Here is a 57,671-nt window from a genome sequence, read left to right as displayed (position 1 = left end):
GCGCGGGCGGCGAGTTCGGGGCGGGTCGCCAGCTCCTCGACGGCCCGTTCCAGTTCGCGTTCGCCGGAGGAGTCCCGGGCCTGGTTGACCATGAGGAGGCCGAGGGTGAGGCGGATCTCGCCGCGGGCGGCGGTGGGTAGTTGGGGGTCGGTGAGGATGCGGCGCAGGGCGGTGGCGCTGGTGGTGTGGTCGACGGCGTGGACGGCGATGCGGGAGAGGGTGAGGGCGGAGCGGGTGCGCAGGTCGGGTTCCAGGCGGGGTTGGGCGAGGATGTCGTGCAGGAGGGTGGTGGCGGTGCCTTCGTCGCCCAGCGCGGTGGCCTGGTCGGCGGCGGCCTCGGCCTGGCGCAGCCAGGCGGCGGTGTCGCCGAGGGCGCGGGTGTGGTGGGCGATCTGGACCAGGGGCGGGGACGGTGTCGTCCACAGGATGCGGACGGCGCGTTGGTGGAGGTCGTGCCGGTGGGGGCCGGGGATGTCCTGGTAGACGGCCTGTTGGGCGAGGGCGTGGCGGAAGCCGTAGTGGCCGGGGGCGCTCTCGCGCAGGACGGCGGCCTGCAGGGCCTCGGTGAGGGCGGGGCCGGCCTTGCGGGGGTCGAGGCCGGTGACCTCGGTGAGCAGGTGCTGGCTCGCGGGGACGGCGAGGACGGCGGCGGCCTCCACCATGGCGGCGGCGGGCTCCGACAGGGTCGACATCCGGGCGGTGACCGCCTCGCGCAGGCCCCGGGGGACGGCGGCTTCCGCCAGGGCCGAGACGTCGTCCGCCGGCCCCGCGCCCGACTGTCCGACGGCATGGCGCCTTCGGCCGGTGCGTGGCTGGTTGTGGTGGGTGCGGTCGGTGAGGGTGAGCAGGTCCTCCTCGACGACGAGCGGCAGGCCGGCGCTGCGTTCGAAGAGGGTGCGGCCCAGGGCGGTGCTGGCGCGGGGGCCGAGGACGGCGGCGGCCAGGTCCTGGACGTCGTCCTCGGTGAGGGTGTCGAGGTGGATCTCCGCGCCGCCCGTCCCCGGCGGTCGCCGGTAGGGGGCACCGAGGACGGGGGTGCCGGCGGGCAGGTCCTCGCGCCGGTAGGTCAGCACCAGCCCGAGCCGGTTGGGCAGGTCCCGGGCCAGCAGCAGGAGCAGCTCGCGGGTGGCCTCGTCCGCCCAGTGCAGGTCCTCCATCACCAGCACCGGATTGCCGATGGCGTCGAGGAGGGAACGTGCGGCCCCCATGAGCTGGAAGCGTCCGGCCCGGGCGTCCTCGGGCGGGAGCAGCGCCGGCGGCGGCGGAAGGTGTGCAGCGAGGGCGGGCAGCAGCGGGGCCAGCGCCCCCGCCTGCGGGTTGAGCCCCTCGGGCGGCGGCAGCCAGTCGGCGGTCCCGCGCAGCGCGTCCAGCACCGGACCGAACGGCAACGGCTCCCGCAGCGGATGGCACAAGCCGGTCACCACCCGCACCCCGCGGCCGGTCAACGCCGCGGTGGCCTCCTGCACCAGACGCGACTTGCCCACACCCGCCTCGCCCTCCACCAGCACCACCGCCGGCGGGACATCCAGCGCCGCAAGCAGCAGATCCAGCTCCCGGCGACGCCCGACCAGCGCGAACCCACGCCCCGTACCGACGCCCTCGGGACCACGGTCCACCACCACAGCCGACCTCCACGAGACCCGCCGGGCCTCCTCACACCCCTGCTGCCAACGTAGCCCCGGCACCACCCCTCGGCAATCAAGGCTGCCGCCCACCCCGCGCTCCGGCCGCCGGTGTCCGCGGCCCCTTCCAGCAGCCGGCGGAACTCCTCGACGCGCCGCCTGCGGAGCTGCCAGGCCGGCTCGAAGCCGCTGGGCGTATTCACTGATCGAATAAATCCACTCGACGAGGGGATTTCATGGTGGCAATCCGCCTGCGGCGAGGCGGTGGAAGTCGGAAAGGGCGCCGGCCCGGAATCGATCCGATGCGCGGCGGTGGCTTCCTCGGCGAATCGGACGCCTGTCGGAGCACCCGCGAAGTGACCGTGCATCCGGCAGCCGAAACAGGAAATACCGAGGAAGAACGGATCCGCTACGGTATCCCCCATGGCGAGTATCCTTGTCGTCGAAGACGACGCCAGCATACGAGCGTCCCTCATCGAGATTCTGACCTCCCACGGACATGCCGTGCGAAGCGTGGGGGACGGTTTCAGCGCATTGCGCGAGGTGACCCGGGGCGGGCTGGACGCAGTGGTTCTCGATCTACGGTTGCCGGACATCGACGGCGGCGACGCGCTGCGCATGATCCGGGGCATCTCCCAGGTGCCGGTCCTCGTCGCCACCGCCTGCGACGAGGACGAGGAGATCATCGGCCTCCTCAACGCCGGCGCCGACGACTACCTCGTCAAACCCTTCTCCGGGGGACTGCTGGCGGCACGGCTCGGAGCGGTGCTGCGGCGGTCGGAGGCGTCCGGGTCGATGGCCGCGCCGGATTCCGCGACCGCGGGCCCGGTGGTGGTCGGTGATCTGCGGATCGACCGGCCGGCCCGCACGGCCTTCCTCGGCGAGCGGGAACTGCAACTGACCAGGAGGGAGTTCGACCTGCTGTCGTTCCTCGCCCGGTACGCGGGCCAGGTCGTCTCCAAGCGGAGGATCCTGGCCGAGGTCTGGCGCGAGCCCTACATCGACGACCAGACCATCGACGTGCACCTCTGCGCCCTGCGCCGCAAGCTCGGCGAGCGTGGCGCCCTCCCGCACTACCTGCTGACGGTGCGCGGGGTGGGGATCAAGTTGGTGGATCCCCGGTGAGACGGTGCCTGGCGGGGGCGGCCCTTGCCGTCACCTCGGTGGTCGTCCTCAGTTTCCTGCTGCCACTGAGTGTGCTGGTGGTCCGCCAGGCGCGTGCCCAGAGCATCGCCGCGGCCGAGGACCGCGCCGCAGCGCTCACCCCCGTACTCGCCCTGACCACCAGCGTCTCCGACCTCGGCCGGGCCGTCTCCGCCCTCCACCATGCCGACACCCTCGGTGTCCATCTGCCCGACGGCCAGACGGCCGGGGCCACCCGTTCGCCCGCGGCGCTGGTGCGGCACGCCTCGGAGGCCCGCGAGTTCGTCGCCCGGGACCTCCCCGGCGGCCGGCTCTACCTCCAACCCGTCACCCTGCCGCACGGTGGGGTGGCGGTCGTCGAAGCCTTCGTTCCGTGTGCCGAGCAGCGGCGCGGGGTCGTGTTCCCGATCACTGTGATGGTCCTGCTGGCCGTCGGCCTCGTCGGTGGTTCGGTGCTGCTGGCCGATCGCCTCGGCGCCCAGGTCGTCCGCTCCTCCCGCAGCCTGTCGCGGGCCTCCCGTGCGCTGGGCGCCGGTGACCTCGGCTACCGGGTCGATGCGACGGGACCGCTCGAACTCCAGGCCGCCGGGCAGGCCTTCAACGCGATGGCGGACCGTGTGGTCGAACTCCTGGCCACCGAGCGTGAACTCGTCGCCCACCTCTCGCACCGGCTCCGTACACCGCTGACCGCCCTGCAACTCGCCGTCGACAAATCGGCATCCACAGCGGGTGCCGAGCGGATCACCGCGGCCGTCGGCCGGCTGGAGCACGAACTCGACTCGATCATCATGACGGCTCGTGCCCCCTTGGCGACCGGGGCCGCCGGGCGCGCCTTCGCCGGCACCACGTTCTCCGGCGCGTCGGCCGGTCACCATGCCGAGGGACGGCCGGTGCCGGCCACGCATCTCGGCGGGGTGGTCCGCGGCCGTGCGGGCTTCTGGGCCGTCCTCGCCCAGATGGACGGACGCCGCTGTTCGGCGGAGATCACCGCCGAGGCCACACCGGTCGAGCTCGGCGCCGAGGAACTCGTCGCCGTCGTGGACGCCCTGGTGGGCAACGTCTTCCGCCACACGCCGCCCGGCACGCCGTACGCGATCACCGTCCGCCGCGTCGGCCGGAGCGTCGAACTCGTCGTCGAGGACGCCGGGCCGGGCATGCCCGGGGCCGCGGGCCCCGGCCACCGCGGCGCCGGCCTCGGATCCACCGGGCTGGGCCTGGACATCGTGGCCCGGGCCGCCCAGGCCACGGGGGGCCGGCTGGACATCGCTCGCGGCGCCCCGGGAGGGACTCGCGTCACTCTCACGCTCGGCTTCCGCACCGACCGGGAGCCGGGGACCGGCGTGCGGTGGCGCTCGTCCGACCGGCACGGGCCACCATCTCCGTGACCCTCACCGCGTCCCGCCGGCCGGACATGCGGAAGCGCCGTGTCTGCCGGGCGGCTACCCGCCCGGCAGACACGGCGCTCAGTGCTCGGTCAGGGTGCGACGGCCATGGCGAAGACGTGCAGTGCGGTGCCGGAGGTGCCGGTCCCGGCGGGGAGGGTGACGGAGGTGAGCTGCTTTCCGGCGGGCAGCGAGATCTTGTTGAGCCACAGCGAGGCGGTGTGGATGTAGGGGGGCGTGCTGGCGTCGTTGTAGGAGGCGTCGTGCTGGTTCTGGTAGGAGACCTGCTTGACGAGGGTGTTGCCGTTGGTGGCGCTGCTGTTCCACCAGTCGGTCAGGGCGAGGGTGAAGGCCTGGGTGCTGCCGTCGGAGAAGCGGAGAGTGCCCTGGGCCGAGGGGGCGTTGCTGGTGGCGAAGCCGACGATGCCGAGGGTGGAGCCGGTGCCGCTCACGGCGACGGTCTGCCCGGTGGCGTGGACGTTGTCGGGGGTGCCGTAGCGCCCCGGGTGCCAGGTGAAGGTCACTCCGGCGGTGGTGGTCTGCTGGCCGGGGACCAGGCCCGCGGCCTCCAGCGCGTCGCCCGAGAAGCTGCGGCCGCTGAGGGTGGCGGAGGCGTGTCCGCCCGCGGTGGCGTTGTCGTCGGCGGTGACGCCGATCTCGTTGTAGAGGTTTTCGATGGGGAGGGCCTCGTCGGCACCGGCGCCGTTGTAGGCACCGCGGTTGGGGGTGCCGGTCGCAGAGACGGCGTTGCCGAAGAAGTCCAGGCCGCCGTTGTCGGCGATCACGGTCCCGCTGCCCAGGGCGGGCGAGCCGGACTTGAGCCGCAGGCCCTTGGTCGCCGAGTCACCGGTGAGCTTGGGGTCGGTGGTGACCGCGTGGGCGTCCCCGGCAGGTGCGGCGATGCCGCCGTAGTAGAGGTTGGAGTCGAAGACGACGCCGCTGCCCGTGGTGAACGAGCCGGAGGGGGCGACGAAGATGTTGTTCTTCACCACCTTGTTGTTGCCGATCGTGTCGACGACCGGCCGGGACGGGCAGTAGAAGGTGTTGTTGTAGATGTAGTGGGTGCCGGGGGTTCCGCTGCTGAGCACCATGCGGCAGTCGTCGAAGGCGACGTTGTAGCGCAGTACGACGTTGGTGTTGCTGGTGCCGGCGCTGCCCGGGTTGGAGACGCAGCCGGACACGCAGTTGAGGTAGAAGCCGCCGGCGTTGCCGTACGAGTAGTTGTACTGGTAGGTGCAGGTGCCGGTGACGCTGATGTCGCAGTCCCAGGCGGTGGCGTCGAAGGTGGAGGGCTTGCTGCCGCCGACGGTGTTGTACTGGAACGTGGGATTGCTGCTGTTGTAGGGCCACATGCCCGCGAAGTTGCCCGCGACGAAGGGGTAGTTGCCGAGGCCCAGGTCGGTGGCGGTGTTGTGCTCCACCAGCGGCGAGGTCGAGTTGTGGACGACGATGCCGTCGCCGCCGGCCTCGTCGATGGTGTTGTCGGCGATGTAGACCGCGGTGTGCTTGGTGCTGGTGTCGCCGGCGAGCTTGATGCCGCCGCCGCCCGTGTCGTGGATGTAGTTGTCGGTGATGGTGATGCCGTCGAAGTGGCCGACCGTGCTGCCCGAGACCTTCACCACGATGCCGGCGGAGGCGGAGAACCAGGAGGCGTTGGTACCGGTCTTGTCGCCCCAGCCGGAGGTGTCGGAGACCTCCAGGTGGGTGATGACGATGCCGGCCTTGTGGGCGGTGGTGGTGGACTCGACGAGGACGCCGTCGCGCAGTCCGCGGTCGCCCGCGTCGTTCTGGACGTGCAGGTCGCGGACGGTCCAGTAGGACTGGTCGACGAGGCGGACGCCGGCGGTCGCGCCCGCTCCGTCGACCACCGGCGCGGTGCCGCTGCCGTAGGCGGTGATGGTGGCCGGCTGTCCGGCGGCACCGGACCCCTGCGGCTGCAGGGTGCCGGTGCAGGTGGTGCCGGCCTTGAGGCTGAGGGTGTCGCCCGGGCCGAAGACATGCGCGTTGGCGCTGCTCAAGGAGTTCCAGGGGCTGGCCTGGGTGCCGCTGCCGGCGGTGCCGGCCGAGCAGTCGAGGAAGTACGACGTGCCGGTGGCGGATGCGGTGGTGCTGGAGCCGAGGGCCAGGCCCGCTACCAGGGCGGCGGCGCCCAGCAGGCTGGTGGTGGTGCGTCCGAAGGATCTCATCGGGGCCTTTCCACAAATGGGTGGGGGAGAGCGTGGTGCCCGATGCCGAAAGGAAAATAAGCCGTCCGCGGTCGGGGGAACCGGACGGATGTGATTCGGCAGTGTGCAGATCCTGGGAGTTGCCGAGTCGGCTGTCAATACATCCGGCGAAGGCGGTCGGAATTGATTCCGGGCCTGCACGGGAAGGTATTCTCTGGTGGGTCACTGTCGTCGGCCGATGTATTTATCGGAGCGCATGCGGAAGCGCACGATGCCGATCGGCAACGCGTTGTTCAGCCGGGAGATGAATGTGCACGCAGGTCGATGGCCGGCGGCGATGTCCGGAGCGGTGAGACAGGAACAGCGGGTTTTGGAATTCGTCGAGGAATTACCTCTGCGGAGGTCCGGACGGTCGAGACTTCCTCCTCGCTCGGGTGAAGGTCGCATCTCCGCGGACTCCGCCGGCCGGCCGTTCAGGCCCGGTGGGTGGGGAAGCACCGGTCGTCGTTCCCCGGGTGGCCGTCCCCCTGGGGGTCGGCCCGCCGGTGGGAAGGCCGCGGCTGGTGTCCCTCCCGCCGCGGGGTCGTCGTCGCATCACGGTCGGTGAGGTGATGGCCGGACACGGTCGGCCTGGTGGCGGCGCGTTGTGCCGATGTGCCGGTGGCTGAGGGGGAGGGGCATGCGAAGACTCCTGACGGCAGGGGGCGGGGCAGGAGGAAGGGGGCGGTCGGGGCTCCGGCCGGGCTGGACATGGAACATCGTGGGTGCCCGCGCTGATCAGAGTCAAGAAAAGGGGATCAAATGATCAAATGATCTGCGGATCCAGGGGTGTGGCGATCAAATGCTCCACGCTCCTGCCCGGGGGCGCGCCCGGAGGGACGAGGGGTCAGGTGGCAGGGGTGGGCGGCCGTACTCAGGCACGGGAGCCGCCCACTCCCCTTCGCACATCGCGAGCGGGTCCGGGTGTCGATGCCGCCGCCCGTCGCGCCGCCGCCGGAGGGAGCTGCAGGATGCGGACACCGCCGATCGCCATCAGCCGTCGGACCGTCAGGCGCGCCCGCGTGTCGTCCGGGGAGAAGACCCACAGTCCGGGCACGAGCAGCAGGTGGTGGGAGCCGCGCCGGGCGGCCCGGGCGAACTGGTGGAGGTAGGGCCGGGGATCGTGGGAGGCGGAGCCGTGGTCGAGATAGAAGACCGGGTCGGGCAGGCCCAGCCGTGCGGCGAAGGCGCGCAGGGCGTCCAGGCGGCCTGCCAGGCCCGCGAGGTCGTCCGGGTCGTAACGCAGGTAGGCGGCGGGGGGCAGAGTCACCGGGCTGTCGGTCGTGGGCACTGGAGTCTTCACCTTTCTCTGTACTGACATGCGGCATCCGGCTTCCATGGCGCTCGGGATGCCGGATTTGTCCCTTCTATTGGGCATCCAGGCGCAGCCCGAAGGGCCTTCCCGGAGGTCACCGGGGGGTAAAGAACCGTAAGGCGTGCAGGGGATCGGTACGGGGATCGGTACGTGGAGAATTCGGCTGGCGGGGTGGTGGCCGCACCGCGGGCAGTGCCGCGGTCCGCTCAGGCTGTCTCCGCCGCTCGTTGCGGGGCAGGGGTGCCGGGACTAGCTTGAAACCGGGGGTGTGAGGAGGCCCGGCGGGTTTCGTGGAGGTCGGCTGTGGTGGTGGACCGTGGTCCCGAGGGCGTCGGTACGGGGCGTGGGTTCGCGCTGGTCGGGCGTCGCCGGGAGCTGGATCTGCTGCTTGCGGCGCTGGATGTCCCGCCGGCGGTGGTGCTGGTGGAGGGCGAGGCGGGTGTGGGCAAGTCGCGTCTGGTGCAGGAGGCCACCGCGGCGTTGACCGGCCGCGGGGTGCGGGTGGTGACCGGCTTGTGCCATCCGCTGCGGGAGCCGTTGCCGTTCGGTCCGGTGCTGGACGCGCTGCGCGGGACCGCCGACTGGCTGCCGCCGCCCGAGCGGCTCAACCCGCAGGCGGGGGCGCTGGCCCCGCTGCTGCCCGCCCTCGCCGCACACCTTCCGCCGCCGCCGGCGCCGCCGGAGGACCCGCGGGCCGGACGCTTCCAGCTCATGGGTGCGGTGCGCTCCGTGCTGGACGCGGTGGGTCCGCTGGTGCTGGTGATCGAGGACCTGCACTGGGCGGACGAGGCCACCCGCGAGCTGCTCCTGCTGCTGGCCCGGGACCTGCCCAACCGGCTCGGGCTGGTGCTGACCTACCGGCGCGAGGACGTGCCCGCCGGCACCCCCGTCCTCGGTGCCCCCTACCGGCGACCGCCGGGGACGGGCGGCGCGGAGATCCACCTCGACACCCTCACCGAGGACGACGTCCAGGACCTGGCCGCCGCCGTCCTCGGCCCCCGCGCCAGCACCGCCCTGGGCCGCACCCTCTTCGAACGCAGCGCCGGCCTGCCGCTCGTCGTCGAGGAGGACCTGCTCACCCTCACCGACCGCACCCACCACAACCAGCCACGCACCGATCGTCCCTCCGGGAACGACGTCTCGGCCCTGGCGGAAGCCGCCGTCCCCCGGGGCCTGCGCGAGGCGGTCACCGCCCGGATGTCGACCCTGTCGGAGCCCGCCGCCGCCATGGTGGAGGCCGCCGCCGTCCTCGCCGTCCCCGCGAGCCAGCACCTGCTCACCGAGGTCACCGGCCTCGACCCCCGCAAGGCCGGCCCCGCCCTCACCGAGGCCCTGCAGGCCGCCGTCCTGCGCGAGAGCGCCCCCGGCCACTACGGCTTCCGCCACGCCCTCGCCCAACAGGCCGTCTACCAGGACATCCCCGGCCCCCACCGGCACGACCTCCACCAACGCGCCGTCCGCATCCTGTGGACGACACCGTCCCCGCCCCTGGTCCAGATCGCCCACCACACCCGCGCCCTCGGCGACACCGCCGCCTGGCTGCGCCAGGCCGAGGCCGCCGCCGACCAGGCCACCGCGCTGGGCGACGAAGGCACCGCCACCACCCTCCTGCACGACATCCTCGCCCAACCCCGCCTGGAACCCGACCTGCGCACCCGCTCCGCCCTCACCCTCTCCCGCATCGCCGTCCACGCCGTCGACCACACCACCAGCGCCACCGCCCTGCGCCGCATCCTCACCGACCCCCAACTACCCACCGCCGCCCGCGGCGAGATCCGCCTCACCCTCGGCCTCCTCATGGTCAACCAGGCCGGAGACGTGGTGGCAGGCGAACGCGAGCTGCAACGGGCCGTCGAGGAGCTGGCCACCCGCCCCGAACTCGCCGCCCGCGCCATGGTCGCCCTCGCGGCCAGCCCGAAACGCTCCCCGCAGGAGGTACGGCAGTGGATGGAGCGCGCCGAGAACGCCGTCCGCGACAGCGCCAGCCGCGCCGCGCGCGCCGCCGTCCACGCCACCCTCCTCAGCCTGATGGCCCGGGTCACCGACCCGCAGGTCTGGGAACTCGTCGACCGACTGCCCCGCGACGACCCCGACCCCGAAGTCCTGCGCCAGAGCGCCCGCGCCCTGTTCAACGTCGGCACCTACGCTCTCGCGACCGGGCACGACCAACGCGCCGATACCCTGCTCCACGAGAGCCTGGACCTCGCCCGACGACTCGGTACCACCCGGATCCTTGAGCCCTACAGTGCTGGTCAACTCCTTTGGCTGGACTGGGAGGCAGGCCGTTGGGACCGCCTGGAGGCGGACCACGCCGCCCTCCTCGCCCAGGCCCCCGACAATGTAGCCATCCTGATCCAGACCTGCGTGGACCGCGGATACCTGGCCGCCGCCCGCGGGCACTGGACCCGCGCCCTGGACCAGCTGCGCGAAGCCGCACACCTCGCGGAAACGGCCTTCGAGCCGGAGGAGGCAATGCGAGCCGCGGCCGGTATCGCCCAGGTCCACCTCGCCCGTGGCCTGCCACAGGATGCCTGGGCTGTCGTCCTCCCCGCTCTGGACACCATGCGCCGTACCTACGCCTGGAACCGATCCTCCGATCTTCTGACCGCAGCCGTCCAGGCCGCTCTCATCTGCGGCCACCACCAGGTCGCCCGGGACCTGGTCGGCGAGGCCGAGCAGGCTCTCGAAGGCCTGGACGCGCCGGCCGCGCGGGCCGCACTCCACCTCGCCCGCGGCCTGCTGCTCGGGTACGAGGGCGATGCGACCGCTTCCGCCGACCACTTCGACCGCGCCCGCCGCGCCCTCACCGCCATCGGCCGCCCCTACGACGCCGCCCGCGCTCTCGAACACCACGCCCGCGCCCTCGCCCCCACCGACCCCCACACCGCAGCCGACCACCTCACCGCCGCCAACACGACCTTCACCGCCCTCGGCGCCACCGCCGACGCCGCCCGCTGCCAACAAGCCCTGCGCGAACTCGGCCTGAACCGCCCCACCCCCCGCGGCCGCCGCAGCTACGGCGAACACCTCTCCCCCCGCGAAACCCAGGTCGCCCGACTCCTCGCCACCGGCGCCACCAACAACGACATCGCCCAGGCCCTCGCCATCTCACCCCGCACCGTCGAACAACACGTCGCCAACACCCTCAGGAAACTCCGCACCACCCGCGACGAGATCATCACCACCGAACGGCCCTGAGGGCCGTTCGGAACGGTCGGCGGCCCTTCCTCCTGGCCCTGTCGGACGGCAGCGGACGACGCGGTGCGGGGCACCGCAAGGGCTCCGGGGCGCCTGGAGTCCCCCGCTCACCGGCGTGCGGGGCGAGGTGGCCGGGAACGCCGGGGGACGACCAGGCCGGAGGGGTTGCACAGACGCCAGGCCAGTCGCCGTAGGCGGTTGCGGACCGCGGTGGCGTTCGGGCGGCTCACAGGTCGGCCCAGTAGGTGATGCCGTGGTCGCCGGGCCGGCGGCCGTGTGCGGTGGCCAGCCGGGCGACGATGTCGTTGCCGCGGCCGTGTTCGTCGGGCGCGCAGCTGGCCGTCCAGGCGCCGTCCCGGGTGGCGGGGCCGCCGTCGTCGACCTCGATGTGCAGGGCGTCGCCTGGGGTGGGGCGGTCGAGGTGGAGGGCGATCGGGGGGCAGGCGTGTTCGACGGCGTTGGTGACGAGTTCGGAGACGACGAGCAGGGCCTGGTCGGTGGTGTCCTCGTCGACGCCCCAGGCGTCGAGGGCGGCGCGGGTGATGCGTCGGGCGTCGCCTGCCGACGCGGGGTGGTGGGGGAGTATCCAGACGGCTTCGCTCCGTACGGGTCGTGCCTCGGCGCCGGGCTCCGGGAGGAGTGGGACGGTGGAGCCCGTCATGCTGTCCGCCGGGGCGTCGAGTGCTCCGGTGGGGCTGGTGGCGATGGCGTCCATGGGAAGGTCTCCTCTACCGATGTCCCGGTCGGGATGTCTGTTCCGTCCCCCTTGCTCTCCCTCCATGAGGCCTGCGGACGAAGATCGAACGGCCACCGGAGAGGTCACGGCGGGATAACGGAAGGCTCCGGTCGTACGGGATGAGTAGGTGGAGGACCACGTAGTCGGCCGCTTGACCGCGTGTACGGCACTGCCGGCGTGGAGCACCGTCACCGCGACGGCACCGACCCGTCGCCGTGCGGCACCGGAGCCTTTCCGGCACTCAGCCCTCGCCCACCCGTTTCAGGGCGAAGTCGTCGCAGTAGGCGGGGCCGCTGATCTCCAGCGGCGCGCAGTAGACGGTCAGGCGGGTCGTGCGCGCGTCGGTGGTGAACGACACCGCTCCCCAGGCGTACAGGTCGACGGACTTGAGGACTACTTGCGCGTCGGGGCCGCCGTCCCTCCGCGCACCCAGGGCGACGCTGTCACCACCGGCCGCCACCGCCGCATGGCCCGAGAGCTTGTACGTACTCCCCGGCACCACGTCGACCGTCTGTTCCACGCGTGACGCCGGCGAGGTCAGCCGCACCGCGTGCTGACCGGCGTGCGGATGGGCGGGGACGACGGAGGCCCCGGCGGTGAGTCGCCACGGGGACGCGCCGGCCGCTTCGAAGTCGGGATCGACGATCGACTGCTCCACGGAGGCGGGCGGGGGCGCGCTGCTCCGCGACGCCCGCGCCGTGGAGGGCGAGGGCGAGGGGGTGGTGGAGGGGAGCGCGGGAACGACCGTGCTGACGGCGGGCGCGGGGGTGCCGTCCCGGCTCGGGGCGGGCGGCCGTCCGCCCTGGGGCTGCTGGCCTCCCGCCGGCCCACGGTGGCCGGGCAGGACGGCGACGATCAGGGCGGCGGCGGTCAGTGCACCGACACCACCGACCGTTGCCGCAGCCCATTTGCCGGTGAGGGCAGTGGCTTTGAGGGCTTTGGCCGGCAGCACCGCCTGGGCCGTGTCCGTGAAAAGGTGGGAGGCCCCGGGAGGGGCGAACGCGATCGGCAGCATCGCGCCCAGGCGGGAGTTGATGCCCCGGAGGTGCGCGAGGGCGGTACGGCAGTGGGTGCATTCGGCCAGGTGACGCCGGAGCGCACCGTGGGGCCGGGAGGATCTGCGTGCGGTCTCGCCCAGTTGGCCTCCGTAGTGGACGCATTCGCTGTCCTCCCGCCGCTGCACGTGGGCCTGCAGGTAGGCCTTGCGAAGTCCCTCCACCGCGCGGTCCAGGAGTGAGGAGACGCCGGAGGGCGCGATCCCGAGGACGGTGGCGACCTGGCCGGCCGGCACCTCGTCGACCAGGCGCAGCCAGAGGACGGACTGCCAACGGTGCGGGAGGGACCGGAAACTGTGGGCCACGAGGCTGTGCTCCTCGTGCCGCAGGACGATGCCCGCCGGATCGCCGTCGAGACCCGTCCCGGGGGAGTCGGGCGAGGGGCGGTGCCACTGCTCCAGTGCCTCGGCGTCCTGCAGGTGGACCCGCCGCTCGGTGCGGCCCCAGGCGAACGCCGCGTTCTGGACCGCGCCCAGGAGGTACGGGCGCCACGAATCGGTCGGGCCCTTGCCGGCGTCGACGGCGCGAACCGTGTTCACGAAGGCCTCCGCTGCCAGGTCCTGCGCGGTGTGGGCGTCGCGGGTGAAGGTGCGCGCGTACCGCAGTGTCCCGCTGTGATGCCGGTCGTAGAGGGTCTCGATGGCCGCTGTTCTGGCGGTGCCGGTGGAGTGCGGATCGTCCCGTATGAGTGCCGTGAGCCGGCTGTCCGACCGGCTGTCGCCGGTGTCGGGCGCGGTGGGGGCGGAGGTCGTCATGGCTGTGCCCTGTCTGGGTGCGTGGGCCGTCGCGTGGTCCCGGATCCCGGCAGGGGCGGGACGGTTCATAACGAACCGATCACGCACCGGGACCATCGGGGGCGAGGGGACTTCAGGAGGTGGAACCGCTTACCTGCGGCTACGGCGGGAGCCTAGCCGGACAGCGCGGCCCATGACACAAAGTGGCTGAAATGCCGTCAAATCTCCGCACGCGCCTGCACAGGCGGCTCACGCCGACCGGCGGGCGAGGGCGGATGGCCCGCGGGCACCGAGCCGCCTCGAGCGCGATCGGGCCCCTCGGGCCGTCACGAGGTGAGGCGATGACAGATCGGCCCGTACCACGAAAGGGGCCGGCCGTCGCTCGCGACGCCGGTCCGAGCCTGCAAGGAGAACTCCCCATGACACCCGTCCCGTCCACCACGCATGCCACTGCGGCCCCCTCGGCCGGACCAGCTCGTAGGCCGCGCAGGACGTCCCGCGGGGCAGCCCCGCTGCTTGCCGCGGCCGGAGCCCTGACACTCTCCGCGACCACCGTTCTCACCCCTGCCGCGGCGGCCGAGCCGGCCCCGTCCCAGGTCGACCGGCACGCCGTCGTCCTCGTCAACTTCCGCAACCTCTCCCTGGCCGACCCCCAGCGGGCGCACGACCAGGCGGTGCGCAACTTCTTCGGCCCGGCCGACTCCCTCGCCACCTACTACAAGGAGAACTCGGGCGGCCGGATGAGTGTCGTCCCGGCCAAGGGCGACGGGGTCTTCGGACCCTTCGCCCTCGACATGGACGACTCCGCGGCCTGCGAGACCGGCAAGATCGCCGAACTCGCCCGCAAGACGATCCCCGACCTGGACTACGACCACGTCTCGATCGTCCTGAACTCGAAGTACTGCGGCGACTGGTGGGGACTGGCCAGCGCGCCCGGGCCGGTGAGCTGGTTCCACGAGGGCGCCGTCGCCGACAAGGCCGCCATCGTCCACGAGTTCGGTCACAACCTCGGGTTCGCCCACCAGAAGCGCCAGACGTGCACGGCCGGCAGCTTCACCGCCTGCACCGACGACGGCTACAGCAATCGCACCCCCATGGGCGGAGGCGGCGAGAAGAAGGGCCTGACCGCGCCCGAGCTGCTTTCCCTGAAGTGGCTGACCACCCAGCAGGTGACCACACCCGCTGCCACCGGCAGCGTCCACCTCACTCCGCTGCACGCCGCCGGGACCTCGGGTGTGCGCGCGATCGATCTGCCACTGGGCACCGGCGGCGACCGCATCGTCGTCGAGTACCGCACCCCCGACTCCGCCACCCCGGATCTCGACGTCGCCCAGGGCGTGAACGTCTACCGCGTTCCCGAGGGCCGTTACAACCAGGCCGTCCTGATCAGCAACGTCGGACACGACAGCAAGGCGGTCGTCGGTTCGTTCGTCGCCGGCACCCCGATCTCCGACTCCTCCGCCAAGGTGTCCGTGGACGTCTCCCAGGTCACCGCGGCCGGTGCCGAGGTCCGGGTCCAGCTCGGCTCCGGCCCCGGGACGGCCACCACGGCGGCCCCCACCCCGGTCCCGACCGGACCCGCCCCCTCCCGGACCACGGACCGGCCGGTGCCCGCGCCCGCGCCCGCCCCGAGCACCCAACAGGCGGACGACCGGGCGGTGATCGGATCCACGGTCGCCCCCGAACCCGCCGCGTCCAGCAGCCGGGCCGAGGACCGCTCCCTTGCCGCCACCGGCGCGTCGGCCACCGGCCCGGCCGTGACCGGCGCGGCCCTCGTCGCCGCCGGAGCGACGGTCATCGTCCTCCTGACCAGGCGCCGCTCCCGCCGGCGCGGGCGCTGATCCTTCGCGGCCCGGGCGACCGCCGTACCCGACGGCCCAGCCCGGGCCGCGACCTCACCGCGTCCCGCCGGCGGGTGGCTCACAGCCGTACCACCGCCAGGTCGTCGCAGTAGGCGGGCGCGGTGCCGGACACCTTGAAGCAGTACACGGTGGCGCGGGAGGCGGCGGGGCCGGTGGTGAACTCGATCGCACGGTAGGTGTACGTGGTCGCCCCCACCGGGTCGCGGAGTTCCGGTCCGCCGTAGTTCTTGACGCCGATGGTGGCGAGGTCGCCGTCCGCCGTGACGACGGTCCAGCCGCTGAGCCGGTAGGTGGTGTTGGGCGCCACCGGGAGGTCCTGCTCGGCCCCTGACGGGTGGGCGCCCAGGCGCAGCGCGAAGGTGCCGGTCCGAGGGGTCGAGGTGTCGGCCCGTACGGAGTTGTAGGCGCGCCACGGGGCCGGTACACCGGTTTCGACATCCCCGTTGAGCAGGCCGGCGTCGGCCGGCTCCGCCGTGGACTCCTGCGGCGAAGGCGTGCTCGCCGTGGCCGGGGCGGTGACTGCTGGGCGGCCGGCGGCCGGCGAGGGCGGCGCGGGGTCCCCGGGCGCCGCTGCGGCCGGTGGCGTGACGGACGGCCGGCCCGGTGGTGCGGAGGGTCGGGCGGTCGTCGCGGGTGCCGTCGGGGTGACCACGCCCGGGACGAGGGTCCGCCCGGCCGTCGTACCGGGCGCGGCGGCCGGTTTCCACGGCGCCTCCGCGGCTGCGCCACCCGCCTGGTGGGCGGGCGCCAGGACGATCCCGCAGACCGCCGCGACCGCCGCCACCGCGGTGGAGCAGCCCGCTGCCGCCGGCCAACTGGTCCACCGGGGGCGGTGCTTCACCGCGGCCGCGCCGGGAACCCGAGGCGTGCCCGGATCCCGGAGAACAGGGCCCGCCGCTGCGCCTGCACCCGGTCCGTCGCCGGTCACCGCCCCGGGCATGACCGCCGCGCGGATCACCTCGCCCGGCGCTGAGTCGATCCGTCGCAGGTCGCCGAGGAGGGACCGGCAGGACGGGCACGCGTCGAGGTGCTGCCCAAGGCCGTGCGCCGTGCGGTCGGGACTGCGGACGGCCACGACCAGCAGCCGGCCGTAGTGACGGCAGTCGTCCTCGCTGTGCCGGGCGCAGTAGGCCCGCAGGCAGGCCGCCTGGAGCAGTTCGAGCGCGCGAGCCGTCAGCGGGGCCACCTGCTCCGGGTCGACACCGAGGACCAGCGCGACCTCCTCGGGCGGCAGTTCGTCGACCAGTCGCAGCCAGAGCACGGTCTGGGACTCCTCGGCGAGTACCAGGAAGCCCTGCGCCGACGGACGGTGGCCGGTGCCGGGCTTCGGTTCCGGCAGCGCCGCGGGCCGCCCGAGGTCGTTCCGGCTCCGGACGTCGGCATGCAGCGACGAGCGGCGCGGGCCGCCGTCCCAGCGGGCCGCCGTCCGTTCGACGGCCGCCGCCAGCGGGATCCGCCACCACCCGGTCGGCCCCCGGCCGGCCCGGACGGCGGTGACGGTGTCGTCGAAGGCCTCGGCGGCCAGGTCCCGTACCGCGTCCGTCCCGGCGGCGTAGCCGCGCGCGTAGGCCAGTACGGCGTGGTGGTGGCGCCGGTGCAGTTCGGCCAGGGCTGATCGCTCGTCATGCTGCTTCGCCGGAAAGGCACTTCGGTCGCGGAGGTGGCCGCCGCGAATGCGGGCGGCCAGCGCCCTGTCGGACGGTACGGCGGGACCGGGCTGGTCGGTCATCCAAGGCTCCCTTGCCGGCGACGGCTGGGGAAGGAGCCGGGGGCCGTCGGGTGATTTTGTCCGATGCCGGAAATGCCCTCCGTGTTGCGGAGGGCGACTTCGGGGTGAGGTCTCGAAACTAGCAGGCATCGCTTCCGAGTTGCGCCGGGCGAAACGAAGCGGGAAATGAGCGCTCCCTTATCCGAGCCTTAAGGGCATTGTCCGGTTCAGGCGGCCCGAATTACGGTGTGGCCGAAGTCGCAGTGGCCCGAGGGCGCCTTCGGGCCACTGCCGCGCCGGTGGCGGTGAGCCGTGACGACCGCACCCGCCCTGGTGCTCCCCTCACTTCGATGAGGTCCAGAACCCCTACCGTGCAAGGCCTGCAGCCGCAGGCGGGGCCGCGCACCCAGCAGGAACAGGAACGCCAACTCATGGGCAAGCACACACGTCGGGGCCGGAAGATCGTCGGAATACTGGGCATGGTCGGTCTGGCCGGCGGATCGGCGATGATGTTCTGGGGCCCGAGCGCGGCGCTCGCGTCGACGCCCGCCATGTCCTGGTCGGTCCAGGGCGCCAAGGACGGCGTCACCGAGCTGAGTTTCTATCAGCGGATCGACGCGGCCAGGTCGCAGAACATGTTCTATTTCGGAAACCAGTTCGGCTTTACGGGCGGTGGTGCGGGCGGATACATCGGTATGCAGCCGCAGCCCGAGGACTCCCAGGGCGCCCGTCAGTTCCGGGTCATCTTCAGTTCGTTCCGGGGTGACTCGGCCACCGGTCACGCCAACTGCCACGGCGGCGCGGACGGCAGTTCGGACGGTGTCTCGTGCAAGACCACCATCAAGGGCGCTCTCGGGCACACCTATCGGCTTCAGGTGGTGGAGTCCGGCACCCAGCTGACCGGCAAGGTGATCGACACCGACACCGGGGCGTCCACGGTCGTCGGCCAGTGGAGCGTCGGTGCGGCGGCCCGGAAGATCTCGACCTCGGACGTCTCCTGGGTCGAGCGCTACACGGGGCCGAAGATGCCGCCGTGCAACGCGACCACCTGGCCGTACTACAAGGTGAAGTTCGGCAATCCCACGGCGAACAACGGCGCCCTGACCGGGTCCATGGGTGACTATGCCCAGAAGTCCTCGGCCTGTCCCGGCGCACTGCGGAGCGTCCACGACTCGACCGGGACTGTCATGATGGGCGGCTTCAAGGGGCCGGAGGACGAGACCCCGGACCCCACTCCTACCTCCACCCCCTCCAATCCCACGCCGACCCCCACCACCAAGCCCACCGCCCCGTGCGAGCCGGCCGTGGCCACCACGGAGTAGCCGCGGGCGTCCGAGGCGGTGGCTGAAGCAACCGGTGCAGGTCCGGAGGTCGCCGAGGGTCAGCACCGTGCGGGCGCCGGCTGCCACGGGCCGGCGCCCGCACGGGGCGTGGCGGTCGGCGACCTCCGGGTAGCCCGCCGGGACGGCGCCTGCCCCGGTGGAGGCCTGCCGGTCCGGTGGCGGCCGGTGGTGCCGCGCTGCTCCTGCCGCACGCGGTTCCTCTCGTTCCCGGGGCCTGCCCGGAGGCCGGGGTCGACCTGGCCCATGTCAGTTCACAGGCTCAGTTCACAGGCTGTCGGAATCAACCGGCAGGGCCATCCCCGTAGGGATGGCCGAACGGGTCGAGGGAGCCTGCCGGTGGCCGCTCCGAGGTGCGAGTCTTCGCGCCTGCTGCCCGCCTGATTCGCTCAGTTGCGCCAGCAGGGTGAGCTGCGGGCTCGCCGGTCCGCTCGCTGGAATGGTGCGAGGCGCTCCCTCGGCGGCGCTGGTCCGAATCAACACGCCGGCCGAACCAATGACCACAGCCCGCCGTGTTCGGCGGGTCCTCCACCCTCGCGGCGGGCCGACCCTGGCCGGCGCCGCAGGATCGACGGCCGCCACTGGGCCCCGCCGGGCCGGCTCGAACTCCTCGACCACCGACACGTCACCGCCACCTACCCCACCTTCACCGCCCACCGGGGTGACCCGCCCGGCCCTCGATCGGACTCGGCTCAACAGGGACGCCGCCCCGCGGGGTTGCGGCCCGACGGAGCCGCCGGAGCCGGCTGTCGGCGTCAGCCTCCTCCGGTCGGAGCGCACTGTTCACCGCGCCCGACCGTGACCGTGCGGGAGAATGCTGCGCGGGGCGACGGAAGCTCCAGAACCCGGCAGCCGGTTTCGGTGAGCTGCCGGACGATGGAGCGGGCCTCGGTGTCGTTCAGGGAGAAGGCGAACGGTCCGGTGACCAGCAGAAACCGGTAGAAGCCGGCGTTCACCAGGTGGACCAGTCGCTCCAACGCCGGTAGCGGCCCGCGGGAGCGGCGGCCGTTGTCGAGGTGAACCGTGGGTTCGGGCAGCGCGAGCCGCCTTGCCATGTGCCGCAGCGCATCAAGATGAGCCGCCATCTGCCAGCTGTCGTGCGGGTAGCAGCGCAGATATATCGCCGCACCCGCGATGTCGTTTCGGGTGGTGTCGAAACCCATGACGTGGCCTCCTCGATGAAGTTCCGAGGCGGCTGATCCGGGAACACCGGCAGTCGGCTTTCCGCCTCCGCCTTCAGGGAACGTCCGTGAGCAGGCCGAATCCACGGCAGGAGCACCCGAAGTCGGCAACATCTTGCTCCACACGTACGGGATTGGTAGGTAGCGCCCCTCGTAGTGGTCGGAGGTCAGGGGTGGTCGCGCCGTCAGGCCGTGCCGCCGGAGGCCCTCGCTGTGCCGTCCTGCCGCCACCCCCTGGCATCGGCGGCCGGAAACACGGGTGTACCGACAGCGTCCGCCGTGCCGGTGGCCCCTCGGCCCGGCCGCCCGCTCAGAGTTCCGTCAGCGGCCGGGCGGGGTCGGCCAGGGCGGCCGGGTCGACGGTGCGGCCGGAGCGGACCAGCTCCCGGATCGGGTCGGTGACGTCCCAGACGTTGACGTTCATCCCGGCCAGCACCCGGCCGCCGGAGAGCCAGAAGGCGATGAACTCCCGGCCGGGCACGTCGCCCCGGAACACCACCCGGTCGTATCCGTCGGGCTCGACGTACCCGGTGTACTCCATCCCCAGGTCGTACTGGTCGGAGAAGAAGTAGGGCACCCGGTCGTAGGCGGTGTCCCGGCCGAGCATCGCGCGGGCGGCGGTCTGCGGCTGGTTGAGGGCGTTGGCCCAGTGCTCGACCCTGATGTGCCTGCCGAGCAGCGGGTGGAAGGCGTTGGCGACGTCCCCGGCGGCGTGGACGTCCGGGTCGGAGGTGCGCAGCCACTGGTCCGTCCGCACGCCGTTGTCGATCTCCAGCCCGGCGGCCTCGGCCAGCGCGGTGTTGGGGGTGATGCCGATCCCGACGATCACGGCGTCGGCCGCCACCGTGGTGCCGTCGCCCAGACGTACGCCCGTCACGGCCTCGGTGCCGCCGGTCAGGGCCTCGACCTGGACGCCGAAGCGCAGGTCCACGCCGTGGTCGCGGTGCAGGCCGGCGAAGACCTCGGCGACCTCCCGGCCGAGCACCCGCAGCAGCGGCAGTTCGGCGCTCTCCAGCACCGTCACCTCGGCGCCGGCGGCGATGGCCGCGGCGGCGGTCTCCAGGCCGATCCAGCCGGCGCCGATGACCACGATCCGGGCCCCGGGGCGCAGCGCCTCCTTGAGCCGCTCACTGTCCTCGACCCGGCGCAGGTAGTGCACGCCGGGCAGGTCGGCGCCGGGGACGGGCAGCCGGCGCGGGGAGGAGCCGGTGGTGAGCAGCAGCTTGCGGTAGCCGATCCGGCCGTCGTCGGCCAGGGTCACGGTGTGCGCGGCGCGGTCGACGGCGGTGACGGCGGTGCCGAGCCGCAGGGTGACGTCGTGGTCGGCGTACCACTGGGGCGGGTGGACGTAGATCTTCTCCCGCCCGGTGCTGCCGAGCAGGTACCCCTTGGACAGCGGCGGCCGCTCGTACGGGCGCTCGTGCTCCTCGCCGATCAGCACGACCGGCCCGTCGTGCCCGGCCTCGCGCAGCGCCTCGGCGGCCTTCGCCCCGGCGAGGCTCGCGCCCACGATCACCATTGCCTGGTCCGTGCCTGTGCTCATGGTCAGCTCCTCGTCGATGGGCCGGCGCCGTGCCCTGACAGCCTGCCCGGGAGGCGGGGGCGAGTCGAGACCATAGGGCACGCGGCGCGAGCGGCTCCCCTGTTCGGGTGACGGCGGACGGGGGGAGGGCGGCCAGGAGGGCGAGGGCGTGCGGGGGCGCGGCCGGCTCAGCGGGTCGGGGCGAGGGCGGAGCCGGTCATCGCGTCGCGGACCAGCGCGGTGTCGACGAACTGCTCGAAGCGCACGATCAGGCCGCCGCGGACGACGAAGTGGTGCGCCACCCGGACGGCCAGTGCCTTGCCGGTGGTTCGGTGGCGGGCGGTGTAGCGGGCCAGCACGACCACGTTCTCGCCGTCCACCACGTACGTGTCGTCGTGGGCGGTCCAGTCCTCCCAGTCGGCGGCCAGCCGCTCCATCACCGCGGCGGTCACGCCGGCCGGGGTCCGGTACGTCCCGGCCAGCGGGAACCCGGCCATCTCGGTCCACTCCACGTCGTCGGCGAGGGTGGCCCGCAGGGCTTCCAGGTCGCCGCGGGCGGAGGCCAGGTACTGCCGGCGCACCACGTCGGCGGGGGCGGCGGAGGGCGGCGGTGTACCGGTCACGGTCAGCCCCACGTCGTCTCGCCCTTGGCGACCTTGGTGCCGAGGTCGACGGCCAGCGGCATCCCCGCGTCCGGGTAGAGGCGCTCCAGCTCGGCCCGGGCGGCGGCGGCGTCCGGCGACTTTCCCACCTCGGTCTCGAAGGTGCGCAGGTAGTCACGGGTGTACCGGATGGCGCTGGTGTCGGTGGGCGCGCCGGCGGTGCGGTGGCCCGCCACCACGAACTCCGGCCCGAGCGCCTCCATGCCGTCGAGCATGTCGATCCAGGCGGCGCGCTGCTCGGCGGTCGGGGTGTCGGCCGTCCAGACGTGCAGGCCCTGGAAGAGCAGTACGCCGCCGAGCATCGCGCGGTGCTGGTGCTGCCAGAGGTAGTGCCGGTCCGGCAGGTGGAAGTCGGCGCCGCGCAGCTCGAAGCGGTGGCCGGCGAAGTCGATCTCGTCGGTGGTGAGGATCTCCGGCAGCACCAGCCGGGAGGGGAGTTCGTCGCCGAGGTGCGCCCAGGCCTGGAGCTTGCCCGGGTAGGTCTCCGTGATGTGTTCGACCACCAGGTGCGGGGCGAGGAACCGGGCGGTGGGGAAGGCGTCCTGGATCTCCTCGGCGCCGAAGTAGAAGTCCGGGTCGCCGTGGCTGACGAAGACGGTCGTCAGCCGCTTGCCGCTGGCGCGGACGGCCTCGACCAGGCGGCGGCCGTCGGAGCGGGTGAAGCCGGCGTCGACCAGCATCGCCTCGTGCAGCCCGGTCACCAGGACGGCGGTCTTGTTGAGCGAGCTGTCGGGGCTGTCGACGACCTGGAAGTCGAGGGTGCTCATGAGGGTCCTTCCTCGGGTGCCGGGGTGCCTCAGCCGGCCCGGACGGCAGTGGCGGGGGCGGGAAGCCGCGCCCGCACGCCGGGGCATTTCTCCTGACCTTGCAGTAACTGACTGGGCAGGCATTGCTGCCGTCGAGCACTCTGAGGCCAGCTTCCGCCGTCCGGGGTCCGTCCGCACCCACGGCTGCGCCGAACAGGGCAGCCCGGCGGAGCGGACCCCGGAGCCCGTCCGGCGCGGCGCGGTCGGTCACGGTCGGCGCGGGCCACGGCAGTCCATGGCGGCTCCCCGGCGGCCCCCGGCGCTCAGTGCAGCCGGGGCAGGGCCTCACCGGCGCTCAGGCTGAGCATCCGCAGATCACTCACGAACCGCTCCCGCCGCTCGGCCGGCAACCGGTCGAGGAAGAGCCGCTGGACGTTCTCGGCGTGCACCCGGGCCGCCCGGACACAGGTCTCCTCGCCCAGCGCGGTCAGCCGCACCAACTGCACCCGCCGGTCCTCCGGGTGCTGGGCGCGACGCACCAGCCCGGCCGCCTCCATCCGGTCCACCAGCCGGGTCACCCCGCCCGTGGTCAGCACCCGCTCCCGGCCGATCTCCCGCATCGGCAGCCCCGGCGCACCGGCCCGTCCGAGCACCAGGAGCACCTCGAACACCGAGTGGCCGACCCCGCACTCCGCCTCCACCGCCCGGCCCAGGACGTGCTCCAGCCGCCCGGCCGCCCCCAGCAGGTGCCCGAAGGCCAGCACCCTGTCGTCGCCCGCGGCCTGCGCCGCCGTCGAGATCTCCCTGCCGCCTGCCACCACACCCTCCTCGCCCCGCAACCACCGCCGCGTCACCGCGCCACCGAGAGCACAGCATCGCGCATCCGCCGCCCCGCCCGGCGCACCCCGGGCAGGGCGCGCGGCAGCCCGCGCCGACGCGCCCCCGGCCGGGAACACCGCACGGGCGCGTCACGTTCGACCGGGCATGACCAGCGACTCCGCACCCCGTACCCCCGAGATCCTGCGCTACGCGGCCTTCGCCGCCGACCCGGCCGGCGGCAACCCCGCCGGGGTCGTCCTGGACGCCGCCGAGCTGGACGCCGGGGCGATGCTGGGGATGGCCGCCGCCCTCGGCTACTCCGAGACGGCCTTCCTCACCCCGGGCGCGGCCCCCGGCCACCACACCGTGCGGTACTTCAGCCCCCTGATGGAGGTTCCGTTCTGCGGCCACGCCACCGTCGCGGCCGCCGTCGCGGTGGCCGAACAGGCCGGGCCGGGGCGCTTCACCTTCCACACCGGCGCGGGCGAGGTCCCGGTCGAGGTCGACCGGGACGGGGCCGGCCTGCTGCGCGCCACCCTGACCAGCGTCGGGCCGCACACCGAGCCGGTCACCGCGGCGGAGGTGGAGCAGGCGCTGGCCCTGCTCGGCTGGGCCGCCGCCGACCTCGACCCGGAACTGCCGCCGCGCATCGCCTACGCCGGCGCCCGGCACCTGGTGCTGGCCGCCGCGAGCCGGGCCCGGCTCGCCGACCTCGACTACGACTTCGACGGGCTCGCCACCTGGATGACCGCCCGCGACCTGATCACGTTGCAACTGGTCTGGCGCGAGGACGCCCGCACCTTCCACGTCCGCGACCCGTTCCCGGTCGGCGGCGTGGTGGAGGACCCGGCCACCGGCGCGGCCGCCGCCGCCTTCGGCGCCTACCTTCGCGAGATCGGGGCCGTCACCGCCCCCGCTGAGCTGACCCTCCACCAGGGTGAGGACCTCGGCCGACCCGGCGTCCTGCGGGTGGCGCTGCACGAGAGCGACGACCGGGTCCGGGTCTCCGGCACGGCGGTCGTCATCCCGGCCTGACCGGCGCTCCGGCCCCGGCCCGCCCGGCGCTCCGGCCCCGGGTGAACGGGCCCGGGCGGGGGCACGCCGGGTGCCGGCGATTAATCGGTGGCGCCCGGTCACGCCGTGCGGCAGCCTGCCCGGATGGAACAGACGAACGGTCGAACGGTCACCGTCCACCTCACCCACCGAGGGGAACAGCTCGGGCGGCTCGGACCGTTCGAGGTCGACGGCGTCCGCTGGCCGATGGTCGGCAGCACCGTCGCCCGGCTGGAGGAGCACCTCGGCGCGCCCGTCGCCGTACTGCGCCTGGTCGGCGTCACCGGCGGCGAGGGCGGCCGGGGCGGGCACACCACCTACCACGCGGAGGCCCTGGAGCGACCGGTCCGCGGCCTCCCCGGGGCCGCCGACGAGGACGACGTGGCGCTGCTCGGCCCCGCCGCCGGCCGGGCCGACTGGGCCACCGCCGAAGGACTGCGGGCCGGCCTCGCCTGGGCCGACCAGGCCCTGCGGGCCACCGGCCGCCGGCCCGCCGGGCCGGCCGAACAGATCCGCACCTGGAACCTCTCCGGGCTGTTCCGGCTGCCCACCGGGAACGGCGCCGCCTGGCTGAAGACCACCAACCCCGCCTTCAACGCCTGCGAGGCGAGCGTCGTCCGACTGCTGCACGCCGTCGACCCCGGCCTCGTCCCCGAGGTGATCGCCGCCGACCGGGACCGCCGCCGCCTGCTGCTCGCCGAAGTACCCGGCGAGGACTGCTGGGGCCCCTCGGCCGAGACCGTCGCGGACGTCGTGCCGCGCCTGGTCGCCGCCCAGGCCGCGCTCGCCCGCAGCGGCGCCGCCGCCGCGGCCGGCCTGCCCGACCGCACCCTCGGCCACCTCCCGGCCCGGCTGCGCCGGGTCCTGGACGGCGAGGCCGCCCGCGACCTCGCACCGGCTGAGCTCACCGCCGCCCGGCACCTGCTCGACCGGCTGCCCGCACTGATCGCCGAACTGGACTCCTGCGGCCTGCCCGACACCCTCGTGCACGGCGACTTCCACCCCGGCAACTGGCGCTCCGACGGCCGGCACACCGTCGTCCTCGACTTCGCCGACAGCTGCTACGGCCACCCCGCCCTGGACGGGCTGCGCCCGCGCGCCTTCGTCTCCGAGGAGCGCTGGACGCAGGTGGCGGACGTCTGGGCGCGCGCCTGGGCCGCCCACGCCCCCGGCTCGGACCCGGTCCGCGCCCTCACCCTGGCCGAGCCCCTCGCGCACCTGTTGTACGCGGTCCGCTACCAGGAGTTCCTGGACAACATCGAGACCACCGAGCGCCCCTACCATGAAGGCGATCCGGCCTCCGAGATCCGCGCGGCGCTGGCCTGCGGCTGAGCCCCGGAACCCGCACCACCGCGATCGAGAGGCACCACCAATGCCGTCCGCCCGGCCGTCCCTGCTGTACGTCTCCGACCCCGCCTACCCGGCCAACGGCCGCAGCTACGGGGACGAGGACATCCGCCTCACCGCCCGCCTGCGCGAGTACTTCGACCTCGCGCTCTGCCACCCGGTGGACGCCCGCGTCCTGATGGGGCGCTTCGACGCGGTGGTGATCCGCAACAGCGGCCCGGTGCTGCACTACCAGGAGGAGTACGAGGCCTTCCGGCGGGCCGCGCTCGCCGCGGGCGTCCGGGTCCACAACCCGCTGACGGGCCGCGGCGACATGGCCGGCAAGCAGTACCTGCTGGACCTCAGCCGGGCCGGCCACCCCGTGATCCCCACCGCCGACGGTGACCTCGGCCCCGCCGCAGCCCTGGCCGCACTCCCGGCCGCCGACCGGTACGTGGTCAAGCCCCGCCTCGGCGCCGACTCGCTCGGCCTGCGCGTGGTGGACGCCGCCGGGCTCGCCGCCGACCCGCTGGCGGGCTGCCTCGTCCAGCCGTACATAGCCCTGCGCCACGAGGTGTCCTTCTACTACGTGGACCGTGAGTTCCTGTACGCCCTGTACGCCCCGGACCCGGCGCGCCGCTGGGAGCTGGAGCCCTGGGCGGCCACCGAGGAGGACCTCGCCTTCGCCGGCCGGTTCATCGACTGGAACACCCTGCCCTTCGGCATCCAGCGCGTCGACGCCTGCCGGACGGAGGACGGCGGGCTGCTCCTGGTCGAGCTGGAGGACCTCAACCCGTACCTCTCGCTCGACCTCGTCGACGCGGACACCCGCGAGGCCTTCGCGCAGGCCTTCCGGAGGTCGGTGGAGGCGCTGCTGCGGGCCGGCTGACCCGGTTCGCCGCCCCACCGGCCGGCCTCGGCAGGGTCGTCAACTCGCCCTTCCGGAGGGACAGGTGCCCGACGGGGTGGCGTGGGCCACCGCAAGGCCGACGGGCCGACGGGCCGACGGGCGATCAGGTGGTGGCCGTGGTGCCACCCGGGACGGCCGTCCTCCTCCGCCCGGCGCGGGCGTGTCGCCGCGACTTCGACGAGCATGGGTGGCAGGCGGGGGAGGCCGAGGTGGAGGTGGCGATGAGGGTCGTGTTCGTGCACGGGGCGTGCGTGCGGGACGGATCGTGGTGGTGGCACCGCACCGCCGAGCTGCTGCGGCAGCGAGGGGTGCCGAGCTCGGCCCCGGCGCTGCCGAGCTGCGGCGAGACGGGCCTGCCCGCGGGCGCCGCCGGTCCGGGGCTCGCCGAGGATGTCGCGGCGGTGCGGCAGGCGCTGCTGGACGGCGCCGGGCCCACCGTCGTGGTCGCCCACAGCTACGGCGGCGTCGTCACCGCGGAAGCCGCCGCAGGCATCGGGTCGGTACGCCACCTGGTGCTGGTCTCCAGCTACCTGCCCGAGGTCGGGCAGAGCCTCTCGGACTTCGGGGACGGCGGCCCGGCCGCGTTCCTGGACGTCGACCCCGACGCCGGTACCTTCGGGGTGCGCCCCGAACTGCTCGTGGACACGTTTCTGCAGGACTGCGACCCCGAGGACCAGGTGCGGGCCGCGGACCACCTCGCCCCGCAGAGCCTGCGGGTGACCGGGCAGCCGGTCGGGGCGGCCGCCTGGCACCAGGTGCCCTCGACGTACCTCGTCTGCACCCAGGACCGGGGCACCCCGCCGCGCCTGCAGCGCGAGTTCGCCCGCCGGGCCGGCGCCGTCGTCGAACTCGACGCCGGCCACCACCCGTTCCTCTCCCGGCCGGCCGTGGTTCGGGATCTGCTGCTGAGCCTCTGACGGTGGCCGGGAGGGCGTGGCCGCGGAGGGCGTGCCCGCGGGGGGCGTGGCCGCGGGCCGACAGTCACTCGGCGCCGATGTGACGGGTGCTCGTCCGGCGCAGGTGAACGTCGATCAGGGCGGTGGTGGCGTCCGGCTGTTCGATCTGCGGGAGGTGGCCGGCCTCGGGGATGACCTGGAGAGCGCCGTCGGCGAAGGCGTCCGCGTACGCCGCGCCGTAGGCGGGGGTGACGATGCGGTCGCTCTCCCCCCAGAGCAGCAGGGCCGGCACCTGCACGCGTCCGAGTCGGCCCAGGAGCTCCGGGTCGTGCATGTAGGGGTCGCCCGCGAGGGTTCGCATGGTGGCCATGTTGGCCTGTCGGCGGGCGAGTTCGGCGGAGGGCAGACCGGCAGGGTCGACGAAGTAGCGGTCGGGGTCGTGCCAGGAGTGTTCCGCCGCGCCACGCGCGTCGAGGGCGAAGAAGTCGGTGATCGGTTCCGCTTCGACGTTCACGCCGACGGCGTCGATCAGGACGAGGCCGGTGATGATTCCCGCGGTGTCGCGTACGGCCATCTCGGCGGCGATCCAGCCGCCCAGCGAGGAACCGACGACCAGGACGTCGTCCAGGTCCCGGTCGTGCAGGTGACGGAGGTAGCTGAGGGCGAGGCCGTCGATGCCGGTGAGCCAGTCGGGGCGGTGGGTGCCGTCCCAACCGGGGTGCACGGGCGTGATGGTGTGGGCGCTGCGGGAGAGGTGCCCGGCGAGGCCGGCGACCGTGGCCGGGCCCCCGCCGCCGTGCAGGATCAGGACCGGCCGGCCTGCTCCGGCTTCGGACAGGGTGAGGGGCAGGTCGGAGTACACGGCTGAGGTGTGGTCTGGAAGCATGCCTGCAGAGTAACTAAATATCTTTATATAAGCTAGCTTAGTCGAGTCGTAGACTGGGCCCATGAATGGTGAGCTGCAAGAACTCGGCAGGGCGGTCAAGCAGGCGCAGTACCGGCAGCACCGGGCGCTCGACAGCGCGCTCGCGACGGTCGGCACCACGCTGGCCCAGTGGGACGCCCTCCGGGCGATCGGCCGCGCACCCGGGGCGTCGGCCCGCGAGCTGGCCGCCGCGACGTTCCAGAGCGAGCAGGCCTTCGGGGCGCTCGTCGGCCGTCTGACGGCCCAGGGCGCGGTCGAACGGCGCCCGGGACACGGTCGGCGCATCGAACACCACCTCACCGCAGCCGGAGAACGGACCCTGGCGGCCGCCGACAAGATCGCCGACGAGGTTCTCGCCACCTGCTTCTCCGCCCTGCCCGCAGCGGATCGCGCGACCCTGCTCGACCTGCTCCGGCGCCTCAACACGCAGGAAGCGGAATAGTCGGGCCGGGTTCCCCCACCGGGTCGTTCGCGCTCCCCGGCAGGGGGAGGCCCTTCGAGGCCCTTCCTCGTCGTCTGCCGCTCCTCCCCTCCCGCGGCGGGCCGCCCTCAACCCCTGACGGCCTCCGCGATCTGCCGGGCGGCCTGGGCCGGCGTGAGGTGCGTGGTGTCGACGACCTCGGCCTCCGCGAGCAGCCAGGTGCGGGCCGCCTCGGCGTAGGGGTCGAGGTACTTCAGACGGAACGGGGACGGGCCCGTCAGAGCGTCCCCCAAGATCCGCCCGCGGAGGGTGTCCTGGTCGGCGTGGAGGACGAAGTGACGTACCGGTACGGCATGGTGGGCGAAGCCCGCGCTGATCTCCCGCCAGTACTGTTCGACCAGGACCGTCATGGGCACCACCAGGATGCCGCCGGTGTAGTCGAGTACGCGGCGGGCGGTCTCGACCACGAGCTGCCGCCACGGCGGCCAGTGCTGGAAGTTGTCCGTCTCGGGCAGCCCCGGCGTGATGTCCATGAGTGTCTCGCCGACCTTCTCGGCGTCGAACACCCGTGAATCCGGGATCAACCGCTGCACGAGTGGACTCGTCGTCGTCTTGCCTGCGCCATGGGTGCCGTTGAGCCATACGATCACCTGCCCGACCTTAGCGTCGTGGACCGTAGGCCGGGCCGGTCACGTCACACAGAACGGGCACGGTGCAGGACCGGTGGCGCCGGGGGCCGCCCGGGCGGCCCGGCGGCGGGTTCCGGGGCTGTCGGTCGGGTGCGATAGTTTGTGGTCGCCCCGGGGGAGGCCGCCCGGGAAATCGGATGCCCGGGCCAGGGCTCCTGTGCTTGCCTGTGTCCTGCCGAACGCAGGCAGCGGACCAGTCGCTTCCATCATCTTGACGACGCAGCAGCAGGAGTATGTCATCAACACCGTGATACGCAGGACCGTCCGCACCACCCTGGCCGCCGCCACCTGCAGCACCGTCCTCGCCGCCGGGCTCGCCGCCTGCGGCACCGTCCAGCAGCTGTCCGCCGCACAGAAGGTCTCCGACGCCTTCAGGAAGCTGGGCGACGGCAAGTCCTTCTCGGCCAAGCTCTCGGTGGACGCCACCGCGGCCCAGATCGAGGCCTTCGGCGCCGCCACCGGCGACAAGATCGGCGCCGACAGCGCCGCCGCGCTGTCCACCGTGAGCCTGGCCGTCTCCTTGAGCGCGGACAAGCCGCTCAAGGACCTGCGGTCGCCGAAGGGCGCGGACGGCAAGCCCGCCGACCCCGACGCGCTGCTGGGGGACAAGGCGCTCTCGTTCTCGTACGCGCTCACCGGCAAGGGCGGCAAGTCGCTGCTGGAACTCCGTCAGGTCGGTGGCAGGACGTTCGCCCAGGCCGACCTCGCCGGGTTCGCCACCCTGGTCGGCGAGGACCCGTCCGAGGTCCGGGAGATGACGGCGGACCTGCCCGCGTCGGTGCGCGGGGCGCTGGCCGGCAAGTGGGTCTCGCTGGACGCCGGGACGCTGCAGGACTTCGGCAAGTCGCTGCGCGGCGGCCGGGGCGCCGCCGGAGGCAAGGCCGGTGCCACGCCGTCCGCGCCGCCCACCCTGTCCCCCGGGACGCAGGAGAACCTCCTCAAGTCCCTGAAGGACGTCTTCAGCCGCGACGTCTCCTTCGAGGACAAGGGCAAGCAGGACGGCAAGGACCGCGTGACGGTCAGCGTCCCGTCCCGCAGGCTCGCCGAGGACCTGCTGGAGGCCTTCCGGCCGCTGGTCGAGGAGATCCCGAGCCTGGGCAAGCTGCCGACGACCCTCCCGAGCGACGTGCCGAACCGCAAGCTGGCGATGGATGTGCTCCTCGACCACGGGTCGCTGTCCTCCGTCACCTTCGACCTGGCCCAGCTGGACGAGGAGATCGCCCCGGGCACCAGCCTGCCGATCAAGATCGCGTTCGGCAAGGACGCCCCGGCGGTTCAGGCGCCTGCGGGTGCCACCGAGATCACCAAGGCCGACCTCGACAGCCTGTTCGGTGAGATCTCCGGCGCCGGCCGGGGCGGCCTGGGCGGCCCGGCCGAGCCGCTGACCGACGCCCAGGTCAAGGAGCTGACCCAGGGCGGCGGGCTGACCGAGCAGCAGGTCCGGACGTACAGCAAGCTGGGCCTCAGCTTCGAGGACATCAAGGAGCTGGCGGTCGCCCGCGCCTGACCCGGTACCGGCACCCGGCCGAGGCCGCCGGTCCCGGCCCCGGCCCCGGTCCCGGAACCGGCCGTGCCCGGCGCCCGAGTACGGCCGGTTCCCGACGGCGCCCGGCCCCGCCGATCACGGCGGGGCCGGGCGCGGTGCTGTTCCCCCGTCCGTTCCGGCGGTGGCTCAGAGCGCCGGGGCGATCACCCGCCCGTCCAGCGCGGACCGGACGGTGATCGCCTCCACCGGGCACATCTCGGCGGCCTCGGTCAGCTGCTCCCCGGGCGCGCTGACCGGATGCCGTGCCCGGGCCCGGCCGTCCTCCCCGAGGGCGAGATCGTCCGGCGCGGTGGCCGCGCAGAGGCCGGTGCCGACGCAGCGGGCCCGGTCGACCCGCACCACGACATCGCCGGCCGTCCCGCTGGCGCCCGCCGCCCCGCCTGTCCCGTCCGACCCCGTACCGCCGGTGCCGTCCGGTCCGCCCGTCACCAGGCCACCTGGAGAGCCAGCGGACTGCGGGTCAGCAGGCCCTCGCGCCAGACGATCGCCTCCTGCGGGCCGGCCGCCCGCAGGCCCGGGAGCCGGCGGGCCAGCCGGTGCAGGGCGAGTTCCAGCTCCATCCTGGCCAGCCAGGCGCCCAGGCAGTGGTGCGGGCCGGCGCCGAAGGTGAGACTGGGGGAGCCGAGCGGCGCGAACAGGTCCTCGGCCAGGGTGCGCGGGAAGACCGCCGGGTCGTGGTTGGCCGAGGCGGCGTCGGCCGCCACCACGGCGCCGGCCGGAATGGTCACACCGCCGATCTCCACGTCCTCGGTGGCCCGGCGCAGCAGCCCCGGCAGCGCCTCGGTGTCCCCGAGCGGGATCGCGCGCAGCAGCTGCTCGGTGGCCGCGGCCGCGCTCTCCTCGTCGGCGGCGAGCCGCTGCCAGGCGGCCCGGCCGTCGCCGAGCAGGTACACCATGGCGTTGCCGAGCGTCGTCATGGTGGTCTCGTGGCCGGCCACCACCAGCCCGACGACCAGCGACACCAGTTGCCGCTCGCCGACCCCGCCGCTCTCCCGTGCCGCGGCGAGCAGGCCGCTCACCAGGTCATCGCCGGGGGCGGCGCGCCGCTCGGCGATCAGCTCGGCGGCGAACTGCGCGAACTCGCCCATGGCGGCCGCGATCGCCTCGGCCGGGTGGGCGGTGGCGGACAGCGCGTGGTCGCTCCAGTGGCCGAGCCGCTTCAGGTCCAGCCCGTCCAGGCCCATCAGACGGCTGATCACGGCCACCGGGAGCGGCCTGGTGTACGCGGCGACGATGTCGGCGGGGGAGCCCTGGTCGATCAGCTCGTCCAGCAGGCCGTCGACCACCGAGGCGACCCAGGGCCGCCACCGCGCGATGGCCCGCGGGGTGAAGGCGCGCTGGACGGTCCGGCGCAGCCGCTGGTGCTCGGCGCCGTCGAGGTTCAGCAGCCCGTCCGGGTCGTCCAGGATGTTGGGGACCACGGACACCGGCGGCGCGTCGGGGGCGTACAGCGAGGCACGGTTCAGGCGGGGGTCGGTGAACACCTGGCGGACGTCGGCGTGCCGGCTGACCAGCCAGACCGGGGTCCCGGTGGGCAGGGCGGCCAGGCGCGGCGGCCCTGGCTCGGCGTGGCGCAGGCAGTGCAGCGGGACGAGCGGCGGTGCGGACTCGGCCGGGCGCTGTTCGACGGACATCCATCCTCCTGGCGGTCGACCGCGGGGTGCGGTCTGCGAAGTCGGCGAGGTCTGCGAGGTCTGCTGGCTCTGGCGGGTGTTCGGGGGTGCTCCGGTGCCGGGGCTGCGGGGGAACGGGTGGGGCACCGTCGCCGGGCGGGGGTTTCGGGGGGTCCGTGACCCGGGTACGGCGATGGGGTGCACGAGGCGGTCGCTGCGTACGACGGTATGTGTGTCGCCCGCCCCCGGACAGCGGCAGATCCGGCCATCGACGGGCGGATCCCGCCGAGTTCGCCGGCCGCGCGGACTGGCGGCGCCCCTGGTGTCCCCGGTCCCTCGGTCCCGCCGCGGCCGCCGACCGGCCGCGCTCGGCGGGGCGGCCGCCGGCCGGGGCTAGGCTTCGTGGGCAAGCGGAATTCGCAGTCCGGCGCAGTGCCGCGCCGGCCGACGGAGGTGGGAACCGGATGTCCCAGCAGGTGAAGGCAGTGATCGCGCGCGCCAAGGGTGCGCCCGTGGAGGTGACGACGATCGTCGTGCCCGACCCGGGGCCGGGCGAGGCGGTGGTCAAGGTGCAGGCGTGCGGGGTGTGCCACACCGACCTGCACTACCGCGAGGGCGGCATCAACGACGAGTTCCCCTTCCTGCTCGGCCACGAGGCCGCCGGCGTGGTGGAGTCGGTGGGCGAGGGCGTCACCGAGGTCGCCCCGGGCGACTTCGTGGTGCTCAACTGGCGTGCGGTCTGCGGGCAGTGCCGGTCCTGTCGGCGCGGGCGGCCGCAGTACTGCTTCGCCACCCACAACGCCAAGCAGAAGATGACCCTGCTGGACGGCACCGAGCTGTCGCCCGCCCTGGGCATCGGCGCCTTCGCCGAGAAGACCCTGGTCGCGGCCGGGCAGTGCACCAAGGTCGACCCGGCGGCCTCGCCGGCCGTGGCCGGACTGCTGGGCTGCGGGGTGATGGCGGGCCTGGGCGCGGCGATCAACACCGGTGGCGTGGGCCGCGGCGACTCGGTCGCGGTGATCGGCTGCGGCGGCGTCGGCGGCGCCGCGGTGATGGGCTCCCGGCTGGCCGGTGCGGCGAAGATCATCGCGGTGGACATCGACGACCGCAAGCTGGAGACGGCCCGTCGGCTCGGCGCCACCCACACCGTGAACTCCCGCACCACCGACCCGGTGGAGGCGATCCGCGAGCTGACCGACGGCAACGGCGCCGACGTGGTGGTCGAGGCGGTCGGCCGTCCGGAGACCTACAAGCAGGCGTTCTACGCCCGCGACCTGGCCGGCACCGTCGTCCTGGTGGGCGTCCCCACGCCGGAGATGACGCTGGAACTCCCCCTGCTGGACGTCTTCGGGCGTGGCGGCGCGCTGAAGTCCTCCTGGTACGGCGACTGCCTTCCCTCGCGGGACTTCCCGCTGCTGATCGACCTCCACCTGCAGGGGCGCCTGGACCTGGACGCCTTCGTCACCGAGACCATCGAACTCGACGCGGTGGAGCAGGCCTTCGAGCGCATGCACCACGGCGACGTGCTCCGTTCGGTGGTGATCCTGTGAGCGCCGCCCGGATCGAGCACCTGGTCACCTCCGGCACCTTCGAGCTGGACGGCGGCAGCTGGGAGGTGGACAACAACGTCTGGATCGTCGGGGACGACACCGAGGCGGTGGTGATCGACGCCGCCCACGACGCCGACGCCATCGCCGGCGCGCTCGGCGACCGCCGGCTGGTCGCCATCGTCAGCACCCACGCCCACAACGACCACATCGACGCGGCCCCGGCCCTGGCCGCCCGTACGGGTGCGCCGGTCCTGCTGCACCCCGACGACCTGCCGCTGTGGAAGCTCACCCACCCCGAGCGGCTCCCCGACGGCGAACTCGCCGACGGCCAGGCGATCGAGGTGGCCGGCACCACCCTGACCGTCCTGCACACACCCGGCCACGCTCCGGGCGCCGTCTGCCTGTACGCACCGGAGCTGGGCACCGTCTTCACCGGCGACACCCTGTTCCACGGCGGACCGGGCGCCACCGGGCGCTCGTTCTCGCACTTCCCGACCATCATCGACTCGATCCGCGAACGGCTGCTCACCCTGCCGCCGGAGACGGTGGTCCGCACCGGCCACGGCGACTCCACCTCGGTCGGAGCGGAGGCACCGAGCCTGGCCGACTGGATCGCGCGCGGCCACTGAGCCCGGCCGGGGCGCACGGCCCGACGGCGTCCCGCGGAGTCGCTTGCGGTGGACCGGTGCTCGGCACCGGTCCACCGCAAGGGCCGTCCCGTGGGCCCGCCGAGGCGTCAAGTAGGCTCGCAGTCATGACTGTTGCTCCGCAGCTCAAGCTGGAGGTCGACGGCCTGGCCGCGACCGTGGACGACCTCGCGTACCTCGCCCTCGGCGGGTACGGGCACTTCACCGCGATGCAGGTGCGCGGCGGCCGTACGCCCGGCCTCGACTTCCACCTGGCCCGACTCGACGCCGCCACCCGGGAGTTCTACGGCGAGCCCCTGGACGGGGAACGGGTCCGCGAACTGGTCCGGCACGCGCTCGCCCCGGCCGCCGACGGCGCCGCCGGACGCCGGGACGCCTCCGTGCGCGTCCACGTGTTCCGTCCCGAGGACGCCCCGGGCGCGCCCGTCCGGGTGCTGGTCTCCGTCCGGCCGCCGGGCGAGGCTCCCGCCGAGGTCATGAGCCTGCGCGCGGTGGACTATCAACGGCCCGTCGCGCACGTCAAACACAGTGGGGGCTTCGCCCAGACCTACTACCGCCAGGTCGCGGCGGGCGAGGGTTACGACGAGGCGCTGTTGGTGGGGCAGGGCGGTGTGATCGCCGAGGGTGCGATCACCAACGTCGGTTTCGTCGAGGGCGACACCGTGGTCTGGCCGGACGCGCCCGTGCTCCAGGGCATCGCGATGCAGGTGCTGGTACGCGAACTGGCCGCCGCCGGGGTGGAGTCCAAGCGGCGCCCGGTCTTCCTCAGCGACGTGGCCTCGTTCGACGGTGCCTTTCTCACCAACTCGCGCGGCTTCGCGGCGGTCGGCCGGATCGACACCGTCGACCTGCCGCTGGACGCACCGCTGCTGGCGACCGCGCGGCGGCTGCACCGCGAGGCGCCCTGGGACGAGATCTGACGGGCGCGCCCGGTCGGGGGAGTGGCCGGCCGGTGCTGCCGCCACTGCTGGGAACACGGTGCACTCCTCGGGGACACAGGGGAAGGGATCGCGTGCTGCGCCGCGTGATCCCGCCCTGGTGGGACAAGCATGGGACAGCACGCGCCAGGCTTGGCCGATCCGGCCTGCTACCTGGTTGGCACGGCGAGACAGTAGACGCGAAGTCCGGCCGCACCAAACCACCTCCGAGCAGCCCGCGATGCTCCTTCGCCGTCCGTTGGGTACGGCTGCCGATCGCGGTTACCTTCCCCTGCATCCCCGCTGCCGGAGGCGGCTGCAGCGCGCTGCCCGGAGCTGGGCCATCCTGTCCCAGAGAGGCCTCATGAGCAGCTTCACCCTCCACCGAGGCGACGCCCTCACCGTCCTGAAGTCCCTCCCCGACGAGTCCGTCAACGCGGTCATCACCGACCCGCCGTACAACTCCGGCGGGCGGACCAACTGCGAACGCACGAGCCGCGACGCCCGCGCCAAGTACGTGACGTCCAACTCCGCCCACGACCTGAGGCCTTCCCGGGCGAGAACCGAGATCAGCGCTCGTACCGCTCCTGGCTCACCGAACTTCTCACGGAGGCGTACCGGGTGAGCGCCGAGCATTCGGTCGCGATGGCCTTCTCGGACTGGCGGCAGGAGCCCACCACCAGCGACGCGCTCGGTCGTGGCCAAGGTGTCCACCACCGAGCACCGTCCAGGGCCGGGCAACGCGCGAGGGAGGCGCGCCCTTCGTGGGGGGCGAGCCTTGTCGGTCCCGATGGAGCGGACCGGGGCGTGGCCCTTGCGGCAATGGTTGCAACGAGGCCCACATACCCGTGACCGCTCATGGAGCGCTCGCGTCCGCGTCGGCACCCACGTTGGATGCAGCCGTTGTGCTCAACCACTCACCTCATGCTCAACCACTCGCCTCCCTGATGGCTCTCCCCCTGGGAATCTCGACGAGTGCTAAATCGAATTAGCCAATCATGGGGCCCGTCGTTCTAGGTAACGAATCGGCAAATAGTCCAGTCATGACACTTGTATTAGCAAGGCGGGCGCCGCCAGCATCTGCGCTCATGGAGATTCGATTTAGCACGCTGGAAACGCTGGGGGAACCTCATGCGTAGACACTCGGCCGCACCGAGCCACGTCGTCCTTCGCCTGCTGCTCACACTGCTGTTCTGTCTGCCGGTGAGCTCGGCACTGACCACCCATCAGGCAGTCGCCGCCACCACCGACCTCGTCAATCCGGGGTTCGAGACGGGCAACCTGAACGGCTGGACGCCCTCGGGCACCGCGTTCCAGGGCGCGGTCACCTCCGACGCCGGCTGGGGGTGGGGCTGCTGCTTCAACCAGCAGGGCACCTACCACCTGTGGGGCTTCAAGAGCGGTGGTGACGCGGCGGTCGGCACTCTGACCTCCGACGCCTTCACGCTGTCGGGCACGGGCATGGTGAGCCTGCTGGTGTCCGGCGGCCAGGACCTGAACAACCTGTACGTGGCACTGGTCGCTGCCGACGGGACGGTGGTGCAGAAGGCCACCGGCACCAACGACGAGGCGTACCGCCGTGTGACGTGGGACGCCCGCGACCGCGTCGGGCAGCAGCTGCGGATCAAGGTCGTGGACCAGGCCACCGGCGGCTGGGGTCACATCAACCTCGACGACGTCCGCACCGGACTCGACCAGCCGCCCGGCGCCCCCAGCACCGCTCCCGTCGCCTACTGGAACTTCGCCGAGCACCAGGGGACCAGCACGGTCGAAGGGATCAGCCACCAGGCCGATCCGATCAGCTACGTGTTCAACCACGCGGTGTACAAGCCGAACAGTGACCCCCTGTGGCAGCCCACCGCCGCCGGCGACGGCGACCTGTCCGGCGCCCTGAAGTTCGACGGCTACTCCACCTGGGTCACCCGCAGCGCCTCGTCCGTACCCCTGACGCCCGACGGTCTGACCATCGACACCTGGGTAGCCCCGCAGGCCTTCGAGTGGGGTGATGGCGGCAAGGTCTCGGCGATCGTCAACCAGCAGGACGCCGGCGCGCACCTCGGCTTCTCCCTGGGCGTCGGACGCCACGGAGTGTGGACCTTCGGCGTCGGCACCGGAGACGCCTGGCGGGAGGTCACCGCCCCGAAGTCCGCCGCACTCACCGCCGGAGACTGGGCGCACCTGGTCGCCACGTTCGACCCGGCGCACGGCAACATGCGCCTGTACCTCAACGGCACCCAGGTGGCGCAGAGCGCCATCCCCACGGGCGTGACCCTGCACCCCGCACCGGTGCCGCTCCTGATCGGGCGCCACAACCAGCCGGAGATCATCAACGGCACGTTCGCGGTGAACATGTTCAGCGGCCTCATCGACGAGGTGAAGCTCTACAACCGGCCGCTCGACGCTGCCGAGGTGACGACCGGCCACGGCACCGTACTGTCGACGTTCGCCCATGGGGTGATCCCTGCCGCGCACATGACGCAGGACCGCTCGCGCTACGACGGTGACAAGTACCGTCCCGGCTACCACTTCACCGCGCCGAACCACTGGATGAACGAACCGCACGCCCCGATCTTCATCAAGGGGCATTACCACCTCTTCTACCAGAACAACGTGCACGGCCCCTACTGGCACAACATCAGCTGGGGCCACGCGGTGAGCACGGACCTCGTGCACTGGCGTGACCTGCCGGTGGCCCTGGCGCCGACCGCCGACAGTGTGGCTCCGGACGGTGTGTGGTCCGGCGGCTCCACGGTCGACAAGGACGGCAACCCGGTGCTGTTCATCACCGCCGGCAACGACTCGCAGCGCCCCAACCAGGCGGTCGGCACCGCGCGGCCGGTCGACCCCACCGACCCCGACCTCGTGCACTGGGCCATGGATCCCCAGCTCGTGACGCAGCAGGACCCCAACGCCAACGTCGGCACCGGCCGCAAGGTCCGCGTCGGAGAGTTCCGCGACCCCACGGTCTGGAAGGAGGGCAACACCTGGTTCGAGCTGGTGGGCTCCGGTGTCCAGACCACAGGAGGCGCCGACGTCGGCGGCACGGCCCTGCTGTACACCTCCACCGACCTGGTGAACTGGACGTACGTCGGCCCGCTGCAGACGGGAGACGTCGGCGCCTACCCGAAGTCGGGCCAGGTGTGGGAGCTGCCCACCTTCCTGCCGATCGGCAAGGACGCCCAGGGCAGGCAGCGCAACGCCCTGATCGTGAACCCCGCGTTCAGTGGTCCGAGCCCCTACAGCAGCAAGAACACCCTCTACTGGGTGGGGACCTGGGACGCGGCGACCCGCACGTGGACGCCTGACAGCACGGTGCCGCGGATGTTCGACTACGGCGAGCACTTCACCGGTCCCAGCGGCATGGTGGACAGCAACGGCAGGTCGCTGCTCTTCAGCATCGCCCAGGACCGTCGCACCGAGCAGGCCCACTACGACGCGGGATGGGCGCACAACGCAGGACTGCCGGTCGAGCTGACCATGCGCCCCGACGGTGACCTCGGCATCCGGCCGGTTGCCGAGACGGCGAACCTGCACGCCGGCGCGCCGCTCCTGGACGTGACCGGCCCGATGGGCATCGCCGCGGTGAACCAGCAACTGGCAGGCATCAAGGGAGACATGCTGCAGGTCCACCTCACCCTCAAGCCCGGCACGGCACAGCGGTTCGGGCTCGACGTCCTGCGCAGCCCCGGCGACGAGGAGCACACCAGGTTCTTCTACGACACCGCGAACGGCGGCACGTTCGGCGTCGACCGCACCAAGACAGGCAGCAACTCCAACGTGGACAGCAACCTCGGAGTGCAGAGCGGGCCGCTCGTCCTCGACGGCGGTCAGGTGACCCTGGACGTCTTCGTCGACCGCTCGATGGTCGAGGCGTACGCGAACTCGTACAAGTCGGTCACCACCCGGGCCTATGACGTCCGCAACGACTCCCTCGGGCTGCAGCTCTGGGGGGACGGCTCGGTCGTCCAGTCCATGACGGTGTGGAAGATGAACAGCATGACCGACTGACCGACTGACCGGCCGGCCAGGTGAGCGGCGCCGCACGGACCCACCGTGCGGCGCCGCTCAGCAGTCTTGCCGCCCGCCGGCGGACGCCTGCCGCGCCGGCTTGACAGAAGCAGCCGTCCCTCCGCATCGTCGCTCTCACGCGGGCCGCCGGAGGGCCATCACACCGAGGTGAAGATTGACCGGACGAAGAGTGACCATGAGCGACGTCGCTCGCAGCGCGGGAGTCTCGCAGACCACCGCGTCCTTCGTGCTGTCCGGCCGTACCGACATGCGGATCTCCGAGGCGGCCCAGGCCAGGGTCAAGGAGGCCGCCAAGACGCTCGGCTACCGGCCGAACGTCACCGCGCGGAGCCTGCGCACCAGGATCACCCGGACGATCGGCTTCGTCTCCGACGCCATCACCACGACCCCCTTCGCAGGCGATGTGATCCGCGGGGCGCTGGAAGTGGCCCGGTCCCACGACTACCTGCTGTTCATCGTCGAGAGCGAGGGATCGGCCAGCACGGAGAGCGCTCTGGTGAACGCCCTCGTGGACCGCCAGGTCGACGCCGTGATCCTGGCCTCCATGTACACCCGGTACATCACGCCGCCGAAGGACCTGCACGGTCAGCGGGTCGTCCTGCTCAACTGCCTGGCCCCCGGGTTCGACGCTCCTTCGGTGATTCCCGACGAGATCGAGGCCGGCCGCGCGGCCGGGCGTCTGCTGACGGCAGCGGGACACCGCAACGGAATCTGGGCCATCGGCGGCCACCAGGCGATTCCCGCCACCCCCGAGGGGATCTTCGCCGGCAACGAGCGCATGCGCGGGCTCCAGGAAGTGCTCAGGGAGGAACGGGTCGTCCTCGACGGGGTCGTGGAATGCGAGTGGAACGCCGAGGACGGGTACCGCCAGACCCGGGCCCTGCTGGACGCCGGCCGGCGGCCGCGGGCACTCGTGTGCTCCACCGACCGGCTCTCCTTCGGCGCCTACCAGGCCATCGCCGAGGCCGGCCTCACGGTCCCCGGCGACATCTCGGTCGTCTCGTTCGACGACCAGGACATCGCGTCGTGGCTGCGTCCCGCGCTGACGACGCTTGCGCTGCCCCACTACGACATGGGCCGCACGGCGATGGAACTCGTGCTCGGTGCAGAGGCACTCGGCAACACGGTCCACCGGATCCCGATGCCCCTGCGGGACAGGGGCTCGGTCGCCGCACCCCGCGGGTGACACACCGACACCGGTGGGCCGGCCCCCGTCCTACGGGGCCTGCCCACCGGTGTCGGCGGGCCGGGCGGATGGCGGGAAGGGCCGGGACCGGGCGTCGGTCGCCGAGCCGGCCGGGCTATCGGCCCGCGCCGACCGCCGCCGGAAAACACGGTGCTCCCCTGCCAGCAGGCAGGGGAGCACCGGCGCGCACTGCGCTGTTCAGCCGACGGGACCAGTGGGTGAGGCGCCGGCCAGGGCCGCGGACTGCTCGGGCCAGTCCTTCCGGCTGCCGGAGGTGAGGTCCCAGGCGTCCACGGTGACGTGCGCCTGGCCGAGCGTCTGGAGCCGCCAAGGCGGGGCGCCGGTCGGGTAGCAGCGCAGGGTCAGGGCTTCACCGGTGGCCAGGAAGATCTCCACGATGGAACCGTCCATGATGATCCGCAGGTCGACGGCACCGTCGCCGGCGCTCTCGGGCCCCAGCGGCAGCCGGTACTGCCCCGGGAGCGCCCGCGGGTCCCGGGAGGCGTGGTCGCGGTCCACGACCAGCTCCCCGGCGACGGGGTCGAGCGTGATGTCGAGGTACTCCGAGCCGTCGCGGGCGGTCACCAGGCGCAGGCCGCCGGGTTCCTGCGCATCGGGTCGCAGGCGTGCGGTCAGATCGAAGGCGGAGCCGACCTCGCCGAGGTCCAGGGCCTGCGGCCCGGCCAACTGCCCGGGGACGTGCACGGTGCGGCGACCGCGGTGCTGCAGGATCTCCCGGGCCGGCTGCTGATGAACCCTGCCGTCCCGGGTGACGACGAGTTCGCGCGGCAGGGTCAGGGTGCCGGCCCACCCGGCCTCGTCGCTCCACGCGGCATCGCGCGCCTCCCACGACCAGCCCCACAGCAGCCAGCGGCCGTCGGGCGCCCGCAGCAGGGCAGGCGCGTAGAAGTCGGGTCCGTGGTCGAGCGGCTGGTGCGCGGTGGGGGTGAACACGCCGGCGTTCTCGGTGCCCACGTACACCCGCACGCTGCGCGGCCCGTCGACTGCGTCCCAGAGGCTGACCACGAGGGCGCCCCGCCCGTCGTAAGCGGCGTACTGGGGGCACTCCCAGCCGGTCCAGCCGCCCGTTCCCGGGGCGTGGCCGTCATCCGCGGCAAGGAACGGACCGCGGTAGTGCCACTGTTCGAGGTCGTCCGACTCGTAGAGGAGCGCTGCGCCCCGGTCGCCCGCGAGGCTGGCGCCGACAAGCATCCGCCACTGGCCGTCCTCGCGCCAGACGTAGGGGTCCCGGTACATGGTGGTGGCGTCCGGAGGCGTCGGTATCAGCAGCTCGGGCCGCTTGTCCCAGGTGAGCCCGCCGTCGTGGGACTCCGCGGAGGTGACCGGCTGCCACCAGCGGTCCTGCCGGTGCGCGGAGTAGAAGGCGACCATGCGCGTTCCGTCGGAGACGGCGTTGCCGGAGTAGCAGCCGTCCGCGTCGTAGCCGCCCGCTGTCGGGGTCAGGGCGATCGGAAGCTGCTCCCAGGTGACGAGGTCGGTGCTGCGGTAGTGCCCCCAGTGGACGCCTGTGTGGGTGGGGGCGTGCGGGTTGTGCTGGAAGAAGACGTGGTAGTGGCCGTCGTGGAAGGCCAGGCCGTTGGGATCGTTGATCCAGTTCTTGGGCGGCCTCACGTGGACGGAGGGGAGATGGTGGTCGGCAGGCGAGGTGGACAAGGGTGTCCTTCGTAGAGGCGGGCGGCGCCGGTGGGCCTCTCGGCGCGACGTGCGGACGGTGGTGGCGGTGGGTCAGCCCTTCACGCCGCTGGAGGCGATGCTGTTGATGAAGGACCGCTGGAAGGCCAGGAACAGCGCGAGCACCGGAACGGTGATCAGGGAGGAGTACGCCATGATCTGGCCCCAGGAGACGTTCAGCTGGAAGAAGTACTGGATGCCGACCATGACGGGGCGCAGGTTCTCGTCCTGGACGACCATGAGGGGCCACAGGTAGGAGTTCCACATGGGCAGGAAGGTCAGGATGGCGACGGTGGCGACGGCCGGGCCGGACAGCGGCATGATGATCCGCCGGTAGATGCCGAACCAGCTCGCGCCGTCGATCCGTGCCGCTTCGTCGAGTTCCTTGGGGATGCTCTGGAAGTACTGGTGGAAGAGGAAGATGGAGAAGGCGTTGGCGACGAACGGCAGGATCTGCACGCGGTAGGTGTCGAGCCAGCCCTCGGTGAGCGCCAGCTGGAAGCCGTGCAGCTCCAGCCAGGGCAGCTTGTTCACCCACCACACCAGGGGGAGCGCGAAAGTCTCGAACGGCACGATCAGGGTGGCGATGATGAGCATCAGCAGGGCCTTGCGTCCGGGCCAGCGCATCCTGGACAGCGCGAAGGCCGCGAGGCTGTTCACCACGATGCCCAGCACGACGGTGACTGCGGAGATCACGATCGAGTTGATGAGGAAGCGCGCAGCCGGCACACGGTCGAAGACCGCGGTGTAGTTGTTCAGCGACAGGTCCCCGACGGGCAGGAACGCCCGGATGCTTCCGAGGTCCGCGAAGATCTGCTGGTCCGGTTTGAACGACGAGATCAGCATGAAGACGATGGGGAAGGCGAAGGCGAGCGCCAGCACGCTGCGCAACAGGTGGCCCGGCAGCCGGCGCAGCGTCCGCCGGGGGCGGCTGGGTGCGGGCGCGGGGTGGGGGGACGGCGTGGTGGCCATGTCAGTCCTTCTCCCGGGTGAGGAAGCGCTGGATGAGGGAGACGGCCAGCACAATCACGAAGAACACCAGGGAGATCGCGGAGGCGTAGGCGGTCTGCTGCTGCTGGTAGCCGGCGTGCACCGCCTGGTAGACCACGGTGGTGGTGGAGTCCAGGGGGCCGCCCTGGGTCATGACGTTGACCTGGGTGAACAGGCGCAGCGCGTCGATGGTGATGGTGATCAGGACGAACGTGCGGGTTGCCCGCAGGCCGGGCCAGGTCACGTACCGGAACTGTGCCCAGCGGTCGGCCCCGTCGATCGCCGCCGCCTCGTGCAGGTCGGCCGGGATGGTCTGCAGCCCGGAGAGCCAGATGACCATGTGGAAGCCGACGCCCTGCCAGACGGACATGAAGATGATCGCGGGAAGCGCCGTCGAGGGGTCGTTCAGCCAGTCGGGTCCGTGGACGTGACCGAAGGTGAGTGTGTTGATGAGGTGATTGATCAGCCCGGTCTTCTGGTAGAGGAACGTCCAGACGATGGACACCACCACCATGGAGGTGACGACCGGGATGAAGTAGACGGTGCGGAAGAAGTTGGTGCCGCCGACCTTGGTGTTGACGAGCAGGGCCAGTGCCAGTGCGAGGCCGGCCTGGAGGGGGACGACCACGGCGGCGAAGATGAAGGTGTTGAGCAGGGAGCGGAAGAAGACCGGGTCCTGGAAGAGCAGCTTGAAGTTCTGCAGGCCCACGAAGTGGGCGGGGGTCGGGGAGATCAGCCGGGCGTTGGTGAAGGCCAGGGCGAAGGCCAGGACGACCGGGATGACGAAGAAGACCAGGAGCAGCAGTACTGCGGGGCTGACCATGCCGGCAGCGGTCAGGCGCTCGCGGCGGCGGACCGCGGCCTGCGGGTTGCGCGGGTGCCGGGTGCGGGCGCGTTGGAGGTGGGTAGTGGTCACGGGAGCTCCGGACGGGAAGGGGGCTCCGGTGGAGGCGGGTTTTGGGCGCGCCTCCACCGGAGGAGTGCTGGGCGGGGCTGTCAGCCGGCGTAGTAGTTGTTGGTCTTCAGGTTCGAGTCGATCTGGTCCGCGGCCTGGGAGAGGGTCTTCTGCGGGTCGGCGCCGGCCAGGATGTCCTTGGCGGTCTTCTCGTAGACGGAGGAGATGAACGGGTACGCGGGCGTGACGGGGCGCACCACGGCGAACTTCCGGGCCGACTGGGAGAAGATCTCGTAGGGGCCGCCGGGCTGGTAGCCGGGTATCTGTGCGGCGGCGCCGGCCGTGGCCGGGATGGTGCCGGTGGCCTTGGCGAAGTCCACGAAGTACTGGGTCTTGCGGGAGAACTTGAGGTATTCCTGGGCGCCCGCCTTGTTGCTGCAGGTGTTGCTCATGCCCCACTGCCAGGAGGCGCCGCCGATCTTCGGCCCCTTGCCGAGATCGACCGGGGGAAGGATCGCCAGGTCGTCGCCGAGCTTGGCGGCGTTCTTCGCCGCGTCCCAGCTGCCGTCCCACTCGATGGCGGACTTGCCGTTGAGGAAGTCGTCGTTGGGGCTGGCTCCGCCCTTCTGGGCCATGTAGCCCTTGGTGACCAGGGAGCGGAACCAGGTGGCCCAGGCGACGGCCTCGGGGCCGTCGAGTGCGTCCTTGGCGCTCTTGTAGTCGGAGCGGTCGATGAGGTCGCCGCCGAAGCTCTGCAGCTGGGGGGAGTAGGCGTAGGGCCACCACTCGCCGCTTCCGCCGGTGCCCATCTCCAGGGGCTGTTCGAACTTGCCGCCGGCCTTGAGGGTGGCGAGGGCTGCGTCGAACTCGTCCTTGGTCCAGGGCTTGTCGAGGGTGGGGATGCGGATGTTGTGTTCCTGCAGCACCGACTTGCGGGCGAACATCGTGAGCGCGACGTCGTAGTGGCCGAAGGAGTAGAGCTTGTCGTTGTAGGTGCCGACGGTGCTCGGCAGCTGGTCGGCCACCGCGGTCTCGCTGCCGCTCAGGTCCAGGGGGGCCAGGTAGCCGCCCCAGGCCCAGTTGGGCACGTTCGGTCCGTCCGCGTCCAGGATGCAGGGCAGTTTCTTGGCGGCTGCGGCGGCGACCACGGCGTCGTTGTACGAACCCTGCGGGAAGGCCTGGATCTTGACCTTGTACTTGCTCTGGCTGGCGTTGAAGTCGTCGACGACCTTCTGGACGACCTTGTACTCGTCTGCGTTGCCGGCGTTGTGCGTCCACAGGGTCAGGGTGTCGGCGTCCGCCCCCGACCCGGATCCGGTGCTGCCCGAGGCGCAGCCGGCGAGCACGGCCGCCGCGGTGAGGATGGCTACACTTGTCCCCGCGAGGCGCCTGGCGTTCGATCTCATGGTTTCTCCATCTCATGGGGCGAGGCCTGCGAGGGCCTTGCCGGGCGACCGGTGTCGACGGTCGCTGTTCTGGTGGTGCTTCACCGCTCCGGTGTCAGAGCCGGGGCGGTGGGGCGACCGAGTCCCTGGTAACCAGCGGGCAGTGCAGCATTTCCTGGCTGCGCGGGCCGGCGGCAGGTTCGGGTGCGTCGATCACGGCTTGGAGTTGTGCGATGGCGCGGGCGCCCATCTCGTAGTGCGGCAGCGCCACGGTGGTCAGCGCCGGGAAGAGGTTCTCGCTGATGAGTTCCTGGTTGTCGAAACCGATCACCGACAGGTCCCTGGGCACGACGAGCCCGAGTTCCGCGGCGGCCCGGTAGGCGCCCATGGCCATGCGGTCGGTGAAGCAGAAGAGCGCGGTGGGCCGGTTCGGCGCTGCGAGCAGTGTCCGTGCGGCGCGGTAGCCGCCCGGGGCGTCGGAGATGTCGGCGACCACCAGGCCGGCATCGAAGTCGATGCCGGCTTCCGAGAGGGCGGCCCGGTACCCGGCGAGCCGTCCCCGGGAGGCGGGGATGTCGTCGGAGTTGGTGACGAAGCCGATCCTTCGGTGGCCGTGGGCCAGCAGCGCCCGGGTGGCGGTGTGGCCACCCTGCTCCTCGTCGGGTACGACCGATGAGAACGCCGGGTCGTGCGAGCGGGCGTCCAGCAGGACCGTGGGCACCGAGCGCAGCGGCTCGGGCACCTCGACGACCCGGTGGTACATCGACGCGTAGAGGATGCCGTCGACCCGGTGCTGGAGCAGTAGGGCGATCTCCTTGTGCTCAAGGTCCCGGTCGCCCCCGGTGTTCAGCATCAGCAGGAGCAGTCCGCGCTCTGCGGCAGCCTCCTGGGCCCCACGGATGATCTGCCCTGCGTGCGGCGTTGTGGCGATCTCGTCGCTCAGGAACCCCACCGTGGAGGACCGGCTCAGGCGCAGTCCGCGGGCCAGCTTGTTCGGCTGGTAGCCCAGCTGTTCCGCGGCTTGCAGGACGGAGCGCCGTGTCTCGGGGTTGATCCGTTTGCCCTCGACGGCGTTGAGGATGTGGGAGACCGTCGTCGCGGACACCCCGGCCGCGGCCGCCACATCCTTGATTCCAACGCGCTTCATGATTCCTGCCAAAACGTTTGGGCAACTTGTTGCGAAGACAATCGCCGTAGCCGGCGCCTGTGTCAAGGGACCGTTACGGGCTCGTGTCCTGTGTCGCGGGAGGACGGGGCCGATGATGGACAGGCCTGACGCTCCAGTCTGCCCGAGCCGCCGGCCTTGCCCACGTCGGCACCGCTCACGCCGCCACCGGGGAGAGGAGAACGGGCGCGGTCGCAGGCGCCCGGGCGGTCGCGGGCTCGCCCGCGATCCGCTCATGCCGCAGCGTCCCGTGGGCGGGCAGCTCGACGACCTCGCAGCCCAGGCTGACGAGTGCATCGACGGCCCGACGCGCCGCCGCGTCGTCGAGTGCGAAGACCCAGGGGCCCGGGATGAGGACGACGCTGATCGCTCCCGCCGCGACGGCGGCTTCCAGGTCCGCCCGGCGCGGGGCCGGATGCCGCGAGGAGATTCCGTCGTCGACGTAGGCGACGGGAGGAAGCAGCCCCAGTCGCAGCGCATGCTCCTCCAGCGCCCGGCGCAGGGCCTGCATGGCCCAGTAGTCGCGGGGATAGCAGCGCAGGTAGACGGCGCTGGTGCGGGCCTGGGTGGTCCTTCGCATGACTGCTCCTTCTTGCGGTGCGCCGGAGGGAACACGCCCGCGTGTGTGCGGCCGTCGGCGCGGCAGTTCTGGTGCCGGGGAGAGACCGGGTGGGCCCAGATCGCCTCCGCGAGACCGCGTCGTCCGACGCTCCGGCCATCCGGGTCGCGACTGCAGCGACCGGGTCCCGGCCAGACATCCGGGCATCCTTGCCAAATCGATTTGGCACCCTGCTGACAGGGTGCCCCTCGGGGGACGGGCGTGTCAACGACTCATTGCGAACCCGTTTCCAGACGGGGCGAGGAGCCGTGCAGCTGCGCCGGCCGCCGGCCGACGGCCGAAGGACGGCCGAAGGGTGACGCTGCGCCGCACGCTGAACCGTTCTTCGTGGTGTCGTTGCGGGACCACGAGCCGTGCCGGCACAAGGGCATGCCGCTGCCCGGGGCGGCCTGCGGCCGGTCCCGGGGCAGCGACAGCAAGGGCGATCACCTCGCGCGGGCCCTCGCGACGCGCGCGGCTGGCACCCTCCTGGGGCGAGGCAGGACGGCTCGCTCCAGGGGCAAGGGTGGTAGGGGTCAGCGAGCCAGGTGGTGGGTGCCTGTCCCGGTCTGCGGGGCCAGGAAGGTCAGGACGGACGCGTCCTCCTCGATCATCCCCACCAGCTCGGTGTTGAACGGGCCCCCGTGGGGAGCGGTGATGTGCTCCGCGAAGGCCGCCTCGCTCCGGTACACCTCGAAGATCCAGTACGCGCGGGGATCCGATTCCTTGGTGTACACGTCGAAGACGAGGTTGCCGGGCTCCGACCGGACCGTCCTGGCGAAATCCGCCACCAGGGCGGCGACCCGCTCCTCGAATCCGGGCTTGACCGTGAACTCGGCCAGCAGGGTCTTCTTCATGCCGGTTCCTCTTCCTCTGGGCGTCGGCGGGAACTGCGCCCGCGCAGAATGTCGTGGCCGGAGAACGGGGTCTCCCCAGCCGCTTGCGATGCCTGGCGGGGCCGGGCGTGCCCCGGCAGTTGTGCTCACCGGGGTGGTGGTCTGGCACGCTGCCGGACGGTCAGCTCGGGTGGAGGGTCACGCCGAGAAGCTGCGACCCGTTCGGCGAGGTCGGGGGCTTCCCCTGGGCAGGTCCGGGCGTGCGGCCCCGGAAGCCGCCGTCAGCGGGACGTGGCCACAGGTGCGGACTCCATCTGATGGGCCCACGGCGGGTTGGGACCGGCGACCGAGCAGGTGAGGGCCGCGACCCGGGCCGCGTACTCGCAGGCGTCGGAGACCTCGTCGACGGTCAGGTCGTCAAGTCGTCCGCCCAGGCGGCCGGCCCGGGACAACCGGTGGAGCAGGCCGGCGGTGAACGAGTCGCCGGCCCCGATGGTGTCCACCACCTCGACCCGCGGTGCTGGAGCGAACACCCGGACACCGTCGAGGGACGCGACCGCGCCGCGACCGCCCAGGGTGATCACCACCAGCCGGACGCCGGCCAGGTGCCAGGCGTCACAGGCTCGCTCGGGCGTCACGCCCGGCATCAACAGCTCCAGGTCGTCGGAACTGAGGCGCAGGATGTCGGCGAGTGCGCACCAACGCGCCAGGCGCGCCTGGTAGACGGCCGGGTCGACCAGCAGCGGGCGGACGTTGGGGTCGATCGAGACGGTCGCCCTGCTGCGCGCGCCGGTGAGGAGTTCCTCGATGCGCTCGCCGCCGGGGGCGCGCACCAGCGCGAGGGAGCCGGTGTGGAGGCAGGAGGCGTCCCGGGGGAGTACCGCGGCGAGTTCGGCATCGGTCCACTGCCAGTCGGCGGTGGCTTCGGCGTGGAAGGAGTACTGGGCCTGGCCGTGCTCGTCGAGGGTCGCGATGGCCATGGTGCTGGGTTCGCGAGCCGCGACGACGCTGCTGAGATCGACGCCGGACGATGCCAGGTGGGCGCGGAAGAGCGCGCCGAAGGCGTCGGAGGATATCCGGCCGAGGAAGCGGGTGGGGGTGGCGAGCCGGGCCAGTGCCGCGGCGGTGTTGGCCGGCCCGCCGCCCGGCAGAACACGCAGAGCGAGCTCGCCTGGGCGTGGCTGGGCAGTGTCGGCGAAAGCGTCGGCGACGCACTCGCCGAGGACGGCAATCGGGCGCTGGACCATCGGTGCGCCTTTCGGGGGAGTGGTGTCTGGGGGCCGGGACCGAACGGTCCCGGATCTGGGCTGCTGACTTGCAAGCCTGGCGTCGCTGGTCAGCGGGGGTGATTGCGGCTGCGTTACCCAGTTGTTACGCCGGTGGGGCTTGTGACCCGGGTCTCGCAGACTTCATCATCTCTCCCAAGCGGATGTCAACGCTGACATAAGTCAACGATGACATTCCCGATACCGCGACGATCACGCCCTGACCACCCCGGGCAGCACCCCCCAGGAGCCAAGATGTCCCTCGTCACCCGCACCACCCTGATCAGATCCGCAGCGGCTCTCCTGGCCGGCGGCATGGCGCTCACGCTCACGGCGTGCGGCTCCGGCTCGAAGGGCTCCACCGACGCCGGGTCCGCCGGCGGATCGATCAAGGTCGGCCTGATCACCAAGACCGACACCAACCCGTTCTTCGTGAAGATGAAGGAAGGCGCCCAGAAGGCCGCCCAGGAGAGCGGCGCCACCCTCAGCACGGCCGCTGGCAAGTTCGACGGCGACAACGCCGGACAGATCGCCGCGATCGAGAACATGGTGGCCGCCGGCGTCAAGGGCATCCTGATCACCCCCAGCGACTCCAAGGCGATCCTGCCCGCCATCAAGAAGGCCCGGGACAAGGGCGTCCTGGTCATCGCCCTCGACAGCCCGACCGACCCCGAGGACGGCACCGACGCGCTGTTCGCCACCGACAACAAGAAGGCGGGCGTGCTGATCGGCCAGTACGCCAAGACCGCCATGGCGGGCAAGACCGCGAAGATCGCGACCCTTGACCTCGCACCGGGCGTCGCCGTCGGCCAGCTGCGCCACGACGGGTTCCTGCAGGGCTTCGGCATCGCGGAGGGCGACCCGTCGGTGGTCTGCTCCCAGGACACCGGCGGCGACCAGGCCAAGGGCCAGACCGCGATGGAGAACTGTCTGCAGAAGTCCCCCGACATCAACGTCGTCTACACCATCAACGAGCCCGCCGCGCTCGGCGCCTACACCGCGCTGAAGGCCAAGGGCCGCGAGAAGGACGTCCTGATCGTCTCGGTCGACGGCGGCTGCACCGGCACCCAGGCCGTCAAGGACGGCAAGATCGCCGCGACCTCCCAGCAGTACCCGCTGGTGATGGCCTCCCAGGGCCTCAACGCCATCGTCTCCTACGCCAAGTCCGGAACCAAGGCCAGCGGCTACACCGACACGGGCGTCAACCTGATCACCGACAAGCCGCAGGCCGGCATCAACGCCCACGACACCACCTACGGCCTGGCGAACTGCTGGGGCTGACCGGCCCCTCCCCTCACCAGCGGTCCGGTCCGGCTCTCCTGCCCCGACCCGGTCCGGACCGCTTCCACCCATCGCGACGCCGCCCGCCGGGCGCTCCCGATCCGCTTCACCGGCAAGGACCTCTCATGACCACATCCACCGCCCCGTACGGGAACCTCACCGGGCCGACAGCGTTGCGCCGGCTCGTGACGGCCCCGACGGCCGGCCCGCTCGCCGCACTCGTGCTGGCCTGCGCCTTCTTCTCCCTGACGACAGACCAGTTCCTCTCCGGCGGCAATTTCTCGCTGATCATCCAGCAGGTGATGGTGGTCGGGGCGCTGGCCGTGGGGCAGACTCTGATCATCCTGACGGCCGGCATCGACCTGTCCTGCGGCGCGGTGATGGCTTTCGGGTCGATCGTGATCGCCAGGACGGCCGCCCAAGGGACGGTTCCGCCGCTGGTGGCGATCGTGCTGGGCCTGGCGGTGTGTTCCGGCTTCGGCCTGCTCAACGGTCTGCTGGTGAAGCTGATCCCGCTGCCGCCGTTCATCGTGACGCTCGGCATGCTGAACGTCGCCTTCGCGCTCACCCACATCTACTCCAACGAGCAGACCGTCACCGACCTGCCCGGCGCACTGACGTTCCTCGGCACCACCTTCCCGCTCGGCGGCACCGACGTCACCTACGGCTCGCTCGTGGCCCTGGCACTGTTCGGTGTGTTCGCCTACCTGCTGAGCAGCACATCCTGGGGCCGGCACGTCTACGCGCTGGGCAACAGCCCCGAGGCCGCCCGCCTCAACGGCATCCGCACCGGCCGCCTGACCATCGGCCTCTACGCACTCGCCGGACTCGTCTACGGCCTCGCCGCACTCCTGCTGATCTCCCGCACCGGTGTCGGCGACCCGCAGGCGGGGCAGACCGACAACCTCGACAGCATTACCGCGGTGGTCCTCGGCGGTACCAGCCTCTTCGGCGGCCGGGGCAGCGTGCTCGGCTCCCTGGTCGGTGCTCTCATCGTCGGGGTGTTCCGCAACGGCCTCCAGCTGATGGGCGTCGCCTCCATCTACCAGACGCTGATCACCGGCGTCCTGGTCATCCTCGCCGTCACCGTCGACCAGATCTCCCGGAAGAGGACCCGCTGATGAGCGCTCCCACTCCCACCCCCGTGATCCAGGCCAGGGGTCTGGTCAAGCGCTACGGCCACGTCACCGCCATCGACGGCGCCGACTTCGACCTGCTGCCCGGCGAGGTCCTGGCCGTCATCGGCGACAACGGCGCCGGCAAGTCCAGTCTCATCAAGGCCCTCACCGGCGCCGTCACCCCCGACGAGGGCGAGATCCGCCTGAACGGCGAGGTCATCCGCTTCAACGGACCGCAGGACGCCCGGGCCCACGGAATCGAGACCGTCTACCAGGACCTCGCGGTCGCCGCCTCCATGGACATCGCCTCCAACATGTTCCTCGGCCGCGAACTGCGCCGGCCAGGCCCGCTGGGCAGCGTCCTGCGCATGATCGACAAGAAGCGGATGCGCGAGGAGGCCGCCGCGCACATGGCCGACCTCAAGATCGGCCTGCGCTCGCTCACCCAGGCGGTGGAGACCCTCTCCGGCGGTCAGCGCCAGGCCGTCGCCGTCGCCCGCTCGGTCGCCTGGGCCCGCAGCGTCGTCGTGATGGACGAACCCACCGCGGCGCTCGGCGTCAAGGAGTCCGGCCAGGTCCTCGACCTGATCCGACGGGTCCGCGACAAGGGCCTGCCGGTCGTCCTGATCAGCCACAACATGCCGCACGTCTTCGAGATCGCCGACCGTATCCACGTCCACCGGATGGGCCGGCGCGAGGCCCTGATCAAGCCGTCCGACTACAGCATGTCCGAGGTCGTCGCCATCATGACGGGCGCGCTCACCGTCGACGAGGAGCACGGCGGTACTGTCGTGGCGGATGCCGGTGCGGTCAAGGCCGCCGGAGTCCGTCCGAACTGACCAGACACCCCGGGCGCGGGCCCGCTCGTACCATCGGAGCCCGCGCCCGGCGAAGCCGAACGGTGGGTACATGGCCTCGCCCCGTCGCACGACGCTGCACGATGTGGCCCAGGAGGTCGGCGTCAGCGCCAAGACCGTCTCCCGGGTCCTGAACGGCGACGGGCCCACCTCGGAGGCAACCCGGGCAAAGGTCATGGCGGCGGTCGAGAAGCTGGGCTTCCAGCCCAACCTCATGGCCCGCAACATGCGCGTCGGCGGTCCGGACAGCACCGTCGGCCTGATCATCCCCGACATGGGCAACCCATTCTTCGGGACCGTCGCCGGCGGGATCGAAAGCGCGGTGCGCGAGCGCGGGCTGACCCTGCTGATGGGCTCCAGCGCCGACGACCCCGACCGGGAACGGGCGCTGATCACCACCTTCCTCGGCCGCCGGGTCAGCGCACTGATGGTGGTGCCCGCAGCAGCGGCCGACCACGGCCACCTGCGGGCAGCCCGGACCGCCGGGATGCCGGTGGTCTTCCTCGACCGCCCCGGAACCGGCCTCACCGCCGACAGTGTGGTCAGCTCCAACCGGGACGGCACCCGCGAAGGCACCGCCCACCTCATCACCGGCGGTCACCGGCGCATCGCCTTCATCGGCGACCGGCCGGCGACCCTCTACACCCGCCGCGAGCGCCTCGCCGGATACCGCGAAGCACTCGAAGCCGCCCACCTGCCCTACGACCGCTCGCTCGTACTGGACGGCCACACCGAGGCCGAGGCCGCCGAGGCCGTCCTGCGAGTGCTGCACAGTCCCCACCCGCCGACCGCGATCCTCGCGGCCAACAACTTCGCCGCCATGGGCACCGTGCGCGGCATGGTCCGTGCCGGCCGGCGCGACATCGCCCTCGTCTCCTTCGACGACCTGCCGTTCGCGGAGGTGCTGGAACCCGCCATCACCACGGTCGCCCAGGACCCCGCCGCCATCGGCACAGCCGCAGCCGAGATCGCCCTCGCCCGCCTCGACGGTGACCGCACCCGGGCCCGCACCGTCACCGTCCCCACCCGTCTCATCCCCCGCGGATCCGGCGAACTGCCGCCCTCCGCCTAGCAGTACCGCACCGCCGCCCCACCCACGGCCCGCCATGTCACCGCGACCGCCGTACCGTCGCCGTGCCTCGGCGCAGCCATGCCCCGAAGAGCCGCGATCGCGCTCACCCCCACCCAAAGCTCTGTGAAGGAGCTCTCCATGCCTGTGTCCCGACGTACCCGCCGTTCCTCGCTGGCCATCCTGGCCACCGCCGTCTGCCTCGGTCTGACCGCGGGATCCCCCGCAGTGGCGGACACCGCGCCGTTCCAGGAGCAGTACCGCCCCCAGGTGCACTACACCCCGGCGCAGAACTGGATGAACGACCCCAACGGGCTCGTGTACTACAAGGGCGAGTACCACCTCTTCTACCAGTACAACCCCGACGGCAACTCCTGGGGCAACATGTCCTGGGGCCACGCCGTCAGCACGGACCTGGTGCACTGGAAGGAACTGCCGCTGGCCATCCCGCACGACGACAACGAGATGGTCTTCTCCGGCAGCGCCGTGATCGACGTCGACAACACCACCGGCTTCGGCACCCGCAAGGACCCCGCCATGGTCGCCGTCTACACCAGTGCCTACCTGGACGGGAAGCAGGCCCAGTCGCTGGCCTACAGCACCGACCGCGGCCGCACCTGGACCAAGTACACCGGCAACCCGGTGCTCGACATCGGCTCCCACGCCTTCCGCGACCCCAAGGTCCAGTGGTACGCACCCACGCAGAGCTGGCTCATGACCGTGTCGCTGGCCGACGAGCACAAGGTCGAGTTCTACTCCTCCAAGGACCTCAAGTCCTGGAACCACCTCAGCGAGTTCGGCCCGGCCGGCGCCACCGGCGGCGCCTGGGAGTGCCCGGACTTCTTCCCGATGGCCATCGACGGGAACCCCAAGCGCATCAAGTGGGTCATGGTCGTCAACATCAACCCCGGCGCCATCGCCGGCGGGTCCGGCGCGCAGTACTTCGTCGGCGACTTCGACGGCACCACCTTCACCCCCGACGACAACGGCTCCTACACCCCGCCCGCCGGCACCGTCCTGCAGGACTTCGAACAGCCCGACTACGGAACCTGGACCACCAGCGGAACGGCCTTCGGCACCGCCCCGGCCACCGGCTCCCTGCCGGGCCAGTCGGCCATCACCGGCATCGAGGGCACCGGCTACGCCAACAGCTTCAACGGTGGGGACAGCTCGACGGGCACCACCACGTCCCCCGCCTTCACCGTGACCAGCAACTACATCAACTTCAAGGTCGGCGGCGGCAACCACCCCCACAACCCGAACGCCGTCACCGACCCGCAGCCGACCCCCACCGGCACCGTCCTCGCCGACTTCGAGGGCGACACCTACGGAACCTGGAGCGCCACCGGCACCGCCTTCGGCACCGGACCTGCGCAGGGCACCCTCCCGGGCCAGATGGAGGTCTCCGGCTACACCGGCCACGGACTGGCCAACAGCTTCCTCCAGGGCGACGCCACCACCGGCGAACTCACCTCGCCGACGTTCACCATCGACAAGAAGTACCTCGACTTCCTGCTCGGCGGCGGCACCCACCCCGCCAACTCCGACGCCCCCACCGCCATCGAACTCATCGTCGACGGGAAGACCGTCCGCAGCGCCACCGGCAGCAACAACGAGCACCTCGACTGGGCCTCCTGGGACCTGTCCGACCTGCAGGGAAAGACCGCACAGATCAAGATCGTCGACGCGAACACCGGAGGCTGGGGCCACCTCAACGTCGACCAGATCGTCCTCTCCGACACCCAGGCCAAGCCCCAGTCGAACGAGACCACGGTGAACCTGGTCATCGACGGCAACACCGTGCAGAGCGTCACCGGCGCCGACAGCGAAACCCTGGACTGGGCCTCCTTCGACCTGCGCGCCTACAAGGGCAAGCAGGCCCGCATCCAGGTCACCGACCTGAACACCGCAGGCTGGGGCCACATCATGGCCGACCAGTTCACCGCCGCCGACCAGCCCGCGCTCTCCACTCTCCAGCGCGCCCACTGGGTCGACTTCGGCAAGGACTTCTACGCCGCCGTCACCTACAACGACGCGCCCCGCGGCGAGCGCACCATGATCGGCTGGATGAGCGACTGGCAGTACGCCGGCAACACCCCCACCACCCCTTGGCGCAGCGCGCAGAGCCTTCCCCGGACACTGCAGCTGCGCACCGTCGACGGCCGGCTTCAACTGACGCAGCAGCCGGTCCAGTCCCTGAACTCGCTGCGCGAAGGGCCGGCCGTCGCCCTGCACGACGTCGCCGTCCGCAACCGCACCGTCGACCTGGCCCGACGTGGCGCCGGACAGGCCCTGGACATCGACGCCACCTTCTCGCTCGCCGACGCCAGCAAGTTCGGGCTCAAGGTGCGTACCGGTGCCGGCCAGGAGACCGTCATCGGCTACGACGCCACCAACCAGCAGCTGTACGTCGACCGCACGAAGTCCGGGGCCGTCGACTTCGATCCCAACTTCCCCGGCGTCCAGACCGCACCCCTCAAGCCCCAGAACGGCAAGGTGCACGTCCGTGTGGTTGTCGACGCGTCCTCCGTAGAGGTGTTCGGCGGTCAGGGGCAAGCCGTGATCACCGACCAGATCTTCCCCGATTCCGGAAGCCAGGGCGTCCAGGTGTTCGCCGAAGGCGGTACCGCCCGCCTCGACAGCCTCAAGCTCTGGCACCTCGGTTCCTACCGGAACCACTGAGAGCCCCGTGCGGGGGCGGGCCCGAGGGTGCCCGCCCCCGCACGGTCCACCCGGCCCCGTCGTCGCACGGGTGCGCAGGGTGTGTCCCGTCCGGTCCCGGAGCCCGGGTCCCGGCCGTGGTCGTCCCGGGCCTCCGCCCAGAGAATTCCGCGCCGTCCCCCACCCGGCGGCCTGCCGCAAAGCACCACCCCGCTCCCGAGGACCCACCCGCGCGTGCACCCCGCCCATCCCGGCAAGATCCACATCAGGGTCCTTCATCGAGTGGTCCTCGGTGGAGGCGTTCGGCGGCCAGGGCCAGGCCGTGATCACCGACTCACCGCCCCCAGCACCCAGAGCGTCCAGCTGTTCGCCTCGGGCGGCTCCGCCCGCCTCGCCAGCCTCAAGCTCTGGCACCTCGGCTCCTACCGGAGCAACCAAGAGCCCCGTGCGGGGGCCGGCTTGAGGGTGCCCGCCCCCGCACGGTCCACCCGGCCCCGTAGCCGTACGGGGCGCGGGGTGCGTCCCGTCCGGACCCGGAGCCCGGGACCCGGCCCCATCCGTCCCGGGCCTCCGCCGAGAGAACTCCGCGCCATCCCCACCCCGCGGCCTGCCGCACCGCATGCCCTCCGGCACGCCGCTCCCGAGGACCCACCCGCACGGGTACCCCGCCCGTCCGGGAGGCCCGAACCCGAGGAGACCCCCATGCGCGACCGAACCGTCACGCACCACCGCTCCAAGCGCCTGCTGGCCCTCTCCGCCAGCGCCGTCCTCGGCCTGGCGCTCCTCGCCCCCTCAGCCGACGCGCAGACTTCGTACACCGAGACCTACCGGCCCCAACTGCACTTCTCGCCCGCCCAGAACTGGATGAACGACCCCAACGGCCCGATCTGGTACAAGGGCACGTACCACCTCTTCTTCCAGT

At 72.2% G+C, this 57,671-nt stretch carries 45 protein-coding genes and 1 pseudogene (2 of these 46 only partly in view); 23 read left to right on the top strand and 23 right to left on the bottom strand.

All coding sequences use genetic code 11. The annotated features are described in order from the left end of the window. Positions 1–1,622 carry the 5' portion of an ATP-binding protein gene (locus J2S46_RS06805; protein ID WP_307349079.1) on the bottom strand. The gene continues 1,315 nt to the left of window position 1, outside the view, so 1,622 of the gene's 2,937 nt are visible here — the first part of the coding sequence; it begins with the start codon at positions 1,620–1,622; its stop codon lies off the left edge, out of view. A gap of 423 nt (positions 1,623–2,045) precedes the next feature. On the opposite strand from J2S46_RS06805, the gene J2S46_RS06800 reads away from it, so the two are divergent. Together J2S46_RS06800 and J2S46_RS06795 are read left to right on the top strand one after the other, a co-directional pair. After that, positions 2,046–2,747 (top strand): response regulator transcription factor, encoded by a 702-nt coding sequence (locus tag J2S46_RS06800; RefSeq protein ID WP_191294815.1) that lies wholly within the window; start codon positions 2,046–2,048, stop codon positions 2,745–2,747. Beyond that, a complete protein-coding gene (locus tag J2S46_RS06795; protein WP_191294814.1) occupies positions 2,744–4,150 on the top strand; it encodes a HAMP domain-containing sensor histidine kinase in 1,407 nt (468 codons plus the stop codon). The genes J2S46_RS06800 and J2S46_RS06795 overlap by 4 nt, the downstream gene beginning before the upstream one ends. A gap of 89 nt (positions 4,151–4,239) precedes the next feature. Here the strand turns inward: J2S46_RS06795 and J2S46_RS06790 are convergent, their stop codons facing one another. Both J2S46_RS06790 and J2S46_RS06785 read right to left on the bottom strand, forming a co-directional pair. Beyond that, positions 4,240–6,333: a right-handed parallel beta-helix repeat-containing protein gene (locus J2S46_RS06790; protein WP_307349076.1), complete on the bottom strand. Its 2,094-nt coding sequence runs from the start codon at positions 6,331–6,333 to the stop codon at positions 4,240–4,242. A gap of 892 nt (positions 6,334–7,225) precedes the next feature. Next, positions 7,226–7,642: a recombinase family protein gene (locus tag J2S46_RS06785; protein WP_191294812.1), complete on the bottom strand. Its 417-nt coding sequence runs from the start codon at positions 7,640–7,642 to the stop codon at positions 7,226–7,228. A gap of 327 nt (positions 7,643–7,969) precedes the next feature. Between J2S46_RS06785 and J2S46_RS06780 the strand changes: the two genes are divergently transcribed. Beyond that, complete coding sequence (locus J2S46_RS06780; RefSeq protein ID WP_307349071.1) at positions 7,970–10,864, top strand: ATP-binding protein; 2,895 nt, start codon at positions 7,970–7,972, stop codon at positions 10,862–10,864. A 226-nt stretch (positions 10,865–11,090) separates the two neighbouring features. On the opposite strand, the gene J2S46_RS06775 is transcribed toward J2S46_RS06780, so the two are convergent. Both J2S46_RS06775 and J2S46_RS06770 read right to left on the bottom strand, forming a co-directional pair. Further along, entirely contained in the window at positions 11,091–11,579 is a 489-nt protein-coding gene (locus tag J2S46_RS06775) for an ATP-binding protein (RefSeq protein ID WP_229913332.1), read from the bottom strand. Between the two features lie 262 nt (positions 11,580–11,841). Further along, complete coding sequence (locus J2S46_RS06770; protein ID WP_191294056.1) at positions 11,842–13,410, bottom strand: sigma-70 family RNA polymerase sigma factor; 1,569 nt, start codon at positions 13,408–13,410, stop codon at positions 11,842–11,844. A 398-nt stretch (positions 13,411–13,808) separates the two neighbouring features. Here J2S46_RS06770 and J2S46_RS06765 point away from each other — a divergent pair, with 398 nt between their 5' ends. Continuing rightward, entirely contained in the window at positions 13,809–15,230 is a 1,422-nt protein-coding gene (locus J2S46_RS06765; RefSeq protein ID WP_191294057.1) for a hypothetical protein, read from the top strand. Between the two features lie 79 nt (positions 15,231–15,309). Here J2S46_RS06765 and J2S46_RS06760 read toward each other — a convergent pair whose 3' ends face one another. After that, positions 15,310–16,980, bottom strand: coding sequence for a hypothetical protein (locus tag J2S46_RS06760; protein WP_191294058.1), 1,671 nt, complete (start codon positions 16,978–16,980; stop codon positions 15,310–15,312). A gap of 410 nt (positions 16,981–17,390) precedes the next feature. On the opposite strand from J2S46_RS06760, the gene J2S46_RS06755 reads away from it, so the two are divergent. Further along, positions 17,391–18,281, top strand: coding sequence for a hypothetical protein (locus J2S46_RS06755; RefSeq protein ID WP_191294059.1), 891 nt, complete (start codon positions 17,391–17,393; stop codon positions 18,279–18,281). Between the two features lie 773 nt (positions 18,282–19,054). On the opposite strand, the gene J2S46_RS06750 is transcribed toward J2S46_RS06755, so the two are convergent. From J2S46_RS06750 to J2S46_RS06730, 5 genes are all read right to left on the bottom strand, one after another. Beyond that, entirely contained in the window at positions 19,055–19,462 is a 408-nt protein-coding gene (locus tag J2S46_RS06750) for a hypothetical protein (RefSeq protein WP_191294060.1), read from the bottom strand. A 328-nt stretch (positions 19,463–19,790) separates the two neighbouring features. Further along, complete coding sequence (locus tag J2S46_RS06745) at positions 19,791–21,023, bottom strand: NAD(P)/FAD-dependent oxidoreductase (RefSeq protein ID WP_191294061.1); 1,233 nt, start codon at positions 21,021–21,023, stop codon at positions 19,791–19,793. A 167-nt stretch (positions 21,024–21,190) separates the two neighbouring features. Continuing rightward, positions 21,191–21,637, bottom strand: a complete 447-nt coding sequence (locus J2S46_RS06740; RefSeq protein ID WP_191294062.1) for a nuclear transport factor 2 family protein — start codon at positions 21,635–21,637, stop codon at positions 21,191–21,193. Continuing rightward, on the bottom strand, positions 21,628–22,431 hold the full coding sequence (locus J2S46_RS06735) for an MBL fold metallo-hydrolase (protein WP_191294063.1): 804 nt from the start codon (positions 22,429–22,431) through the stop codon (positions 21,628–21,630). The genes J2S46_RS06740 and J2S46_RS06735 overlap by 10 nt, the downstream gene beginning before the upstream one ends. 302 nt (positions 22,432–22,733) lie before the next feature. Continuing rightward, positions 22,734–23,228 (bottom strand): MarR family winged helix-turn-helix transcriptional regulator, encoded by a 495-nt coding sequence (locus tag J2S46_RS06730; protein ID WP_191294064.1) that lies wholly within the window; start codon positions 23,226–23,228, stop codon positions 22,734–22,736. Between the two features lie 166 nt (positions 23,229–23,394). Here J2S46_RS06730 and J2S46_RS06725 point away from each other — a divergent pair, with 166 nt between their 5' ends. The 4 genes from J2S46_RS06725 to J2S46_RS06710 all read left to right on the top strand — a co-directional run bounded on the left by J2S46_RS06725 (position 23,395) and on the right by J2S46_RS06710 (position 27,435). Then, positions 23,395–24,264, top strand: coding sequence for a PhzF family phenazine biosynthesis protein (locus J2S46_RS06725; RefSeq protein WP_191294065.1), 870 nt, complete (start codon positions 23,395–23,397; stop codon positions 24,262–24,264). 123 nt (positions 24,265–24,387) lie between these two features. Beyond that, on the top strand, positions 24,388–25,614 hold the full coding sequence (locus J2S46_RS06720; protein WP_191294066.1) for an aminoglycoside phosphotransferase family protein: 1,227 nt from the start codon (positions 24,388–24,390) through the stop codon (positions 25,612–25,614). A gap of 40 nt (positions 25,615–25,654) precedes the next feature. After that, positions 25,655–26,497: an ATP-grasp domain-containing protein gene (locus J2S46_RS06715; RefSeq protein WP_191294067.1), complete on the top strand. Its 843-nt coding sequence runs from the start codon at positions 25,655–25,657 to the stop codon at positions 26,495–26,497. A 242-nt stretch (positions 26,498–26,739) separates the two neighbouring features. After that, positions 26,740–27,435, top strand: a complete 696-nt coding sequence (locus tag J2S46_RS06710; RefSeq protein ID WP_191294068.1) for an alpha/beta fold hydrolase — start codon at positions 26,740–26,742, stop codon at positions 27,433–27,435. Between the two features lie 64 nt (positions 27,436–27,499). Here the strand turns inward: J2S46_RS06710 and J2S46_RS06705 are convergent, their stop codons facing one another. Continuing rightward, complete coding sequence (locus J2S46_RS06705) at positions 27,500–28,300, bottom strand: alpha/beta fold hydrolase (protein WP_191294069.1); 801 nt, start codon at positions 28,298–28,300, stop codon at positions 27,500–27,502. Between the two features lie 61 nt (positions 28,301–28,361). On the opposite strand from J2S46_RS06705, the gene J2S46_RS06700 reads away from it, so the two are divergent. Beyond that, on the top strand, positions 28,362–28,781 hold the full coding sequence (locus J2S46_RS06700) for a MarR family winged helix-turn-helix transcriptional regulator (RefSeq protein WP_191294070.1): 420 nt from the start codon (positions 28,362–28,364) through the stop codon (positions 28,779–28,781). Positions 28,782–28,888: 107 nt separating this feature from the next. On the opposite strand, the gene J2S46_RS06695 is transcribed toward J2S46_RS06700, so the two are convergent. Further along, positions 28,889–29,410 (bottom strand): AAA family ATPase, encoded by a 522-nt coding sequence (locus J2S46_RS06695; protein WP_191294071.1) that lies wholly within the window; start codon positions 29,408–29,410, stop codon positions 28,889–28,891. Positions 29,411–29,660: 250 nt separating this feature from the next. On the opposite strand from J2S46_RS06695, the gene J2S46_RS06690 reads away from it, so the two are divergent. Further along, positions 29,661–30,956: a hypothetical protein gene (locus J2S46_RS06690; RefSeq protein ID WP_268255737.1), complete on the top strand. Its 1,296-nt coding sequence runs from the start codon at positions 29,661–29,663 to the stop codon at positions 30,954–30,956. Positions 30,957–31,121: 165 nt separating this feature from the next. On the opposite strand, the gene J2S46_RS06685 is transcribed toward J2S46_RS06690, so the two are convergent. Further along, entirely contained in the window at positions 31,122–31,424 is a 303-nt protein-coding gene (locus J2S46_RS06685) for a ferredoxin (RefSeq protein WP_268255738.1), read from the bottom strand. After that, positions 31,421–32,629, bottom strand: a complete 1,209-nt coding sequence (locus tag J2S46_RS06680) for a cytochrome P450 (protein ID WP_191294072.1) — start codon at positions 32,627–32,629, stop codon at positions 31,421–31,423. The genes J2S46_RS06685 and J2S46_RS06680 overlap by 4 nt, the downstream gene beginning before the upstream one ends. Positions 32,630–33,072: 443 nt before the next feature. Between J2S46_RS06680 and J2S46_RS06675 the strand changes: the two genes are divergently transcribed. The 6 genes and pseudogenes from J2S46_RS06675 (at position 33,073) to J2S46_RS06650 (ending at position 40,937) form a co-directional block, all read left to right on the top strand. Further along, positions 33,073–34,158, top strand: a complete 1,086-nt coding sequence (locus J2S46_RS06675; protein WP_190211076.1) for an S-(hydroxymethyl)mycothiol dehydrogenase — start codon at positions 33,073–33,075, stop codon at positions 34,156–34,158. Further along, on the top strand, positions 34,155–34,787 hold the full coding sequence (locus tag J2S46_RS06670; protein WP_191294073.1) for an MBL fold metallo-hydrolase: 633 nt from the start codon (positions 34,155–34,157) through the stop codon (positions 34,785–34,787). Before J2S46_RS06675 ends, J2S46_RS06670 begins: the two co-directional genes overlap by 4 nt. A 125-nt stretch (positions 34,788–34,912) precedes the next feature. Continuing rightward, a complete protein-coding gene (locus J2S46_RS06665; RefSeq protein WP_191294074.1) occupies positions 34,913–35,725 on the top strand; it encodes an aminotransferase class IV in 813 nt (270 codons plus the stop codon). Between the two features lie 361 nt (positions 35,726–36,086). Further along, positions 36,087–36,415, top strand: a pseudogene (locus tag J2S46_RS06660) (site-specific DNA-methyltransferase); the annotation flags it as partial. A 438-nt stretch (positions 36,416–36,853) separates the two neighbouring features. Continuing rightward, positions 36,854–39,730: a LamG-like jellyroll fold domain-containing protein gene (locus J2S46_RS06655; protein WP_191294075.1), complete on the top strand. Its 2,877-nt coding sequence runs from the start codon at positions 36,854–36,856 to the stop codon at positions 39,728–39,730. A 196-nt stretch (positions 39,731–39,926) separates the two neighbouring features. Further along, on the top strand, positions 39,927–40,937 hold the full coding sequence (locus J2S46_RS06650; RefSeq protein WP_191294076.1) for a LacI family DNA-binding transcriptional regulator: 1,011 nt from the start codon (positions 39,927–39,929) through the stop codon (positions 40,935–40,937). Positions 40,938–41,135: 198 nt separating this feature from the next. Here the strand turns inward: J2S46_RS06650 and J2S46_RS06645 are convergent, their stop codons facing one another. The 8 genes from J2S46_RS06645 to J2S46_RS06610 form a co-directional block, all read right to left on the bottom strand. Continuing rightward, a complete protein-coding gene (locus J2S46_RS06645) occupies positions 41,136–42,611 on the bottom strand; it encodes a glycoside hydrolase family 32 protein (RefSeq protein ID WP_191294077.1) in 1,476 nt (491 codons plus the stop codon). 72 nt (positions 42,612–42,683) lie between these two features. Continuing rightward, entirely contained in the window at positions 42,684–43,601 is a 918-nt protein-coding gene (locus tag J2S46_RS06640; RefSeq protein WP_191294078.1) for a carbohydrate ABC transporter permease, read from the bottom strand. Between the two features lies 1 nt (position 43,602). Further along, positions 43,603–44,535 carry a carbohydrate ABC transporter permease gene (locus J2S46_RS06635; RefSeq protein WP_229913334.1) on the bottom strand — a complete coding sequence of 311 codons (933 nt, stop codon included), beginning with the start codon at positions 44,533–44,535 and terminating at the stop codon, positions 43,603–43,605. A gap of 80 nt (positions 44,536–44,615) precedes the next feature. Beyond that, positions 44,616–45,920, bottom strand: a complete 1,305-nt coding sequence (locus J2S46_RS06630; RefSeq protein WP_191294079.1) for an ABC transporter substrate-binding protein — start codon at positions 45,918–45,920, stop codon at positions 44,616–44,618. 94 nt (positions 45,921–46,014) lie between these two features. Beyond that, positions 46,015–47,046: a LacI family DNA-binding transcriptional regulator gene (locus J2S46_RS06625; RefSeq protein ID WP_191294080.1), complete on the bottom strand. Its 1,032-nt coding sequence runs from the start codon at positions 47,044–47,046 to the stop codon at positions 46,015–46,017. A 175-nt stretch (positions 47,047–47,221) separates the two neighbouring features. Next, on the bottom strand, positions 47,222–47,644 hold the full coding sequence (locus J2S46_RS06620) for a recombinase family protein (protein WP_191294081.1): 423 nt from the start codon (positions 47,642–47,644) through the stop codon (positions 47,222–47,224). A gap of 554 nt (positions 47,645–48,198) precedes the next feature. Further along, positions 48,199–48,519 carry a putative quinol monooxygenase gene (locus J2S46_RS06615; RefSeq protein WP_191294082.1) on the bottom strand — a complete coding sequence of 107 codons (321 nt, stop codon included), beginning with the start codon at positions 48,517–48,519 and terminating at the stop codon, positions 48,199–48,201. Between the two features lie 260 nt (positions 48,520–48,779). Continuing rightward, entirely contained in the window at positions 48,780–49,745 is a 966-nt protein-coding gene (locus J2S46_RS06610) for a carbohydrate kinase family protein (RefSeq protein ID WP_191294083.1), read from the bottom strand. 273 nt (positions 49,746–50,018) lie between these two features. Here J2S46_RS06610 and J2S46_RS06605 point away from each other — a divergent pair, with 273 nt between their 5' ends. From J2S46_RS06605 to J2S46_RS06580, 6 genes are all read left to right on the top strand, one after another. Continuing rightward, complete coding sequence (locus J2S46_RS06605; RefSeq protein ID WP_191294084.1) at positions 50,019–51,044, top strand: sugar ABC transporter substrate-binding protein; 1,026 nt, start codon at positions 50,019–50,021, stop codon at positions 51,042–51,044. A 125-nt stretch (positions 51,045–51,169) separates the two neighbouring features. After that, a complete protein-coding gene (locus tag J2S46_RS06600; protein WP_191294085.1) occupies positions 51,170–52,165 on the top strand; it encodes an ABC transporter permease in 996 nt (331 codons plus the stop codon). Then, a complete protein-coding gene (locus J2S46_RS06595; RefSeq protein ID WP_370882170.1) occupies positions 52,165–53,001 on the top strand; it encodes an ATP-binding cassette domain-containing protein in 837 nt (278 codons plus the stop codon). The genes J2S46_RS06600 and J2S46_RS06595 overlap by 1 nt, the downstream gene beginning before the upstream one ends. Before the next feature lie 70 nt (positions 53,002–53,071). Then, positions 53,072–54,091, top strand: a complete 1,020-nt coding sequence (locus J2S46_RS06590; RefSeq protein WP_191294086.1) for a LacI family DNA-binding transcriptional regulator — start codon at positions 53,072–53,074, stop codon at positions 54,089–54,091. Positions 54,092–54,229: 138 nt separating this feature from the next. Then, positions 54,230–56,770: a glycoside hydrolase family 32 protein gene (locus J2S46_RS06585; RefSeq protein ID WP_191294087.1), complete on the top strand. Its 2,541-nt coding sequence runs from the start codon at positions 54,230–54,232 to the stop codon at positions 56,768–56,770. A gap of 681 nt (positions 56,771–57,451) precedes the next feature. Then, a protein-coding gene (locus J2S46_RS06580) for a GH32 C-terminal domain-containing protein (protein WP_307349050.1) crosses the window boundary here: on the top strand, positions 57,452–57,671 show its 5' end (the start). 2,288 nt of this gene lie beyond the right edge of the window; the window shows 220 of its 2,508 coding nt (coding positions 1–220); the start codon lies at positions 57,452–57,454; its stop codon lies beyond the right edge, outside the window.

This window comes from Kitasatospora herbaricolor, assembly GCF_030813695.1.
Classification (GTDB): domain Bacteria; phylum Actinomycetota; class Actinomycetes; order Streptomycetales; family Streptomycetaceae; genus Kitasatospora; species Kitasatospora herbaricolor.
Note: the sequence above shows the minus strand (reverse complement) of the source record. Positions and strands in the feature narration are given on the sequence as shown.

Bases quoted from the DNA above. Each gene is read 5' to 3' on its own strand.
- J2S46_RS06800 (WP_191294815.1), top strand. From the start codon at position 2,046: ATGGCGAGTATCCTTGTCGTCGAAGACGACGCCAGCATACGAGCGTCC.
- J2S46_RS06790 (WP_307349076.1), bottom strand. From the start codon at position 6,333: ATGAGATCCTTCGGACGCACCACCACCAGCCTGCTGGGCGCCGCCGCC.
- J2S46_RS06775 (WP_229913332.1), bottom strand. From the start codon at position 11,579: ATGGACGCCATCGCCACCAGCCCCACCGGAGCACTCGACGCCCCGGCG.
- J2S46_RS06770 (WP_191294056.1), bottom strand. From the start codon at position 13,410: ATGACGACCTCCGCCCCCACCGCGCCCGACACCGGCGACAGCCGGTCG.
- J2S46_RS06765 (WP_191294057.1), top strand. From the start codon at position 13,809: ATGACACCCGTCCCGTCCACCACGCATGCCACTGCGGCCCCCTCGGCC.
- J2S46_RS06760 (WP_191294058.1), bottom strand. From the start codon at position 16,980: ATGACCGACCAGCCCGGTCCCGCCGTACCGTCCGACAGGGCGCTGGCC.
- J2S46_RS06755 (WP_191294059.1), top strand. From the start codon at position 17,391: ATGGGCAAGCACACACGTCGGGGCCGGAAGATCGTCGGAATACTGGGC.
- J2S46_RS06750 (WP_191294060.1), bottom strand. From the start codon at position 19,462: ATGGGTTTCGACACCACCCGAAACGACATCGCGGGTGCGGCGATATAT.
- J2S46_RS06745 (WP_191294061.1), bottom strand. From the start codon at position 21,023: ATGAGCACAGGCACGGACCAGGCAATGGTGATCGTGGGCGCGAGCCTC.
- J2S46_RS06735 (WP_191294063.1), bottom strand. From the start codon at position 22,431: ATGAGCACCCTCGACTTCCAGGTCGTCGACAGCCCCGACAGCTCGCTC.
- J2S46_RS06725 (WP_191294065.1), top strand. From the start codon at position 23,395: ATGACCAGCGACTCCGCACCCCGTACCCCCGAGATCCTGCGCTACGCG.
- J2S46_RS06720 (WP_191294066.1), top strand. From the start codon at position 24,388: ATGGAACAGACGAACGGTCGAACGGTCACCGTCCACCTCACCCACCGA.
- J2S46_RS06715 (WP_191294067.1), top strand. From the start codon at position 25,655: ATGCCGTCCGCCCGGCCGTCCCTGCTGTACGTCTCCGACCCCGCCTAC.
- J2S46_RS06710 (WP_191294068.1), top strand. From the start codon at position 26,740: ATGAGGGTCGTGTTCGTGCACGGGGCGTGCGTGCGGGACGGATCGTGG.
- J2S46_RS06705 (WP_191294069.1), bottom strand. From the start codon at position 28,300: ATGCTTCCAGACCACACCTCAGCCGTGTACTCCGACCTGCCCCTCACC.
- J2S46_RS06700 (WP_191294070.1), top strand. From the start codon at position 28,362: ATGAATGGTGAGCTGCAAGAACTCGGCAGGGCGGTCAAGCAGGCGCAG.
- J2S46_RS06680 (WP_191294072.1), bottom strand. From the start codon at position 32,629: ATGTCCGTCGAACAGCGCCCGGCCGAGTCCGCACCGCCGCTCGTCCCG.
- J2S46_RS06675 (WP_190211076.1), top strand. From the start codon at position 33,073: ATGTCCCAGCAGGTGAAGGCAGTGATCGCGCGCGCCAAGGGTGCGCCC.
- J2S46_RS06665 (WP_191294074.1), top strand. From the start codon at position 34,913: ATGACTGTTGCTCCGCAGCTCAAGCTGGAGGTCGACGGCCTGGCCGCG.
- J2S46_RS06655 (WP_191294075.1), top strand. From the start codon at position 36,854: ATGCGTAGACACTCGGCCGCACCGAGCCACGTCGTCCTTCGCCTGCTG.
- J2S46_RS06650 (WP_191294076.1), top strand. From the start codon at position 39,927: ATGAGCGACGTCGCTCGCAGCGCGGGAGTCTCGCAGACCACCGCGTCC.
- J2S46_RS06640 (WP_191294078.1), bottom strand. From the start codon at position 43,601: ATGGCCACCACGCCGTCCCCCCACCCCGCGCCCGCACCCAGCCGCCCC.
- J2S46_RS06630 (WP_191294079.1), bottom strand. From the start codon at position 45,920: ATGAGATCGAACGCCAGGCGCCTCGCGGGGACAAGTGTAGCCATCCTC.
- J2S46_RS06625 (WP_191294080.1), bottom strand. From the start codon at position 47,046: ATGAAGCGCGTTGGAATCAAGGATGTGGCGGCCGCGGCCGGGGTGTCC.
- J2S46_RS06620 (WP_191294081.1), bottom strand. From the start codon at position 47,644: ATGCGAAGGACCACCCAGGCCCGCACCAGCGCCGTCTACCTGCGCTGC.
- J2S46_RS06615 (WP_191294082.1), bottom strand. From the start codon at position 48,519: ATGAAGAAGACCCTGCTGGCCGAGTTCACGGTCAAGCCCGGATTCGAG.
- J2S46_RS06610 (WP_191294083.1), bottom strand. From the start codon at position 49,745: ATGGTCCAGCGCCCGATTGCCGTCCTCGGCGAGTGCGTCGCCGACGCT.
- J2S46_RS06605 (WP_191294084.1), top strand. From the start codon at position 50,019: ATGTCCCTCGTCACCCGCACCACCCTGATCAGATCCGCAGCGGCTCTC.
- J2S46_RS06600 (WP_191294085.1), top strand. From the start codon at position 51,170: ATGACCACATCCACCGCCCCGTACGGGAACCTCACCGGGCCGACAGCG.
- J2S46_RS06595 (WP_370882170.1), top strand. From the start codon at position 52,165: ATGAGCGCTCCCACTCCCACCCCCGTGATCCAGGCCAGGGGTCTGGTC.
- J2S46_RS06590 (WP_191294086.1), top strand. From the start codon at position 53,072: ATGGCCTCGCCCCGTCGCACGACGCTGCACGATGTGGCCCAGGAGGTC.
- J2S46_RS06585 (WP_191294087.1), top strand. From the start codon at position 54,230: ATGCCTGTGTCCCGACGTACCCGCCGTTCCTCGCTGGCCATCCTGGCC.